Consider the following 55,598-nt stretch of genomic DNA (forward strand, 5'->3'; position numbering starts at 1 on the left):
CGACCGGCGCCATTCATAACCTGGGTACACCGGCAAGCGTGCGAGGGCGCGGTTGTCCAGGCGTTCGCCGTAGTAACCGCGCGGTAGCGGCTGGCCGCGTACCAGGCGCACATTCGGCGGCGGCGGCGCGCCACGGGAGAACTGGCCGTGGTTATCGTGGATGATCTGGCGCACCGGGCCGAAGTCCTGAGGTGGGCCGCCGCGATGGTTGGCCTGCGGACCGCGATGGTCGTCGCCACGTTGCTCGTGCTGGCCCTGCGGGCCGCCACGGTCATCACCTCGCTGGTCAGGCGGTGCGGCTTGCACCAGGGCGCTGGCGCCAAGCACCAGTACGCCTAGACCTGCAATCACGGATTTGGGCATTTTCATCGGGTATTCCTCAGGGCACACAAACAAAAAAGGGATTTCGAACGAGGTTCGAAATCCCTTGGTCTTGCTGTTTAGGCCGTGAAGCTGCGAGTTGATTCCTCTGTATCAGGAACTTTACCTCTCGCTACATGGCGCTTACTTACGGGCGTTACGCACACCTTCCGACAGCGCCGCGCAATGGCTCAACACCCCGTCGATGGCTTGTTGGTCGTTGCTGGCATTGGCGATGTGATCGATCAACGCCGACCCCACCACCACACCGTCCGCCAAGCGCGCGATAGCGGCGGCTTGTTCCGGTGTGCGGATACCAAAACCGATGCTGATCGGCAGGTCAGTATGGCGACGCAGGCGGGTCACGGCCTCTTCGACATGCTCCAGAGTGGCGGCACCGGCACCGGTCACGCCGGCTACCGAAACGTAGTACACAAAGCCGGAGCTGCCGTTGAGGACGGTTGGCAGACGCACGTCGTCGGTGGTCGGCGTGGTCAGGCGGATAAAGTCGATCCCCGCCGCTTGCGCCGGGTCGCACAGCTCGCCGTTATGCTCAGGTGGCATGTCGACCACGATCAGGCCATCTACACCGGCCTCTTTGGCGTCGGCGATGAACTTAGGCACGCCGTATTTGTGGATCGGGTTGAAGTAACCCATCAACACCAGCGGAGTGTCGTTGTTGTCTTTACGGAACTCGCGAACCATCTGCAGGGTTTTCAGCAGGTTCTGCTTGGCTTCCAGGGCGCGGATGTTTGCCAGTTGGATGGCTGGACCGTCGGCCATCGGATCGGTGAAGGGCATGCCCAGTTCGATCACATCGGCGCCAGCAGCAGGCAAGCCTTTGAGGATCGCCAGCGAGGTGTCATAACCGGGGTCACCGGCAGTGACGAAGGTCACCAAGGCGGCGCGGTTTTGTTCTTTCAGTTGCGCAAAGCGGGTTTGCAGGCGGCTCATCAGTGTTTCTCCTGCTGGGCGGTTTCCATGTGATGCATGACGGTCTGCATGTCTTTGTCGCCACGTCCGGACAAGTTGACCACCATCAGGTGATCCTTCGGCAAGGACGGTGCGCGCTTGAACACTTCGGCCAGCGCGTGGGCGCTTTCCAGGGCAGGAATGATCCCTTCCAAGCGGCAGCATTTGTGGAAGGCCTCAAGGGCTTCGTGGTCAGTCACCGAGGTGTACTGGACGCGGCCGATATCGTGCAACCAGGCGTGTTCCGGGCCGATGCCGGGGTAGTCGAGACCGGCGGAAATCGAGTGGGCGTCGATGATCTGGCCATCGTCGTCCTGCAGCAGGAAGGTACGGTTGCCGTGCAGCACGCCCGGTACGCCGCCGTTGAGGCTGGCGGCGTGCTTGCCGGTTTCGATGCCATGGCCGGCGGCTTCAACGCCGATGATCTCGACGCTGGTGTCATCCAGGAAGGGGTGGAACAGGCCCATGGCGTTAGACCCGCCGCCGATGCACGCCACCAGGCTGTCCGGCAGGCGGCCTTCCTGGGCTTGCAGCTGAGTGCGGGTTTCCTTGCCGATCACGGCCTGGAAGTCGCGCACCATCGCCGGGTACGGGTGTGGGCCGGCCACGGTGCCGATCAGGTAGAAGGTGTCGTCGACGTTGGTTACCCAGTCACGCAGGGCTTCGTTCATGGCGTCTTTCAGGGTGCCGGTGCCGGCGACCACGGGGATTACTTCAGCGCCCAACAGTTTCATGCGGAATACGTTGGCCTGCTGGCGCTCGATGTCGGTAGTGCCCATGTAGATCACGCACTGCAGGCCGAAACGCGCTGCGACGGTGGCAGTGGCCACACCGTGCATGCCGGCGCCGGTCTCGGCGATGATGCGTTTTTTGCCCATGCGCCGTGCCAGCAGGATCTGGCCGATGCAGTTGTTGATCTTGTGCGCGCCGGTGTGGTTCAGCTCTTCACGCTTGAGGTAGATCTTGGCGCCGCCGCAGAACTCGGTCAGGCGTTCGGCGAAATAGAGTGGGCTTGGGCGGCCGACGTAGTCGCGCTGGAAGTAGGCCAATTCTTCATTGAACGCCGGATCAATCTTGGCCGCTTCGTATTCGCGGGCCAGGTCGAGGATCAACGGCATCAGGGTTTCGGCGACGTAGCGGCCGCCGAACGCGCCAAACAAGCCGCTGGCGTCAGGGCCGTTGCGCAGATCGGTCTGGGACTGAGTCATGGGACGCTCCAGGAAAGAAGATGTGTAAGAAACAATGAGGGCCACTCTACCCCTCACGCCCCAGGCTGAAAACCGATAAGATTGCCGCAACCTGTCAGGAAAACTCACAGATGAGTCGAGACCTTCCGCCCCTCAATGCCCTGCGCGCCTTTGAAGCCACCGCTCGGCTTAATAGCGTCAGCCAAGCTGCTGAGCAATTACATGTGACCCACGGTGCAGTCAGCCGGCAGTTGAAGGTGCTGGAGGAGCACCTGGGGGTGAGCCTTTTCGCCAAAGATGGGCGCGGCCTTAAACTCACAGATTCCGGCGTTCGACTTCGGGATGCCAGTTTCGAGGCGTTCGAACGTTTAAGGGATGTCTGCGCCGAACTGACTCAGGCCAGCGCCGATGCGCCCTTCGTGCTCGGCTGCTCGGGGAGTTTGCTGGCGCGTTGGTTGATCCCGCGCTTGGGGCGTCTGAACTCAGACTTGCCGGACTTGCGCCTGCACTTGTCGGCGGGTGACGGCGACCTTGATCCTCGGCGTCCCGGTCTCGATGCCCTGCTGCTATTCGCCGAGCCACCTTGGCCGGCGGACATGCAGGTGTATGAGCTGGCCAGCGAACGCATCGGCCCGGTGATGAGCCCGCGCTTTATCGGTTACGAGCGTCTGCGGCTCGCGCCCGCCTCGGCTTTATGTGGCGAAGCCCTGCTGCACACCACATCGCGTCCGCAAGCCTGGCCAAGTTGGGCGCAGCAACACGGCATCGCGTCCGGTGCGTTGAAACACGGCCAGGGTTTTGAGCATTTGTATTATTTGCTGGAAGCGGCGGTGGCCGGGCTGGGTGTAGCGATCGCTCCGGAGCCGTTGGTGGCGGAGGACTTGCGTGCAGGTCGCCTGGTGGCGCCGTGGGGTTTCAGTGAAACCCCGGCGCACCTGGCATTGTGGCTACCCAAGCGCGCCGCAGACGGGCGCGCCGTGCAACTGGCGCAGTGGCTCAAAGCTGAGCTGATGCGCCAGCCTGTTTAGCCGGTCAATCAGTCACCGCGTTTGCAGAGCAGGTACGCCGCCAGCAGGCCCAATGCGCCTACCGCCACACCGGCTGTAGTCCATGGGTGCTCTTGGGCGTAGTCGCGGGTAGCAACGCTGGTTTCGCGGATTTTGACTTTGCTTTCTTCATAGGCGTCGCTGATCAGGTGGCGGGAGTGCTTGAGAGCATTCTCGGCGTTACTTTTCAGGGCCTTCAACGTTTTGCGCGACTCATCGGACGCATCGTCCTTGAGGCTTTCAAGGGACTTGAGCAGGCTCGAAATCTCGGCTTCCATGCTTTCCAGCGACGCTTTACGTAAAGAAGTGTTGGCCATTTGGACTCTCCTGAAGTGATTGAGTGGCGTGTGTAGATACCGACTCCAGCGGTTTCAGAAAGTGCAGTAAATCTGAACTTTCGAGTGGGAATGACCGCCAGAAGCAGTACGAATATTCACTGCTAGTCTTGATTGACGACCCCCAGGAGAAACGCCATGAGTGATCATCACACCTACAAGAAAGTCGAATTGGTTGGCTCGTCGACCACGAGCATCGAAGACGCCATCAACAACGCCATTGCTGAAGCCAACAAAAGCATCAAGCACCTGGAGTGGTTTGAGGTGACTGAAACTCGTGGGCATATCGAAAATGGCAAGGTCGCCCACTACCAGGTCACCCTCAAGGTGGGGTTCCGAATTGCCAGTAGTTGATAGGGCGAGTTGAACTTTGCTGGCTGGCCGATTGCCATAACCTGCGCTACAAACAATGGGTGCCGACGTGATGAGCGTCGGCACACTCTTTTCGATCAGCGCAAGGAAAGTAACGGATGAAGAAGTTCCTGTTAGCGGTAGGTTTGTTGAGCATTGCAGGCACAGCCCTGGCGGCGGGCAAGCCTTGTGACGAACTGAAAAGCGAAATTGCAGCGAAAATCGACGCCAAGGGCGCTTCGGGTTATTCGCTGGAAGTGGTGGATAAAGGCGCCTCAACCGACGCTAAAGTGGTCGGTAGCTGTGAAGGTGGTACCAAGGAAATCGTCTACAAGCGCGGTTAATCCTGTGTTGCAGACATAAAAAACCGACGCAGGTGCGTCGGTTTTTTTTCGCCTGGGTGTTAGCCCTTCATCACTTGCGCCAGCAGCTCGTAGGAATGAATCCGGTCGGCGTGTTCATACAAGTCGCTGGTGAAGATCAACTCATCGGCGCCGGTCTGCTCGACCAACACCTCCAGCTTGGCGCGGATCTTCGCCGGGCTACCCACCATCGCCAGGCCGAGGAAGCTGCCCACAGCGTCTTTTTCATGGGGCAGCCACAGGCCATCCATGGTATCGACCGGCGGTCGCTGCACCAGGCTTTGCCCGCGCATTAGCGCAAGAATGCGTTGGTAAACCGAGGTGGCCAGGTAGTCGGCCTGTTCGTCGGTGTCGGCCGCCACCAGCGGAATGCCGAGCATCACGTAGGGCTTGTCCAGCACAGCCGACGGCTTGAAGTGATTGCGGTAGACGCGAATTGCCTCGTGCATCAGACGCGGTGCGAAATGCGAGGCGAAGGCGTAGGGCAAACCGCGTTCGCCTGCCAGCTGTGCGCTGAACAGGCTGGAACCGAGCAACCAGACCGGCACGTTGGTGCCGGTGCCGGGTACGGCGATCACCCGTTGGTCCGGCGTGCGTGGGCCCAAGTAGGCCATCAGTTCGGCCACGTCTTGCGGGAAGTCATCCGCGCTGCCGGAGCGCTCACGGCGCAGGGCACGGGCGGTCATCTGGTCGGAACCTGGCGCACGGCCAAGGCCTAGGTCGATACGTCCGGGGTAGAGGCTTTCCAGGGTGCCGAACTGTTCGGCGATCACCAGCGGCGCGTGGTTGGGCAGCATCACGCCGCCGGAGCCGACGCGGATAGTCGACGTGCCGCCGGCCAGGTAACCCAGCAATACCGAGGTGGCTGAGCTGGCGATGCCGTCCATATTGTGGTGTTCAGCCACCCAAAAACGGTTGTAGCCAAACTTTTCCACGTGCTGGGCCAAATCCAGGGAATTGCGCAACGACTGCGCCACACTGCCGTTGGCCCGTACGGGCACCAGGTCGAGGGTCGAGAACTTCACGTCGGACAGCGATTTCATAAGCCTGCTTCTCCAATTGGGGCGCAGGCTTTTTAGACGATCCAAAACCTGCCGCTTCATGTGCATGTTCTATGCAATGAGGGCATATACCCGAGATTCAATAGCGAGGGTGGAAATTTCCTACTGAATTGCTAGGTTTCTCCGACAAGATGAACTTTGCCATGCTGACTATCCTCAGAACCCTTACTGACGCAAAACCACCGTTCGAGGAGAAAGCTATGAGTATCGTTAAAAAAGCATCCGCGCATTGGGAAGGCGACCTTAAGACTGGCCTGGGTTCCATCTCCACGGAAACCGGCGTGCTGCGCGAAGCGCCTTACGGCTTCAAGGCCCGTTTCGAGGGTGGCAAGGGTACCAACCCAGAAGAACTGATCGGCGCGGCCCATGCCGGCTGCTTCTCCATGGCGTTTTCCATGATTCTGGGCGATGCGGGGCTTAAGGCTGACAGCATCGACACCCAGGCCGAAGTGACGTTGGACCAAGTGGATGGCGGCTTCGCGATCACTGCGGTGCATCTGATCCTCAAGGCCAAAATTCCCGGTGCGAGCCAGGCGCAGTTTGATGAGCTGAGCAAGAAGGCGAAAGAAGGCTGCCCGGTGTCCAAAGTGCTGAATGCGAAAATCAGCCTGGATGCCACGCTGGTTAACTAACACAGCAGGTCCACTGTGGGAGGGGGTTTGCTCCCGATAGCGGTCGGTCAGTTACAGAAATGTTGACTGATGCGCCGCTATCGGGAGCAAGCCCCCTTTCACGTTCAATTCTGAGTTAAATCAGAACTCGGGTTTCCAAACTGTGGTCGAATAGCCATATGCAGCCTAGGCGCACACCCGTGCGCACTGTATTCAGGGAGCTTCACACATGAAACGTTTTGCCTTGGCGATCATCTGCGGTGTGTTGGCCACTTCGGCCGTGGCCGCGCCGAAAGATTGTGAAGAGCTTAGGAAAGAGATCGAGGTCAAGATCCAGGCTAACGCTGTGCCGTCCTACACGCTTGAGATCGTTAGCAAGGAAGAAGCTGAGAAGCACGACGTGGCCATGGTCGTCGGCAGTTGTGAGAACGGCACCAAAGCAATCGTTTACCAAAAAAACAACGACTGATCAGAGGCAGTTCACGCTGCGTTCTTCAGCCAGTAATTGGCGGGCAGCGTTATACAGGCGGATATTCGGCGTGTAGCCCAGTGAGCGCCCTTCCAGGCGATAGCGTTGGCCAGCTTCGAAATGGTCGTACTGCAGGGTTATGAAGCAGGTTCGCTCGGTCGTTTGGCCAAAGCTGCTGAAATTTCCGCCCGTAGGCACTTCAAAATCAAAACGAACCATCAGCTCGTGGCTGCCAGGCGGGAATTGGAAGTAACGTCCATCGTTAAGGTTCTTGCCGTCCAGGCGCTGCGCCATCACCAGCTTGGCACCCGGCGTCGGCGTCGCAAAATCAATCCAGGCTTGTTGCGGATCGGCGGCAGGCATCGGGGTCGACGTACAGGCGCTGATGAACACGGCGGCGACACAAAGCAAGAGCTGACGCATGACAGGCACTCGGTGATAGGACGGGTATCGCGGTCAGTATAAACACGAACCTATCACCCAGGAGCAGTGAGGGCATGGTCAGGCGTTTTCTTCCGGGGTTGATGGTTGTGCTGCTCAGCGGTTGTTCCAGCATTAGCTATTACGGCCAACTGGCGGGTGGCCAATGGCAGCTTTTGCAGGCTCGGCAGCCGGTTTCAGCGGTCGTCGCTGACTCGTCCCGCCCGCAGCAGCTACGTGACCATTTGGCGCAGTCCCAGAAAGCGCGAACCTTCGCCAGTGAACACCTGCACCTGCCTGACAATCAGAGTTACCGGCTGTACGCCGATATTGGTCGGCCTTATGTAGTCTGGAATGTGTTCGCCACGCAGGAATTTTCCCTGTCTCCTGAAAACCACTGCTTCCCCATCGCTGGTTGCGTGGCTTATCGCGGCTATTACAGCCAAGGTGCCGCGCGGGGTGAGGCTGCGTTGTTGCGCCAGCGAGGCATGGATGTATCGATTGGCGGTGTTGAGGCCTATTCCACGCTGGGTTGGTTTAATGACCCGATCATCAGTTCAATGATGAACTGGGGCGATGAACGTCTGGCCACGCTGATCTTCCATGAGTTGGCGCATCAGCGTTTTTATGTGAAGGACGACACCGAGTTCAACGAGTCATTTGCCAACTTTGTCGAGCAGGAAGGCACTCGCCAATGGCGCGCCGCCCGAGGTCTGGCTCCGCTGAGCGATGCGACGTTAAAGCAGCGTGACCAATTTATCCAACTGATCCTCGATACTCGAAAGCGCCTGGAAAAGCTCTACGCCCAGCCTTTGGTCGCCGCGCAGATGCGCCAGGCCAAGGCGGCCGAATTCGAGTACTTGCGCCGTGAGTACGGGAAGATGCGCGACAACCAATGGGGTGGGGACAAGCGCTATGACGCTTGGATCAACCAGCCGATGAACAACGCGCGGTTGCTACCGTTCGGGCTGTATGACCAGTGGGTGCCGGCATTTGCGGCGTTGTTCCGGCAGGAAGGTGGGGATTGGCTGAAGTTCTATGCTGCGGTGGAGAAGTTGGGTGGGTTGCCTGTAGTGCAGCGCAAGGCTGCGTTGAGGCAGTTGGAGGGAGGTTGAGCTCTAGGGACTCATCGGGGGCAAGTCCCCCACAGTTTTTCAACATGCGGGAAGACGCTTGCCCCCAATGGCGGCTTCAAGGGCGCTGCAAAAACGCCTGATGCATCTGCGCCAACGTCTCGAAGTGCCAGGTCGGCGCCTCGGCGTTCAACTCTTCGAAACTACCAAACCCATAACCGACGGCTGCCGAATCCAGCCCGTTGCTACGCGCGCCGATCAGGTCGTGCTTGCGATCACCAATCATCAAGGTGGTGGCCGGGTCCAGGCCTTCCTCGCGCATCAGATGGGCGATCAGCTCGACCTTGTTGGTCCGCGTCCCATCAAGTTCGCTGCCGTAGATCACCTTGAAGTGCTTGGCAAAGTCGAAATGCCTGGCGATTTCACGGGCGAATTCCCACGGCTTTGAGGTGGCTACATACAGCTGGCGACCTTGGCTGTTCAAGTCTTCCAGCAGCGGCATCACGCCGTCGAACACGCGGTTTTCATACAGCCCCGTGACTTTGAAGCGCTCGCGATAGAAATTCACCGCCTCCCACGCCTTGGCTTCATCGAAGTCGTAGAACTGCATGAATGCTTGCAGCAACGGCGGGCCGATGAAGTGTTCGAGTTTGGTCAGGTCCGGTTCATCAATGCCCAGTTTGCCGAGGGCGTATTGGATCGAGCGGGTAATGCCCTCGCGTGGATCGGTGAGGGTGCCGTCCAGGTCGAACAAAACGGTTTGGTAATGCAGGCTCATTGGTCAAATCCTTCAGCCAAGTGCAGGTCTTTGAGCTTCACGTAGTTCGCGGCGCTGTAGGTGAAAAATGCGCGCTCCTTGTCAGTCAGCGCGCGGATTTGTTTAACCGGACTGCCGACATACAAAAAGCCGCTGTCGAGTTTCTTGCCCGGTGGCACCAGGCTGCCGGCGCCGATAATCACGTCGTCTTCCACCACGGCGCCGTCCATCACGATGCTGCCCATGCCGATCAGGATGCGGTTGCCCACGGTGCAGCCGTGCAGCATGACTTTGTGAGCGATGGTCACGTCGTCGCCGATCAGCAGTGGGAAACCGTCCGGGTTGAAGGGGCCTGCGTGGGTGATGTGCAGCACGCAGCCATCCTGCACGCTGGTGCGCGCACCGATGCGGATGCGGTGCATGTCGCCGCGAATCACGGTCAGCGGCCAAACCGAGCTGTCGGTGCCGATTTCGACATCGCCGATCACCACCGCCGAAATATCGACAAAAGCCCCGGCGCCCAGGGTTGGCGTGTGGTTCTGATAGGTGCGAAGGGTCACGATAGCCTCTCTCTCTTCTGCTGATAGCTGCGGTGGGCGTTGATTGTAATTAAGATGGCCCCATCTTTGTTCTTACATGTTTCTTCAGCCAAGGTGCCCACCGTGAGCGCGAACAACCCTCTTCTGCAGTCCTACGACCTGCCGCCGTTCTCGGCGATCCGTGCCGAGCACGTGCAGCCGGCCATCGAACAGATCCTCGCCGATAACCGCGTTGCCATCGAAGGCATCCTGCAAAGCCAGGGTAAAAATCCGACATGGGCCGGGCTGGTGCTGGCCATGGACGAACTGAATGACCGACTGGGCGCCGCCTGGAGCCCCGTTAGCCACCTCAACGCCGTGTGCAACAGCGCGGAATTGCGTGAGGCCTATGAAAGCTGCCTGCCGGCATTGAGTGCCTACTCCACGGAGATGGGCCAGAACCGCGAACTGTTCCAGGCCTTCGAAGCCCTGGCCAACAGCCCTGAAGCCGCCGGCTTCGACGTGGCGCAAAAAACCATCCTTGAGCACTCTCTGCGTGACTTCCGTCTGTCGGGTATCGACCTGCCGCCCGAGCAGCAGAAGCGCTATGCCGAAGTGCAGAGCAAACTCTCCGAGCTGGGCAGCAAGTTCTCCAACCAGCTGTTGGACGCGACCCAGGCCTGGACCAAACACGTCACCGACGAGGCAACCCTCGCTGGCCTGACCGACTCGGCCAAGGCGCAAATGGCAGCGGCTGCCCAAGCCAAAGGCCTCGACGGCTGGCTGATCACCCTGGAATTCCCCAGCTACTACGCGGTGATGACCTACGCCCACGACCGCGCCCTGCGTGAGGAAATTTACGCGGCCTACTGCACCCGCGCGTCGGACCAAGGCCCGAATGCCGGTCAGAACGATAACGGCCCGGTGATGGAACAGATCCTCGACCTGCGTCAGGAATTGGCGCACCTGCTCGGTTTCGCGTCGTTCTCCGAACTGAGCCTGGCCACCAAAATGGCTGAATCCAGCGATCAGGTCCTGAGTTTCCTGCGCGACCTGGCCAAACGCAGCAAGCCGTTTGCCGCCCAGGATCTGCAGCAACTCAAGGCCTATGCCGCCGAACAAGGCTGCGCCGACCTGCAAAGCTGGGACAGCGGTTTCTACGGCGAAAAGCTGCGCGAGCAGCGCTACAGCGTGTCCCAGGAAGCCCTGCGCGCTTACTTCCCCATCGATAAAGTGTTGGGCGGCCTGTTTGCCATCGTGCAGCGCCTGTATGGCATCGAGATCGCCGAGCAGAAAGGCTTCGACACCTGGCACCCGGATGTTCGCCTGTTTGAGATCAAGGAAAACGGCCAGCACGTCGGCCGCTTCTTTTTCGACCTTTACGCCCGCGCCAACAAGCGTGGCGGTGCCTGGATGGACGGCGCCCGTGACCGTCGCCGCACCGTTGACGGCGTGCTGCAAAGCCCGGTGGCCAACCTGGTGTGCAACTTCACCCCGGCTGACAGTGGCAAGCCTGCCCTGCTGACCCACGATGAAGTTACCACGTTGTTCCACGAATTCGGCCACGGCCTGCATCACCTGTTGACCCGCGTCGAGCACGCTGGCGTGTCCGGCATCAACGGTGTCGCCTGGGATGCGGTGGAGTTACCGAGCCAGTTTATGGAGAACTGGTGCTGGGAGCCCGAAGGCCTGGCGCTGATCTCCGGCCACTATGAAAGCGGTGAGCCGCTGCCTCAGGATTTGCTGCAAAAAATGCTCGCGGCGAAGAATTTCCAATCCGGCTTGATGATGGTCCGCCAGTTGGAATTCTCGCTGTTTGACTTTGAGATGCACGCCACCCACGGTGATGGCCGCAGCGTGGCGCAAGTGTTGGAAGGCGTACGCGACGAGGTGTCGGTCATGCGTCCGCCAGCCTACAACCGCTTCCCTAACAGTTTTGCGCACATCTTCGCGGGCGGTTATGCGGCGGGTTATTACAGCTATAAGTGGGCTGAAGTGCTGTCGGCGGATGCCTTCTCCAAGTTCGAAGAGGACGGCGTACTTAACGCTGAGACCGGTCGCGCATTCCGCGAGGCGATCCTGGCGCGTGGTGGTTCCCAGGCGCCGATGGTGCTGTTCGTCGACTTCCGCGGACGCGAACCGTCGATTGACGCGCTCTTGCGCCACAGCGGCCTGAGTGAGGACGCGGCAGCATGAATGACGGGCCTGTGATCACCAAAAAACAATTCATCGCCGGGGCTGTCTGCCCGGCGTGCAGCGAGCCGGACAAGCTGAAAATGTGGACCGAGGACAACGTACCGCACCGCGAGTGCGTGGCCTGCGGGTATACCGATACGCTCAATGACCAAGGGCTGTCGGTGCCCAAGGAGTTGGGTACGCGGGTGAATACGTCTGCGCTTAAAGCGCCAGCCGATCCCAAGGTTCAGGCAGTGCAATTCTTCCCGAATCCGAAATTGAAAAAAGACTAACGGCCCTACCCGGGCCAATGTGGGAGGGGGCTTGCCCCCGATAGCGCAAGGTCAGCCAGCCTCTGGATTGGCTGACCCGCGGCTATCGGGAGCAAGTCCCCTCCCACATTTTTTTGCCTGCAATTATTCGACTTAGGTCGCTGAATCCATAATCTACATCCTTAGCCTGCTATCATTTGTAACTATTGATTGCCCAAATACCGACGAGCCGCTCCCCAGAAGTGGCCGAATAAACCCGTGACCACATGATGAGGTGCACCCATGTCTGATCAAGATCAAGACAACCCCCGGCGTGATTTTTTGCGCAAATCCTTGACCTTGATCCCGGTGGTCACGGTTGCGAGTACCGGCCTTGGTGGCTCGATACTGATGGCCACGCCTGAGCCTGCCCACGCCGCGCCGGCCAAACCTGCGAAGAACGACAAGGCCTACGAGCCGAGCTATTTCACCGCTGAGGAATGGGCGTTCATCAACGCCGCCGTCGAGCGTTTGATCCCCGCAGATGCCCAAGGCCCAGGTGCCCTGGAAGCCGGCGTGCCGGAATACATCGACCGTCAGATGAACACGCCGTACGCCAGCGGCGCGCTGTGGTACATGCAAGGTCCGTTCAACGCGGACGCCCCGCCGGAGATGGGCTGGCAGAGCAAGTTGGTCCCCAAAGAAATTTATCGCCTGGGCATTGCTGCGACGGATGCGTGGTCGAAAGCCTTCAACGGTAAAGCTTTTGCTGCGCAAGACAGCGCTACCCGAGACGATATGCTGCGCCGTCTGGAGGCTGGTGGCGGCGAAGTGGCGGCGCATTTCGACGCCGTACCGCCGAAAATCTTCTTCAACCTGTTACTGCAAAACACCAAAGAAGGCTTTTTCTGCGACCCGATCCACGGTGGCAATAAAGGCATGGTCGGCTGGACCATGATCGGCTTCCCCGGCGCGCGCGCCGACTTTATGGATTGGGTGGAACGCAACGAGCAATACCCCTTCCCGGCTGTTTCCATCCGTGGCGAGAGGGCATAAACGTGGCGACCATCATGAAGAAAGTGGATGCAGTGATCGTCGGCTTCGGCTGGACCGGCGCGATCATGGCAAAGGAGCTGACAGAAGCGGGCCTCAACGTGCTGGCGCTGGAGCGCGGCCCGATGCAGGACACGTACCCTGACGGTAACTATCCCCAGGTCATCGACGAATTGACCTACAGCGTGCGTAAGAAACTCTTCCAGGACATTTCCAAAGAGACGGTGACCATTCGCCATAGCGTGAATGATGTCGCCCTGCCTAACCGTCAGCTCGGCGCTTTTTTGCCGGGCAATGGCGTGGGTGGCGCGGGCCTTCACTGGTCAGGTGTGCACTTTCGTGTCGACCCGATCGAGTTGCGCATGCGCAGCCACTACGAAGAACGCTACGGGAAAAACTTCATTCCCAAGGACATGACTATCCAGGACTTCGGCGTCAGCTATGAAGAACTGGAGCCGTTCTTCGACTATGCGGAAAAAGTCTTCGGCACCTCCGGCCAAGCTTGGACCGTTAAAGGTCAGCTGGTGGGTGAAGGCCGTGGCGGCAACCCTTACGCGCCGGATCGTTCCAACCCGTTTCCGTTGGAAGCGCAGAAAAATACGGTCTCCGCACAGCTGTTTCAGAAAGCGGCTGCCGATGTGGGTTACAAACCCTACAACTTGCCATCCGCCAACACCTCGGGGCCTTACACCAACCCCTATGGCGCGCAGATGGGCCCGTGCAACTTCTGCGGTTTTTGCAGTGGCTACGTGTGCTACATGTACTCCAAGGCCTCGCCGAATGTGAACATCCTGCCGGCGCTGCGTCAGGTGCCGAATTTCGAACTGCGGCCCAATTCCCACGTGCTCAAGGTCAACCTCGACAGCACCAAGAAGAAAGCCACGGGCGTGACCTATATCGACGCCCAGGGCCGTGAAATCGAGCAGCCGGCGGACTTGGTAATCCTCGGCGCGTTCCAGTTTCACAACGTGCGCCTGATGCTGCTGTCGGGCATCGGCAAGCCGTACGACCCGATTACCAATGAAGGCGTGGTGGGCCGGAACTTCGCTTACCAGAACATGGCAACCATCAAGGCCTTCTTCGATAAGGACACCCACACCAACAACTTCATCGGCGCGGGCGGTAATGGCGTGGCGATGGACGACTTCAATGCGGACAACTTCGACCACGGCCCACACGGCTTTGTGGGCGGCTCGCCGATGTGGGTCAACCAGGCCGGCAGTCGGCCGATTGCGGGTACGTCCAACCCGCCCGGCACCCCGGCCTGGGGCAGTGCCTGGAAGCGCGCCACCGCCGATTACTACACCCATCAGGTGTCGATGGACGCCCACGGTGCCCATCAATCCTACCGAGGCAACTACCTGGACCTGGACCCGGTGTACCGCGATGCCTACGGCCTGCCGCTGCTGCGTATGACGTTCGATTGGCAGGAGAACGACATCAAGATGAACCGTTTCATGGTCGAGAAAATGGGCAAGGTTGCCGAAGCGATGAACCCCAAGGCCATCGCTGTACTTGGTAAAAAAGTCGGTGAGCATTTCAACACTGCGTCTTACCAGACCACCCACCTCAATGGTGGCGCGATCATGGGCACCGACCCGAAAACCAGTGCGTTGAACCGTTACCTGCAGAGCTGGGACGTACACAACGTGTTTGTCCCTGGCGCGTCCGCTTTCCCACAGGGCCTGGGCTACAACCCTACCGGCCTGGTGGCGGCGCTGACCTACTGGTCGGCCCGGGCGATCCGTGAGCAGTACCTGAAAAACCCCGGCCCACTGGTTCAGGCATAAGGAGCGATGACCATGAAAGCACTTGTTATCGCCACGTTTGCGCTGCTCAGCAGTTGCTCGATAAGCGCCGCCGAAACCGACCTGATCAGACAAGGCGAATACCTGGCCCGCGCCGGTGACTGCGTGGCTTGCCACACCGCCAAGGGCGGCAAACCCTTCGCAGGCGGGCTGCCGATGGAAACCCCGATTGGCGTGATCTATTCCACCAACATCACTCCGGACAAGACCGGCCTTGGCGACTATAGCTTCGAAGACTTCGACAAGGCCGTGCGCCATGGCGTCGCCAAGAGCGGTAGTACGCTTTACCCAGCGATGCCGTACCCGTCTTACGCGCGTGTCAGCGACAGCGATATGCAGGCGTTGTATGCGTACTTCATGAAGGGCGTGGAGCCCGTCGCCCAAGCAAATAAGGACAGCGACATTCCCTGGCCCTTGAGCATGCGTTGGCCTTTGGCGGCGTGGCGTTGGATGTTTGCCCCTGAAGTGGCTGACACACCAGCGGTAGCAGGTGCCGACCCGGTGACAAGTCGTGGCGCTTACCTAGTGGAAGGCCTCGGTCACTGCGGCGCGTGCCACACCCCCCGTGCGTTGACCATGCAGGAAAAAGCCCTGAGTGCCACAGATGGCGATGCCTTCCTGTCCGGCAGCGCGCCGTTGGAAGGTTGGATCGCCAAGAGCCTGCGCGGCGACCACAAGGACGGCCTTGGCAGTTGGAGCGAGGAGCAACTGGTGCAATTCCTCAAGACCGGTCGCAGTGATCGCAGCGCGGTGTTTGGTGGTATGAGCGACGTTGTAGTCCACAGCATGCAGTACATGTCGGAAGACGATTTGACCGCTATCGCCCGTTACCTCAAGAGCCTGCCTGCAGTCGATCCCAAGGACCAGCCGCATGTGTACGACAAGCAGGTAGCGCAGGCGCTGTGGAAAGGCGATGACAGCCAGCCGGGTGCGTCGGTGTACATCGACAACTGTGCGGCCTGCCACCGCACCGACGGCCATGGCTATACACGCGTGTTCCCGGCGCTGGCGGGCAACCCGGTATTGCAGACGGCGGATGCCACCTCGCTGATCAACATCGTGTTGAACGGCGGCACCTTGCCGGCCACTCACGCGGCGCCATCGACCTTCACCATGCCGGCATTTGCCTGGCGCCTGTCGGACCAGGAAGTGGCGGACGTAGTCAGTTTCATCCGTGGCAGTTGGGGCAATAAAGGTGCGCCGGTGAAAGCCAGCGACGTGGCTGATATGCGTAAAAACGATATGCGCACCACCTCGGGCGATGACCTGGGGCAGATCACGCAAAAACACTGACCGCCAAACGGCACTGGTCAGAAGCGTTGCGCCTCGATACTGTATATAAAAACAGTATCGAGGCGTATTCATGTCTACTCCGTTGCTGCCCCGTGGCCGGGGCACGGCCACTAACCTGCACAACCGCTTTGCGCCCTCGGTCAGCGTGGCCGAGGACGATGGCTGGTATCAGGAAGTACCGCCGACCCAAGGCACCGAGGTGCGTATTGAGACGGCTAAAACCATCATCACCCGCAACAACTCACCGGACCTGCCGTTTGATCGCTCGATCAACCCGTATCGCGGTTGCGAGCATGGCTGCATCTACTGCTATGCGCGGCCCAGCCACGCCTATTGGGATATGTCACCGGGGCTGGATTTCGAGACTAAGCTGATCGCCAAGAGCAATGCGGCCGACGTGCTGGAGCAGCAGCTGTCCAAGCCGGGCTATGTGTGTGCGCCGATTAACCTGGGTTCCAACACCGATCCGTACCAGCCCATCGAGCGTGAATACAAGATCACGCGTCAGACCCTCGAAGTGCTGCTGCGCTACCGACATCCGGTGACCATCATTACCAAAGGTTCGCTGATCCTGCGTGACCTCGACCTGCTCACCGAGTTGGCCCGCCAGCGTCTGGTGGCGGTGATGATCAGCCTCACCAGTCTGGACGACGAGCTCAAGCGCATCCTGGAGCCGCGCACGGCAGCGCCTAAGGCGCGGTTGCGAGCGATCCGTGTGATGCGAGAGGCGGGGATTCCCGTGGGTGTGCTGTGCTCGCCGATGATTCCGATGATCAACGACAGTGAGTTGGAGAGCCTGCTGACCGAGGCGCACGCCGCCGGTGCGCAGAGCGCGGCGTACATGATGCTGCGCCTGCCCCTGGAAGTGGCGCCGTTGTTCGAAGAGTGGCTGACGGCGCATTACCCGCAGCGTGCGGCACACGTAATGAGTCTGGTGCGGCAGGTGCGAGGTGGCGAGGTGTATGACAGCCGCTTCGGTGTGCGTATGCGGGGCGAAGGACCTTTTGCTGATTTGTTGGCCCAGCGTTTCAGCAAGGCAATCAAACGCCTGGGGCTCAATCGCCGTGAAGGATTCAATCTGGATTGCACAGCGTTCTGTCCGCCGGGCAGACAGATGGCATTGTTGTAGACTTATCAGGAAGAACGCACCTTTCTTGTAGGAATAGTCGCGTTTTGACATCACTGAAACCCGCGATCTAGAGCGGTTCATTCAGTTTGAGTTAAGTTTCGGCGGTTACCTTGCTCAGCGAGTGACTGATGAGTCGACACCCGGGTTATTGGAGTTTTACAACTATTCCACTGGCCGGGCGTCGAACTGTCCTGAACACGCCCCCTGCACTAATCAAGAGGATGAATCATGAGTGATAAGGATAAACAGCCGTTGGCTGCGTCGGCTTCAGCCTCTCAAGTGGCGGAGTCCGCCGATGCAGCGCTAAAGCATATCGTTGACGGTTTTTTGCATTTCCATCACGACGTCTTCCCCCAGCAGGAAGAACTCTTCAAGAAACTCGCCACGGCCCAGAGCCCGCGAGCGATGTTCATCACCTGTGCCGACTCGCGCATCGTGCCCGAGCTGATCACCCAAAGCTCGCCTGGCGACCTGTTCGTGACCCGTAACGTAGGCAACGTAGTGCCGCCCTACGGCCAAATGAACGGTGGTGTCTCCACGGCTATCGAGTACGCGGTACTTGCCCTCGGTGTGCAGCACATTATCGTGTGCGGACACTCCGATTGCGGCGCCATGCGGGCGGTACTCAACCCCGACAGCCTGGAAAAAATGCCGACGGTAAAAGCCTGGTTGCGGCATGCCGAGGTCGCCAAGACCATGGTCCATGACAACTGCGATTGCGCCAGCGAAGGCGAGAGCATGAAGGTGCTCACCGAAGAAAACGTCATCGCCCAGTTGCAACATTTGCGCACCCACCCTTCCGTGGCTTCGCGCATGGCTAATGGTCAGCTGTTCATCCACGGTTGGATCTACAACATCGAGACCAGCGAAATCCGCGCCTACGATGCCGACCAGTCGGCGTTCCGACCGTTGGGCGGTGACGGGCCGATCCCTTCAGCGACGCCTAAAGCGCGCTTCTAAAACACTTCCCTGCCGGGTAATGCGGTGGCTGCCATGGATGCAGCCAGGCTTTACCGCGCCCGGCGAATGCCTCGGGAGAGTCATCATGCGTGCTGCTCAATTGAAAGCTGTATTGCCACGGGAGCTGCTCGCCTCGGTGGTTGTGTTTCTGGTCGCCCTGCCGCTGTGCATGGGGATCGCGATTGCGTCCGGCATGCCGCCGGCCAAGGGCCTGATCACCGGGATTATCGGTGGCCTGGTGGTGGGGTGGCTGGCGGGGTCGCCGCTGCAGGTCAGCGGTCCGGCGGCGGGTCTGGCTGTGCTGGTGTTTGAATTGGTGCGCCAGCACGGCATGTTGATGCTGGGCCCGATCCTGCTGCTGGCGGGCTTTCTGCAACTGGTGGCCGGACGTTTGCGCCTGGGCTGCTGGTTCCGCGTGACAGCGCCCGCAGTGGTGTACGGCATGCTGGCGGGCATTGGCGTGTTGATTGTGCTGTCGCAGATTCATGTGATGCTCGACGGTGCGCCCAAGCCTTCGGGGCTGGACAACCTGGCGGGTTTCCCGGCTGCACTGGCTGAAGCCATACCGACCCTTGGCGGCGGTCTTGGCTGGCAAGCGGGTTTGCTTGGACTGTCGACGATGCTGGTGATGTACCTGTGGGATAAATTCCGTCCGCAACCGCTGCGGTTTGTGCCGGGCGCTTTGCTTGGCGTCGGCCTGGCTACGGTCACCAGCCTGGTGCTGGCGTTGCAGGTCAAACGCGTGGAAGTCCCGGAAAACCTGGCTGACGCCATCGACTGGCTGCGCCCCAGCGACCTGCTGAACCTGGCCGATCCTCAACTGCTGATCGCTGCCTTCGCAGTGGCATTTATCGCCAGCGCCGAAACCCTGCTTTCCGCCGCGGCTGTCGACCGCATGCATAATGGCCAGCGTTCCGACTTCGACAAAGAGCTGTCCGCCCAAGGTGTCGGCAACATGCTCTGCGGCCTGGTCGGTGCTTTGCCGATGACCGGCGTGATCGTACGCAGCTCAGCCAACGTCCAGGCGGGTGCAACCACTCGTCTGTCTGCCATGTTCCATGGCGTGTGGTTGCTGGGTTTCGTGTTGCTGTTGTCGAGCGTGCTGCAAAGCATTCCGGTGGCGAGCCTGGCCGGTGTGTTGGTGTACACCGGGATCAAGCTGGTAGACGTCAAGGCGTTCAAGGCCTTGGGGCGCTACGGGCGGATGCCGATGTTTACCTATGCAGCCACGGCCTTGGCGATCATCTTTACTGACCTGCTGACGGGTGTGCTGGTGGGCTTTGGCCTCACGTTGGTCAAACTGGCGCTCAAGGCGTCCCGGCTGAAAGTCAGCCTGATTGACCTGCCTCAGGATGGAGAGATGGAGCTACGGCTGACCGGAGCGGCGACCTTTCTCAAAGTGCCTGCGCTGACCCAAGTGCTGTCGACGATACCTGCGGGGACCACGGTGCATGTGCCGCTCAACAACCTCAGCTATATCGACCATTCCTGCCTGGAGTTACTGGAAGAATGGGGTCGGGCGAATGCGGCTAAGGGCTCGAAGTTGGTCATTGAGGCGCGCGGGTTGAAGCGACGGCTCGAAGGCCGGGTTAGGACGACGACGGGAATCGGCTCGGCGCCATCAATCGGCTGATGAAGCCGGATCAAAATGTGGGAGGGGGCTTGTTCCCGATAGCAGAGTGTCAGTCTAAGCATATGTGACTGAGCCACCGCTATCGGGAGCAAGCCCCCTCCCACATTTTTTCTGCGTCTACCTCAGGATTCAGGCGGGTTGATCCAGCGCCAATTCAACCCCCAGTTGCCGAGACAGGCACGGCCAGCGCTTCCACGCGGCGTCTGTGTCAGGGCTTTTCAACTGCTCGCGGTACGCCTCGACCGACTCCAGCGCAAAGCTGTCTTCGTTGAGCATCTCATCCACCGCCAGGTGGACGGCTTCATCCAGTTGGTTGGCAAACGCTTCGCCGATCAACTGATGGGCAATCAAGTTAGCCACGGTGGTATCCGCCGGAATCAACGGCCGACCGAAGTGCTTGATATACAGATCGTTTACTTCCTCCACCAGACGATGAGCCAGGTAGGCCTCGTCCAGCAGCCCGTCCAGGCCTTCGTGGCCTGCCAGAATTGCTGGCGGTTGCAGGAAGAAATGCTCGGCAATCTTCAGCACCGGCTTGATCTGGCTTTCGATACCGGCCTCGCGGGCAACTTCATTGGCCGCGTCGAGCAAATCCGGGACCAAGTCGATGTAGGCGGTGACAAAACGCGCCATGACAACGTTGCGATCACCTTCAGCCAGAGCGATGGCCGAATGCAGGTGCGGCAATTGTTTTTCCAGTTGCTGGGCAAGCTGGCCCGTAGTGGCTTCGTGTTGATGGGCACGGGAAATCTGCTCGCGCAATGCGGCGGTGTTCATGAAGGCTCCAGTGATGCAGGCGTAGGAAAAGGGAGAGGTTAAGTTAGCTCGTTTATACGAGCGCCTAAGACGCATTTGTCATAATTATTTCATGGTTATGCGCAGGCGTTATATTGAATTGCCATCGTTCGTCGGAAAATCGATTCCGCTCCCGGTTTCATTGGCTCCGGCCGTGCCATTTTGCCTCATTTGTCCCTACACATTGCGGGGTTGCATACCCTGTCTATACTCGGATTTGTACGCGATTAGCTGATGACGCCAGACTGCATAAGCAGGCAAGGCTAAGCGGTTGTAAGCAGTATGGAAGCCGCTCCCTTCGACGCAGGTGCAAACCGGCGGGATAACAAGAACGATAAGGGGAACCCGCAATGATGCGACATCCACACGTTTGGATGGGCCTCCTGTTGTGGTCAGTATTCGGCCAGGCGCACGCCGCCTGGACAACGAATATGGCGCCAGGTGCAACAGAAGTCAGTCACGCTGTGTTCGATCTGCACATGACCATTTTCTGGATCTGTGTGGTGATCGGCATCATCGTGTTTGGCGCCATGTTTTGGTCGATGATGGTCCACCGGCGCTCCACCGGCCAGGTCGCGGCCAAGTTCCACGAGAGCACCACCGTGGAAATCCTCTGGACCGTCGTGCCCTTGCTGATCCTGATCGCGATGGCTATTCCCGCAACCAAGACCTTGATCAACATCTACGACAGCAGTGAGTCGGATATCGATATCCAGGTCACTGGCTACCAGTGGAAGTGGCATTACAAATACCTGGGCCAGGATGTGGAGTTCTTCAGCAACCTGGCCACACCCGCCGAGCAGATCCATAACCAGGCCACAAAGGGCGAGCACTATCTGCTGGAAGTCGACCAGCCGTTGGTGCTGCCGGTGGGCGCCAAAGTGCGCTTTCTGGTTACCGCCGCTGACGTGATCCACTCTTGGTGGGTGCCGGCTTTTGCGGTCAAGCGCGACGCTATTCCCGGCTTCGTCAACGAGGCCTGGACTCGGGTCGAGAAGCCCGGCATCTACCGTGGGCAATGCGCCGAATTGTGCGGTAAAGATCACGGTTTCATGCCCATCGTCGTCGAGGTCAAATCCAAGGCTGACTACGAAACCTGGCTGGGTGAACGCAAGGCCGAGGCCGCCAAGCTCAAGGAACTGACCTCCAAAGAGTGGACCCTTGAAGAGTTGGTGGCCCGTGGTGACAAGGTTTATCACACCACCTGCGTGGCCTGTCACCAGGCAGAGGGCCAGGGCCTGCCGCCGATGTTCCCGGCGCTCAAGGGCTCGAAAATCGCTACCGGACCGGCCGCCGACCACCTGAGCATCGTCTATCACGGCAAGCCGGGCACTGCGATGGCCGCATTCGGCAAGCAGCTCTCGGAAGTGGATATCGCCGCCGTGGTGACCTACGAGCGCAACGCCTGGGGCAACAACAAAGGCGACATGGTCACGCCAAAAGACGTGCTGGCCATCAAACAGGCGGAAAGCAAATGACAGCCCTCATTACATTTGCGCCGCCCCGCCCCGCCCATTCGTTTGCAGGAGAACGGCCATGAGCGCTGTGATCGATGACCATGGACACACCAGTGACCATGCCCACGGCCCCGCCAAGGGGTTGATGCGTTGGGTGCTGACCACCAACCACAAAGACATCGGCACGATGTACCTGTGGTTCGCCTTCACGATGTTCCTGCTGGGCGGTTCGTTCGCCATGGTGATCCGTGCCGAACTGTTCCAGCCCGGGTTGCAGATTGTCGAACCGGCATTTTTCAACCAGATGACCACCATGCACGGCCTGATCATGGTGTTCGGCGCGGTGATGCCGGCATTTGTCGGCCTGGCCAACTGGATGATCCCGCTGATGATCGGCGCGCCCGACATGGCCTTGCCGCGCATGAACAACTTCAGCTTCTGGCTGTTGCCAGCGGCTTTCCTGTTGCTGGTCTCGACGCTGTTCACCCCCGGCGGCGGACCGAACTTCGGCTGGACCTTCTACGCCCCGCTCTCCACCACCTACGCGCCGGAAAGCGTGACATTCTTCATTTTCGCCATCCACCTGATGGGCATCAGTTCGATTATGGGCGCGATCAACGTGGTCGCTACCATCCTCAACCTGCGCGCGCCGGGCATGACGTTGATGAAGATGCCGCTGTTCGTGTGGACCTGGCTGATTACCGCCTTCCTGCTGATTGCGGTGATGCCGGTGCTGGCTGGTTGCGTGACCATGATGCTGATGGACATTCACTTCGGCACGAGCTTCTTTAGTGCGGCTGGCGGTGGTGATCCGGTGCTGTTCCAGCACGTGTTCTGGTTCTTTGGTCATCCGGAGGTGTACATCATGATCCTGCCGGCCTTCGGCGCCGTCAGTTCGATCATTCCGACCTTCTCGCGCAAGCCGCTGTTCGGCTACACCTCGATGGTCTACGCCACGGCAAGCATCGCGTTCCTGTCGTTTATCGTGTGGGCGCACCACATGTTCGTGGTCGGTATCCCGCTGGTGGGCGAACTGTTCTTCATGTACGCCACGTTGCTGATCGCCGTGCCGACCGGGGTAAAGGTGTTCAACTGGGTCAGCACCATGTGGCAAGGCTCGCTGACGTTCGAGACGCCGATGTTGTTTGCGGTGGCCTTCGTGATCCTGTTCACCATCGGCGGCTTCTCCGGGTTGATGCTGGCGATTGCTCCGGCTGACTTCCAGTACCACGACACCTACTTTGTGGTGGCGCACTTCCATTACGTACTGGTGCCCGGCGCGATCTTTGGGATCTTCGCGTCGGCCTACTACTGGTTGCCGAAATGGACCGGCCACATGTACGACGAAACCCTGGGCAAGCTGCACTTCTGGCTGTCTTTCGTGGGCATGAACATGGCGTTCTTCCCGATGCACTTTGTGGGGCTGGCCGGTATGCCGCGTCGGGTGCCGGACTACAACCTGCAGTTCGCCGACTTCAACATGGTCTCGTCGATTGGCGCGTTTATGTTTGGCGCCACGCAGATCTTCTTTTTGTTCATCGTGATCAAGTGCATTCGAGGTGGCCCGCCGGCGCCGGCCAAGCCGTGGGATGGCGCTGAAGGCCTGGAGTGGAGCATTCCTTCGCCTGCGCCGTACCACACGTTCACCACGCCGCCGGAGGTCAAATGAACCGGTTGCCACACAGCAACGGTGAGGGCGGCAAGCCCCCTCACGCATTGATCGCATTCGCTTCAGGGGTGTGTCATGGCTGAATCCCTGCCCCTCAAACGGTTGGTCACTCGCCTGCTGGTCATGGTCGTGGCGATGTTCGCCTTTGGTTTCGCCCTGGTGCCGATCTACGACGTGATGTGCAAGGCGTTTGGCATCAACGGCAAGACTGCCGGGCAGTATGAAGGCGAGCAGATCGTCGACCCGACGCGTCAGGTGCGGGTGCAGTTCCTGTCTACAAACGCCATCGACATGGTCTGGGACTTCTACGCCAAGGCGGACGAGGTGGTGGTCAACCCAGGCGCTGTGACCGAGATGCTGTTCGTGGCCCACAACCCCACTGACAAGCCGATGACCGCCCAGGCCGTGCCAAGTATTTCCCCGGCCGAAGCGGCGATGTACTTCCACAAGACCGAGTGTTTTTGCTTCACCCAGCAAGTGCTGCAGCCAGGCCAGCGTATCGAGATGCCCGTGCGTTTCATCGTCGATCGAGACATGCCCAAGGATGTGAAGCATTTGACCCTGGCGTACACGCTATTTGATATCACTGCGCGCCAACCGCCCGTGGCTTTGCATACCGGCGGCTAGCTACTGTTTGCCCCCTCAATCGGGAGAGTGAATACATGTCGAATCATGATACGTACTACGTACCGGCACAAAGCAAGTGGCCGATAATTGCCACGTTTGGCCTGCTGATCACCGTGTATGGCCTGGGCGTGTGGTTCAACGATCTCAAGGCCGCTCGCCCGGAATCCCACGGCCCGTGGATCTTTTTCGTTGGTGGGCTGCTGCTGGCCTATATGTTGTTCGGCTGGTTCGGTGCGGTGATTAAAGAAAGCCGCGCGGGTTTGTACAGTCCGCAGATGGACCGCTCGTTTCGCTGGGGGATGAGCTGGTTCATCTTTTCCGAAGTGATGTTCTTCATCGCCTTCTTCGGTGCGCTGTTTTATGTGCGGCACATGTCCGCGCCCTGGTTGGCCGGTGAAGGCTCAAAGGGCGTTGCGCACATGCTGTGGCCGAATTTCGAATTTGCCTGGCCATTGCTCAACAACCCTGACCCGAAACTCTATCCCGCCCCCGAGGGCACCATCAGCCCGTGGGGCTTGCCGCTGGTCAACACCATCCTGCTGGTGAGCTCCAGCGTGACCATCACCATCGCCCACCATGCCTTGCGCAAAGGCCATCGCGGCGCGCTGAAAATCTGGTTGGCGCTTACCGTGCTGCTGGGCCTGGCGTTTCTCGGGTTCCAGGCCGAGGAATACATCCACGCCTATAAAGAGCTGGGCCTGACGCTGGGCTCCGGTGTGTATGGCGCGACGTTCTTTATGCTCACCGGATTCCACGGTGCCCACGTGACCATCGGCACGATCATTTTGTTTGTGATGCTGATGCGCATTCTGCGTGGCCACTTCAACGCCGAGCACCAGTTTGGTTTCGAGGCAGCCAGTTGGTATTGGCACTTTGTGGATGTGGTGTGGATCGGGCTGTTTTTCTTCGTCTACGTACTGTGAGGCGTCTTACCACGGCGCGTGAGAAACCAGCTGGCCGCTGAAAAATCCCCAGGTAATCAGCATGAGGGTGATCACGGCCAGTACGACACGCACGGTCAAGGCAGTGACGAGGCGGTTGGAGTTGCCCTCATCCTTGACCAGAAAGAACAGGCCACTGAACAGGCTCACAACAGTCGCGATCAGCATCAGGGCAATGGCTGCTTTGAGCATGGTCTGGCTCCTGGATTTTGATGGGCATTGATGAAGAGCGGCGGGCAATGAAAACAAGTATAGCCAGCGCCATAAAACAGTTTCGCCCCGGTATTGCGCCGACATTGGTGGTGTTGGTGCTGCTGCCCTTGATGGTGGGTTTGGGGTGCTGGCAGCTGTCGCGCGGGCATGAAAAGCAGCTGTTGCTCGACAGCTATGCCGAGCGCCGCGCGGCTGAGCCGATGAGCAGTGAACAACTCAATGACACGGCAGATCCGGCGTTTCGCCGTGTGCATCTGCGCGGTCAATTCGACGCCGACCATAGCGTCTTGCTCGACAATCGCATGCGCAATGGCAAGGCCGGTGTCGAGTTGCTGCAACCCTTCCACGATCAGGCCAGCGGCCTGTGGCTACTGCTCAATCGCGGCTGGCTGCCCTGGCCGGACCGCCGCAAACCGCCCGCCTTCACCACACCAGAGCAGCCGTTGAATATTGACGCGTGGGTGTACGTCGCCCCTGGCGAAACCTTCCAACTGCATGCCGACCCCGCAGCCACGCAATGGCCGCGATTACTCACGGCGCTGCATCCCGCAGCGCTTTGGACAGAGTTGGGCCGCAGTGGCTTTGCCTACGAACTGCGCGCTGAAGCCGGCCCCGGTACCTACGAAACGACTTGGCCGGTGGTCGCCATGGGCCCGGAGAAACACCTGGCCTATGCCGTGCAGTGGTTCGCCATGGCGCTGGCGCTGCTGGTTCTTTACCTCTATCTCGGATCGCATAACAAGAAGGAGAAGCCCCATGGGAGCGGCCACGAATCCACTCAACATGTCTGACCTGCCCGATCGGCGCAAAGGCCGCTGGCAACTGCTGCTGATCCTGCTGATGGTGATCGGCCCGATGGTGCTGGCCACGTTTATGTACAAGCTGCAGTTCTGGGTGCCGGACAGCCGCAGTTATCACGGCGAGATGATCGGCAATGGCCAGACCCGCGCCGATATCGGCGTGCAGGCGGATGAACTGCGCTGGCAACTGCTGGTGACTGCGCCCGCCGCCTGCGCCGCCGATTGCCAGCAGTTGGTGTACCTCGCGCGGCAATTGCAGATCGGCCTGGGGCGCGATGCCTCGCGCGCCAGTCACGCGTTGGCCGGTGCGCAACCGGTCGGTGCCGATTACGAAGCCAAGCTGAAAGCCGAATACCCGCAATTGCAGCGCTATCAACTGGACCTTTCGACGTTTAACAAAAACGCTGCCGCGCCGGGCGATGCGCAGCTGTGGATCGTCGATCCCCACGGCAACCTGGTGCTGCGCTACGACGCCAAGGTCAAGGGCAAGGACCTGCTCAACGACCTGCGCCACCTGTTGAAATTGTCGAACATCGGATAAGGGCATCGTCATGGCCAAACCTGGATTTCGCCTCGCGTTGTTTGCCACCTTGCTGGCGCTGATCGTCGTGCTGCTCGGCGCCTATACCCGCCTGACTCACGCCGGCCTCGGTTGCCCGGACTGGCCGGGTTGTTATGGTTTTATCAGCGTGCCGCAAAGTGAAGCCCAGTTGGCCCATGCCGAATTGCATTTTCCTGACACGCCAGTGGAGGCCGACAAAGGCTGGGCCGAAATGACCCATCGCTACTTCGCTGGCACTCTGGGTCTTTTGATTGCGTTGTTGGCGGCGCGCTCTTGGAGTCATCGGCGTGACCCAGGCCAGCCGGTCAAGTTGCCGTTGTTTCTGCTGGCGGTGGTGTTTGCCCAGGCGGCGTTTGGAATGTGGACGGTGACCTTGAAGCTGTGGCCGCAGGTGGTGACAGGGCATCTGCTTGGCGGCTTTGCCACCTTGAGTTTGCTGTTTTTGCTGACCTTGCGCCTGTCCGGTGTACTGCCCGCGCTAATCGTGCCCAAGCGCCTGCAATATTGGGCGACGGCTGGTTTGGTGCTGGTGATCGGACAGATTGCGCTCGGTGGTTGGGTCAGCTCCAATTACGCGGCCGTAGCCTGTGTCGACTTGCCCACCTGCCATGGACAATGGTGGCCGGCGGCAGACTTTGCCAATGGCTTTCACCTGACCCAACACATCGGCCCAAATTATTTGGGCGGCCAGCTCGACAGCGAGGCGCGCACGGCCATTCACCTGACCCATCGTATCGGCGCAGTACTCGTGACCCTGGTCCTGCTCGGCCTGGCCTGGCAACTGCGCGCGGTGGGCATGACGCGTCTGTCGGGCTTGTTGCTGATCGCCCTCGGCGTGCAAATCTGCCTGGGGTTGAGCAATGTGATGTTCGGCCTGCCGCTGGCGGTAGCGGTCGGGCATAACGCGGGCGGTGCCGGGTTGCTGCTGACCCTGGTGCTGGTCAATTACCACGCCCGCACCAGCCTGGTTCGGGTGCGCAATCAGTTGCCGTTCGGCTGGCGCTTCATCCCGCGCAAACACGTATCAGGCCTCATCACCCTTAAAGGAGAGATGCCATGGCGACCTTGATCGGCGCGCGTCACGATCAGGCGATCTGGCGTGACTATCTAGAGCTGACCAAGCCGAAAGTAGTGGTGCTGATGCTCATCACGTCCCTGGTGGGAATGTTCCTCGCCACCCGCGCGGGCGTGCCGTGGACGGTGCTGATTTTTGGCAACTTGGGCATTGCCCTGTGCGCGGGCGGCGCGGCGGCCGTCAACCATGTCGTGGATCGGCGGATCGATGCGGTGATGGCACGCACTCACAAGCGGCCCCTGGCGGAGGGTCGCGTGTCGCCGATTGCGGCGCTGGCCTTTGCATTGTTTCTGGCTGTTGCAGGGCTGGGCCTGTTGCTGGCGTTCACCAATGCCCTGGCGGCGTGGCTGACCTTGGCCTCGCTGCTCGGCTACGCCGTGATCTACACCGGATTCCTCAAGCGCGCGACGCCGCAGAATATTGTCATCGGCGGGTTGGCTGGCGCTGCACCGCCGCTGTTGGGTTGGGTCGCCGTCACCGGTCACATCAGCGCTGAACCGCTGCTGCTGGTGCTGATCATCTTCGCTTGGACCCCGCCGCACTTTTGGGCCCTGGCCATCCACCGCAAAGAGGAATACGCCAAGGCCGACATCCCCATGCTGCCAGTGACCCACGGCGAGCACTACACCAAGGTGCATATCCTGCTCTACACCTTTGCCCTACTGGCGGTGAGCTTGATGCCCTACGTGATCCATATGAGCGGCCCACTGTACCTGGCGTGCGCGCTGGTATTGGGCGCACGCTTTCTGCAATGGGCCTGGGTGTTGTACCGTGGCGGTCGGCCGCACGCGGCGATCAACACCTTCAAGTACTCTATCTGGTACTTGTTCCTGCTGTTTATCGCCCTGCTCGTAGACCACTACCTACTGTTGAACCTATGACTCGAACTCAAAAAACCGTCTTCATCCTGGTGGCCATCGTCGCGTTGATCATGGGCCTGACCGTCAACAAAGTGCTTAGCGGAAAAGGCCAGGGCGACCCCACCGCGCTGATCGACGCCGGCATCATCCTGCTGCCGCAAAGCCGTCAGCTTCCGCCTGTGACCATGACAAATCAGGACGGCCAGCCGGTGGCGTTCAACGAGTTGAAGGGGAAGTGGAGCCTGTTGTTCTTCGGCTACACGTTCTGCCCGGATATCTGCCCGACCACCCTCGCCCAATTGCGCCAGATCAAAAGCGAACTGCCGAAAGAGGCTGTGGATAAGTTGCAAGTGATCCTGGTCAGCGTCGACCCGCATCGCGATACGCCGACTCAGCTCAAGCAGTACTTGGGCTACTTCGATCCGCAGTTTATGGGCCTGACCGGCGCGAATGTGGAGGATGTGCAGAAGGTGTCGAATGCGGTGAGCATCCCGTTTATTCCGGCAGATACCAGCAAGCCGAACTACACCGTCGATCACAGCGGTAACCTGGCGCTCATCGGCCCGGATGGCACGCAGCGTGGGTTTATTCGTTCGCCGTTGAACAACCAGAAATTGGTGGCGCAGTTGCCGGGGTTGTTGCAGCGCAATTAGATGCACCCCCAAAAAAAATGTGGGAGGTGGCTTGCTCCCGATTGCTGAGTGCCTGTCACTGCATCTGGTGACTGACCCACTGCTATCGTGGGCAAGCCCCCTCCCACATTGTTTGATCTCTGGTGTATTGGAGATCGGGTAGATCAGAACGCCGGCTTGATCGCGCCTTTGTACTTCTCTTCGATGAATTGCTTCACTTCAGGCGTGTGCATGGCAGCTACCAGCTTCTTCACTGCGTCCGAATCCTTGTTGTCTTCGCGGGTGACCAGGATGTTCACGTAAGGCGAGTCGCTGCCTTCGATCACCAATGCATCCTTGGACGGGTCCAGCTTGGCTTCCAAGGCGTAGTTGGTGTTGATCAACGCCAGGTCGACCTGGGTCAGCACGCGCGGCAGGGTGGCGGCTTCCAGTTCGCGGAACTTCAGGTTTTTCGGGTTTTCGGTGATGTCTTTGATGGTCGACAGGATGTTGGTCGAGTCCTTCAATTTGATCACGCCGGCTTTATCCAGCAGCAACAGCGCGCGGCCGCCGTTGGTGGCGTCGTTAGGGATCACTACGTTGGCACCGCTTGGCAGCTCGTCCAGCTTTTTGTACTTGCTGGAGTAGGCGCCCAGAGGCTCCAAATGCACCGCGCCGACGCTCACCAGGTGAGTGCCCTTGGCTTTGTTGAATTCATCCAGGTACGGCTGGTGCTGGAAGAAATTAGCGTCCAGGCGTTTTTCCGCTACCTGTACGTTGGGCTGTACGTAGTCAGTGAAGACTTTGACCTGCAGGTCCACGCCTTCTTTGGCGAGGGCGGGTTTCACGAATTCCAGGATTTCCGCGTGGGGTACCGGCGAAGCAGCGACCGTCAGGGTCTCGGCATGGGCGGAAAACGCGGCAACGGCGGCGAAAGCAACCAGTAGTTTTTTCATCCAACAAGCTCCTTGTTCGGGCATGTGCCGGCTTTTGGCCGGCAATGGCCGTTATTTTCGAGAAAAGTGCACCACCAGCCTGTCGCCGACGGTTTGCAGAATTTGCACCAGGATCAACAGCATCACCACGGTGACCACCATCACATCGGTCTGGAAACGCTGGTAACCGAAACGGATCGCCAGGTCGCCCAGGCCGCCAGCGCCGACCACACCGGCCATGGCCGTGTAGGACACCAGCGTAATCGCCGTCACCGTAATCGCCGCGAAGATGCCGGGGCGTGCTTCGGGCAACAGTGCATTGGTGATGATCTGGCGAGTGGTTGCGCCCATGGACTGGGTGGCTTCGATAATGCCGCGGTCCACTTCACGCAAGGCGGTTTCCACCAGACGCGCGAAGAATGGCGTGGCGCCCACCACCAGCGGCGGGATCGCACCGGCCACGCCCAGCGAGGTGCCGGTGATCAGTACGGTGAACGGGATCATCACAATCAGCAGGATGATGAACGGCAGCGAGCGCAGGATATTCACGATCAGCGACAGCAGCGCGTACAGCCCTTTTTGCTCGAACAGCTGGCGCGGGCTGGTCAGGAACAGCAGCACGCCCAACGGCAGGCCTAGTAGCACGGTAAAAAACAGCGAACCGAACAGCATGATCATGGTGTCGCCGGTGGCGAGCCAGATTTCGGACCAGTCGATATTGGCGAAGAAACTCAGGAAGATTTCCATTAGCGCAGCACCTCCATGTGGACGTCTGCGGCGGTGAAGCGGGCAAAGGCCGCTTCCATGTCACCGCCGGTGACCGCGAGGGTCAGTTGCCCATAAGGGATGTCTTTGATGCGGTCGATACGGCCGGCGAGGATGCTGTAGTCCACACCCGTTTCGCGGGCGACGGTACCCAGCAGCGGCGCGTAGGTTGCGTCGCCCTGGAACGTCAGACGTACGATGCGGCCCGGTACGTGGGCGAAGTCATCACGCTGCTCGCCTTCGTCGACCTGTTCGGCTTCTTGTACAAAACGTTTGGTGGTCGGGTGCTTGGGATGCAGGAAAACGTCGGCTACCGAACCTTGCTCGACGATCACGCCGGCGTCCATCACGGCCACCTGGTCGCATACGCGGCGGATCACGTCCATTTCATGGGTGATCAGCACGATGGTCAGCTTCAGCTCGCGGTTGATCTCAGCCAACAGTTGCAGGACCGACGCGGTGGTCTGTGGGTCGAGGGCGCTGGTGGCTTCGTCGCACAGCAAGATCTTTGGCTTGGTCGCCAGGGCGCGGGCGATGCCGACGCGCTGTTTCTGGCCGCCGGACAATTGCGCGGGGTACTTTTTGGCGTGGTCCGACAAGCCGACGCGGGCGAGCAGTTCAGCCACGCGCAGGTCGATGTCTTTACGCGACAGTTCGCCGGCCAGGGTCAGTGGCAATGCCACGTTATCGGCGACGGTCTTGGACGCCAGCAGGTTGAAGTGCTGGAAGATCATCCCGACCTGCTGACGGAAGCGGCGCAGGCCGTTGGCGTCCAGGGCGGTGACTTCTTCGCCGTCGACCGTGATCTGGCCGCCACTGGGCTCTTCCAGGCGGTTGATCAGGCGCAGCAAGGTGCTTTTACCCGCACCCGAGTGGCCAATCAGGCCAAACACCTGGCCGTTTTCGACGCGCAGACTGGTGGGGTGCAGTGCGGGGATATCCTTACCGGCGACGCGGTAGGTTTTATGGACGTTTTGAAACTCGATCACGTAGCGAACCTTGTGGGGCGCATTGAAAAGGGATCAGCGGTTAGCCGGGCGCGCATTTTAGCCTGTCCATCTAGTGTTTCTTAGCATTTATTTCGCATTCAACCTGCGATTTGGCAATAACGCGATCAAAGGTCATAAAAAAGGAACGGCCCAAAACCCCATCAGTCACTACTTAAGCAACTCGATTTCCCAGGTGCCGTGCCTGGGGTTTTGCTCAAACGAGCCGGGCACCGCTCTGGCCACTTTGAATAAGGAGTTTTGACTGATGAGTACCAAGAAGCCAGCCACACCGCCGAAGAGTGACCTTGCGGGCACCGATACCCTGGATCGTGGTAACACCAACGCCAAATTACACAGCCTGGAACAGTTTCGCTCAGACGCTACTGGCCAAGCCTTGCGCACCAACCAAGGTGTGAAGATTTCCGACAACCAGAACAGCTTGAAGGTCGGCGCGCGAGGGCCTTCGCTGCTGGAAGATTTCATCATGCGTGAAAAGATCACGCATTTTGACCATGAACGCATCCCCGAGCGCATCGTGCATGCCCGAGGTACGGGCGCCCATGGTTATTTCCAATCCTATGAGAACCATTCGGCGCTGACCAAGGCCGGCTTCCTACGCGACCCTGGGCACAAAACCCCGGTGTTCGTGCGTTTTTCCACCGTGCAAGGCCCGCGTGGTTCCGGCGATACGGTGCGTGACGTGCGGGGCTTTGCCGTGAAGTTCTTCACTGATGAAGGCAACTTCGACCTGGTGGGCAACAACATGCCAGTGTTCTTCATTCAGGACGCGATCAAATTTCCGGACTTTGTGCACGCGGTAAAACCTGAGCCGCACAACGAGATTCCTACCGGCGGCTCGGCGCACGACACCTTCTGGGATTTCGTCTCTCTGCAACCGGAGTCGGCACACATGGTGATCTGGGCCATGTCCGACCGGGCTATTCCTAAAAGCCTACGGAGCATGCAGGGTTTTGGCGTACATACGTTCCGCTTCATCAATGCCGAAGGCGTCTCCAATTTCGTTAAGTTTCACTGGCGCCCTACCGCCGGTACGTGTTCGTTGGTGTGGGACGAAGCACAAAAGCTCGCAGGTAAAGACACCGACTACCACCGTCGCGACCTGTGGGAGTCCATTGAAACCGGTGATTACCCTGAGTGGGAACTGGGCGTACAGGTAATCCCTGAAGACAAGGAACACGCCTTCGACTTCGACATTCTCGACCCGACGAAGCTGATTCCGGAGGAATTGGTGCCGATTACGCCGCTGGGCAAAATGGTGCTGAACCGCAATCCGGATAACTTCTTTGCTGAAGTTGAGCAGGTGGCGTTCTGCCCTGGGCATATCGTTCCGGGCATCGACTTCTCCAATGACCCACTGCTGCAGGGGCGCCTGTTTTCCTACACCGACACGCAGATCAGTCGCCTGGGCGGCCCGAACTTTCATGAGTTGCCGATCAATCGGCCGGTAGCGCCATTTCATAACGGCCAGCGCGATGCTATGCACCGCACGGTGATTGACAAGGGGCGTGCTGCCTACGAGCCCAATTCGATCGATGGCGGTTGGCCGAAAGAAACGCCACCTGCGGCGCAGGACGGTGGTTTCGAGTCGTACTACGAGCGTGTTGATGCCAATAAAGTGCGTGAGCGCAGTGAATCGTTCGGCGACCACTTCTCTCAGGCGCGCCTGTTTTTCCGCAGCATGAGCAAGCATGAGCAAGAGCACATTATCGCGGCGTACAGCTTTGAGCTGGGCAAGGTCGAGCGTGAGTTTATTCGTGCGCGGCAGGTCAACGAGATCCTGGCCAATATTGACCTGGAACTGGCCAAGCGCGTGGCGCAGAACCTCGGCCTGCCGGTACCGAAAAAAGGCACAGTGGAAGAGCGCGAGACCGCGTTGGCACGCTCGCCTGCTTTGAGCCAGGCGAACTTGCTGCCAGCGGATATCAAGACGCGCAAGGTGGCGATCTTGGCGGCGAATGGCGTGGACGGCGTGGCGATTGCGGCATTGAAGAAGGCCTTGGAAGCCGAGGGTGCGCACGCCAAATTGCTGGGTCCAACCTCGGCACCGGTCACCACGGCGGATGGCAAGAGCCTGCCGGTGGACGCGACGATGGAAGGAATGCCGTCCATCGCGTTTGATGCGGTCTTTGTGCCTGGCGGTAAAGAGTCAGTGAAGGCGTTGAGCGCGGATGGTGTGGCGTTGCACTACGTGCTGGAGGCTTACAAGCACTTGAAGGCTATTACCGTCGCCACTGATGCCAAGTCGCTGTTGGATCTGTTGAAGCTTGAGGTGGATGCGGGGCTGATCGTGGGGTCGGATGCGAAGGCGTTCAAAGCGTTCTTTGCCGCGATTGGGCAGCATCGGGTATGGGATCGTGAGCCTAAGGCCAAAGCGATTCCGGCTTAACTATTTGGGTGTCTGTTAGACCGCTATCGGGAGCAAGCCCCCTCCCACATTTTGAACTGCGAATACACTCAAAATGTGGGAGGGGGCTTGCTCCCGATGCGTTTATTGCGCCTTGCGCGGAATCAACACAACCTGCGCCGGGATGTGTTTCAGAATCTGCCTGTGAATCTTCAGCTCATACGCCGAATCAATGCGTTTCACCCGTTTGGTCAGCAGCGTAGCCAACCACGGGTAATCCTCGGTGCGTGGCGCCTGAATGCTCACGTCGCACTGGTAATTCACCACGTCGGTGGCAATCGCATCCAGTTGATGGCGCAATTCTTCGATATTGGTGAGGTTCAAGGCCACCGTGGTGCTGGGCGCCGCCGGGTCGATGACCTTGGCGGCGGGCTTGGCCTCGGCGGCCTTGAGCGCCTCTTCGGCTTTATCCAGTTCGACCTTGCGGGCGTGGGTAATAGCGCTGTTGACGCCGCCGGTCAGGGCTGGCGCCTTGGGCATCAGCGCGCGGGCGCGGCTCAGGGCGGTGGCGGCGGCATTGACGTCACCTTTTTGCAGCACGATCTGGCTGCGCTGCAGGTAGGCTTCGGCCAATTGGCGCTGATAAGGCTCTAGTGTCGGGTCGTTAGGCGACTGGGCCTGCAACGCTGCCAACTGGTCTTCGGCAGTGGCGAGCTCGCTGCTGGCGAGGTTTTGCTCCAGCTGCGCGATGGCCGCAGCACGTGGGTCCGGAGCCTCGGGGGCGGCGGGCGGTGTGCTTTGGCAGGCGCCCAGCAGCAGGGAAAATGCGGCAAGGAGCAGATAACGGGAGGTGAACGGCTTCATTCCTGCGACTCTCTATTTGCGCAAAAAGCGAGCAAGTCTACACCCCTCGACGGGGCAGGACAAAACTCAGCAGAAACAGGGCGGCGGCCGCGACCACAATCGATGGTCCGGCTGGCGTGTCCTTGAACCAGGACAGCGCCAGGCCTCCGCACACTGCCAGCATCCCCAGAAGGCTTGCACCGATGGCCATCTGCTCGGGTGAGCGGGCGTGGCGTTGGGCGGCGGCGGCGGGGATGATCAGCAGCGACGTGATCAACAATACGCCGACAATCTTCATCGCGACAGCGATCACCACGGCGATCAACAACATTAGGGCCATGCGCAAAGCCGATACGGGCAAGCCTTCGACCCTGGCCAGTTCTTCATGCACCGTGATTGCCAGCAGTGGGCGCCACAGGACTACCAGAAGCACCAGAACAGCAGCACTGCCGCCGAGGATCCAGGCCAGGTCCGTTGGGCTGATCGCCAACAGATCGCCGAACAGATAGGCCATCAGGTCGATGCGGACTTCATGCATAAAGCTCAGTACGACCAGGCCTAGTGACAACGTGCTCGGCGCCAGAATGCCCAGCAGGGTGTCCGAGGCCAGCGGCTGGCGCTGTTGCAGGGTTACCAGCAGCACCGCCAGCAGCAGGCAGCCCACGGTCACTGCGATGGTCGGGCTTACATCCAGCAGGAAACCCATCGCCACGCCCAGCAGCGCGGCGTGGGACAAGGTGTCGCCAAAGTACGCCATGCGACGCCAGACCACGAATGAGCCCAGCGGGCCAGCCACTAGCGCCAAAGCCAAGCCTGCCAGCAGGGCGTAAAGAAGAAAATCAGCCATGCTTGCAGCTATCTCCATGAACGTGGGTATGAGGTGTGGCCGGGTCGTCAACCACAGCGCCATGCAGGTCATGGGCGTGGTCGTGATGGTGGTGGTAGATCGCCAGGCTCTGGGCATTTTTGCCGAACAACTCGACAAACGCCGGGTCGCCGCTGACCTGTTCCGGGTGGCCGGAGCAGCACACGTGGCGGTTGAGGCACACCACTTGGTCAGTGGTGCTCATGACCAGATGCAGGTCGTGAGAGACCATCAGCACGCCGCAGCCGTGGCGGTCGCGCAGGCGTGTGATCAGGCTGTACAACTCGGCCTGGCCGGCGACATCGACGCCCTGCACGGGCTCATCGAGCACCAGCAACTCGGGCTCGCGCAGCAGGGCGCGGGCCAGCAGTACGCGCTGCATTTCGCCGCCGGAGATGCTCTGCACCGGGCTGTCGATCACTTGTTCGGCGCCGACTTCCTTAAGTGCAGCCTGTGCGCGGACACGGTCTACGCCAGGCACCAGGCGCAGGAAGCGAAGTACAGAGAGGGGCAAGGTCGGGTCGACGTGCAGCTTCTGCGGCATGTAACCGACGCGCAGCTTGGGCTTGCGCCATACGCTGCCGCTGTCGGGCTTGAGCAGGCCAAGCACGGCACGCACCAGGGTGGTCTTGCCGGCGCCATTTGGGCCGATCAGGGTAACGATCTGCCCCGGCTCTACGCTCAGTGCGATGTTATCCAGCACGCTTTGCCCGGCGAACGTGACCCCAACCTGCTCCAGTCGGATTAACGCGTTGCTCATCAAGCCCCCTGGCAGCCCGCGCACAGGCCGACCACTTCGACCGTTTGCCCTTCGACCCTGAAGCCAACGTCGGCGGAGCTTGTGATAATGGCGTCACTGATGCTTTTTTGTTCAAGTTCGATGGCGGCGTGGCACTCGCGACAGATGAGGAACTGGCCCTGGTGCGCGTGCTCTGGGTGGTTGCAGCCGACAAAGGCGTTGAGCGATGCGATGCGGTGTACCAGGCCGTTTTCCAACAGGAAGTCCAGCGCGCGATACACGGTTGGAGGCGCGGCGCGGCGGCCGTCCTGCTCGCTGAGCACGCCCAGAATGTCATAGGCGCCCAGCGGCTTGTGGCTCTGCCACACGAGCTCCAGCACCCGGCGACGCAAGGCGGTCAGGCGCAGGCCTTTCTGCGCACACAGGGTGTCGGCTTCCGACAGCGCGGTGTGCACGCAGTGAGAGTGGTCGTGGGGACGGCTGGCAAGCGGTGTTTTAGGCATGAGCGGCGACAGATATTTGATAGAGACGTTATTATGTTACCCGTTCCTACGTCATTGAGTGGTCATCGTGTCCCGACTTTTTCCCGTTTTTGTCGTTTTCATCACCAGTTTGTTCATCGCAGGCACAGTTCAGGCCGAGGTACGGGTACTCACCAGCATCAAGCCTCTGCAGTTGATAGCCGCGGCTGTGCAGGACGGCGTGGCCGTGCCGGAGGTGTTGTTGCCCCCCGGCGCATCGCCGCATAACTTCGCGCTGCGCCCATCCGACGTACGGCGTGTGCAGTCGGTGGATCTGCTGTACTGGATTGGGCCGGATATGGAGAGTTTCCTGCCTCGCGTGTTGAAAGGTCGTACAGCGACGACGGTAGCGGTGCAAGACTTGCCGGGAATGAAACTGCGTCGTTTCGGTGAAGATAGCCATTCTCACGCTGACGATGCCGACGAACATGACCACGATCACCGCCCGGGCAGCCTGGATGCGCATTTGTGGTTGTCCACGGTAAACGCCCGGGTGATTGCTGCACGTATGGCAGCCGACCTGAGCGCCGCTGACCCAGTGAATGCCGAGCGTTACCAGAGCAACGCAAAGGCGTTTGCCGGCCGTCTGGACGCCCTGGATGCACGCCTGAAAAAACGTATGGCGAGCATCGGCGACAAGCCTTACTTCGTGTTCCACGAAGCTTTTGATTACTTCGAAGATGCTTACGGGCTTAAGCACACCGGCGTGTTTAGCGTCGCCTCCGAAGTACAGCCAGGTGCCCAGCATGTAGCGGCAATGCGTACTCGCTTGCAGGAAGTGGGCAAGACCTGCGTGTTCAGTGAACCGCCGTTGCGCCCGCGCTTGGCAGAGACGCTGGTGGCCGGGCTGCCGGTGAAACTGGCTGAATTGGATGCGTTGGGCGGGTATACACCGGCGACGGCTCAGGGTTATGAGCAGGTGCTGGAGAAGCTGGGGAATGACTTGGCCGGTTGCCTGGAGTCGTTGTAAGCCTCACAACGAAGATCAAATGTGGGAGGGGGCTTGCCCCCGATGAACGCGCTTCAGTCGATGATAATTTGACTGATGCATCGCCATCGGGGGCAAGCCCCCTCCCACATTTTTGACCGGGTTGGTCCTTAGAGCGCGAATGGCAGGTGGACGGTGACCTGCTGGCGCTGCGCCAACCGATGTTCGAACTCGGCGGGATCGTGAATCAACACGTCCTGGCCGGCAAATGACTCAGCGGCAATCAGCCGTGACAGCCAGAACCGCACGCATGCCACTCGCAACATGGTCGGCCAAAGCTCCGCTTCCTTCGCTGTAAACGGTCGCAGTCCAGCATAAGCGCCCAACAACGCACGAGCGCGTTGTCCGTCGATCACACCATCGTCATCCGAACACCAGTCATTCAGCGCGATTGCCACGTCGTAGAGCATCGGGCCCGAGCAGGCATTGTAGAAGTCGATCAAGCCTGTCAGGTGTGTACCTTCGAACATTGCATTGTCGCGGAACAGGTCGGCGTGCACGTTGGCGCGCGGCAGGGCGAGAATCTCGGCCTTATGGGCTTCGATTTCAGTCAATGCAGCGTTCAGCAGGCTTTGCTGTGCATCGTTCAAATGCGAAATTAGCTGCGCACCTTCGCTGAGCATCCAGTCCAGGCCGCGATCAGTTTTGCGTTCCAGCACCTTCTCGCCTTGCGTCGCCAAGTGCAGGTGACCAAGCAACTCACCTACTTGGGCGCAATGCTGTGCGTTGGCGTCTTTGATGTGCTTGCCGGCCAGGCGTGGTTGCAGCAGTGCCGGTTTACCCTTCAATTCGCGCAAAGCCATGCCATCGGTGGTCCGCAGGGCGTATGGCACAGGCAGATCGGCGTCGTGGAGCACGTCGAGCAGTTCGATGAAGAACGGCATCTCCGCGACAGGGCCGCGCTCAACGAGGGTCAGGACGAATTCGCCCTGCTCCAGGCTGATAAAGAAATTGGTGTTTTCGCTGCCGGCAGCAATCCCCTGGAAATCAAGCAGGCGGCCGAGCCCGTAAGGGGCGAGAAAGGTTTCCAGCTCGGGCCGAGCCAGGGGGGTGAACACAGACATGGTTAAAACTGCCATTACGGGCGCCGCTGTGGGCGGCGCCAATTGAAGTTAAGAAATCATTTCCATTCGAAGATCTTCCATGACGGGATCAGCATATCCGGCTGGTCAGAGCGGATGAAGTTTGCGTCGGTTCCGTCCGCGCGCACCAGGAAATAGGGAGGAGCACCTTTAACGGTCACCTTGATTGCATACAGGAATCCGTTTTGACGGTACTCCTGAATAGTCCTGTTGCCTTCCGTGCGAATGGTCACTTCCGGGTCGCCCGAAGGCGCATCGTCTGCCGCCATGGCAGCCATCGGAGCGAGTGCAATCAAGCCAGTCAACAGCAGGCGATTGAATGTACGCATGATAACCTTGTCCCTTTGTTTTCATTGGTCCGGCTATTCTAGCGCCAGACCCGCCGAAAAGGTTGATCCTGCTCATGAGCCAAGCGCCCCTCGTCCTGGTGGACGGTTCTTCTTACCTGTACCGCGCCTTCCACGCGCTGCCACCGCTGACCACTTCCAAAGGCCTGCCGACCGGTGCGGTCAAGGGCGTGTTGAACATGCTCAAAAGCCTGCGCAAGCAGTACCCGGACAGCCCCTTTGCGGTGGTGTTCGACGCCAAGGGTGGGACTTTTCGTGATGACATGTACGCCGAATACAAGGCTAACCGTCCGAGCATGCCCGATGACATGCGCGTGCAGATTGAGCCGCTGCATCAGAGTGTGATCGCCTTGGGCTTCCCGCTGCTGTGCGTTGAAGGCGTTGAGGCCGATGATGTGATCGGCACCCTGGCCCGCAGCAGCGCGGCGGCTGACCGTCCGGTAGTGATCTCCACCGGCGATAAGGACATGGCGCAGTTGGTCGACGGGCACATTACCTTGGTCAATACCATGACCGGTAGCGCCATGGACGTGGACGGCGTAAAGGAGAAATTTGGCGTCGCTCCGGAGCAGATCATCGACTATCTGGCGTTGATGGGTGATTCGTCCGACAACATCCCGGGCGTTCCGGGGATTGGTCCTAAGACCGCTTCCGGTTTGCTGGTGGGTGTGAATGGCGGCCTCAAAGAGCTTTATGAACAGTTGGATATTGTGCCGACTCTGCCGATCCGTGGTGCCAAGACGCTGCCAGCCAAGCTTGAAGAGCACCGGGAGATGGCGTTTCTTTCCTACCAACTGGCGACGATCAAGATTGATGTGCCGCTGGACGTGGGATTGGACGATCTGCACCTGATTGAACCAGACCGCGAGAAGCTGCTGGAGCTTTACACGCTGTTGGAGTTCAAGAGCTGGATTGATGAGATTCAGCGCGATGCCAAGCGTGTTGAACTGAAGGCGGTACCGGTGGCTGAGAAAGCTGTTGAACCCCAAGCGCCCGTAGAAGCCTCGTACACCACAATCCTCGACCAGGCCACGTTCGATCTTTGGCTGAAGAAGCTAAACGACGCGAAGTTGTTCGCTTTCGACACTGAAACTACCGGGATCGACGCCCAACAGGCGCAACTGGTCGGGGTTTCCTTCGCTGTGCAGCCCCATGAAGCAGCATACATCCCGCTGACCCACTCCTACATTGGCGCGCCGGAACAGCTGGATCGTGACACCGTACTGCTGGCCTTGAAGCCGTTGCTGGAAGATCCGTCCAAGCTCAAGGTAGGCCAGCACGCCAAATTCGACATGAATATCTTGGCCAACTGCGCTATCGGCGGCGACACAGCAAACGGCATCACCGTGCGTGGCATCGCGTTCGACACAATGCTTGAGTCCTACGTGCTGAACTCCACCGCGACGCGCCATGATATGGACAGCCTGGCCAAGAAGTACCTGGACTACGACACTGTCAGCTTCCAGGACATCGCAGGCAAAGGCGCCAAGCAGTTGACGTTTGACCAGATCGCGCTTGAACAAGCGGGTCCCTATGCGGCCGAAGACGCAGATGTAACCTTGCGGTTGCATCAGGAACTGCATGCGCAACTCGCTGCTATCCCGAGCCTGGCCAGTGTGCTGACGGACATCGAAATACCTTTGGTACCCGTGCTGGCCCGCATCGAACGCCAGGGCGCTTTGGTCGATGCGAAGTTGCTCGGCGTTCAGAGTATTGAGTTGGGCAACAAGATGGTTGAGCTGGAACGCCAGGCCTTCGAGATCGCTGGTGAGGAATTCAACCTGGGTTCACCTAAGCAACTCGGGGCGATTCTCTACGAAAAGCTGGGTCTGCCGGTGCTGAAGAAGACAGGCAAAGGACAGGCGTCTACCGCCGAAGAAGTGCTGGCCAAGCTGGCCGAAGATGACTATCCGCTGCCTAAGGTACTCATGCAGTACCGCAGCATGAGCAAGCTCAAAAGCACTTACACCGATCGCCTGCCGGAGCAGATTAACCCGCGCACCGGGCGTGTTCACACGTCATATCATCAGGCCGTGGCGGCAACCGGGCGCTTGTCTTCCAGTGACCCGAACCTGCAGAACATCCCCGTGCGTACCGCCGAAGGGCGGCGGATTCGTCAGGCATTCGTGGCGCCCAAGGGCTACAAACTGCTGGCGGCGGACTATTCGCAGATCGAACTGCGGATCATGGCGCACTTGTCCAAGGATGAGGGGCTTATGAATGCGTTCCGCAACGACCTGGATGTGCATACCGCGACGGCGGCTGAGGTATTCAAGGTCGAATTGGCTGAGGTCACGTCCAATCAGCGTCGCAGTGCCAAGGCAATCAACTTTGGTCTGATCTACGGCATGGGGGCACAGAAGCTCGGCAAGGACATCGGCGTCGATACCAAGACTGCAAAGGCTTACATCGACGTGTACTTCGCTCGCTACCCAGGGGTTCGCGACTACATGGAGCGCACCCGCGCCCAGGCTGCCGATCAGGGGTACGTGGAAACCTTCTTCGGTCGCCGGCTGTATTTGCCGGATATCAATTCCAATAAGCCTCAGGAGCGCGCGGCTGCAGAACGCACCGCGATCAACGCGCCGATGCAGGGCACGGCGGCGGACATCATCAAGAAAGCCATGGTGCTGGTGGACAACTGGCTGACCGACTCGGGCCTCGATGCCAAGGTGATCTTGCAGGTACACGACGAATTGGTGCTTGAGGTGCGTGAGGACTTGGTCGAGCAGGTCAGCGAGAAGATTCGCGAACACATGAGCGCGGCGGCACAGTTGGATGTGCCGTTGGTGGTCGACGTGGGCGTTGGCGATAACTGGGACGAAGCACACTGATAGCGGGCGTTTGCCACCACCGGGCGTGGTGGCAGAGTGCTTTAGTTCAAAAGTCGACGTTGGTTATTTCCAATAGTTTTCTGATACCGCCGGAACTTAACCCGTGAACTGCTACTCAGAGTTACTGAATGGGTGGTGAAGCCCTTCAATGCTCCTATGTTGTGTTAAGTGTTGGCAGATATCTGGGCCCCGCCCTAGCGGTCCAGAACTTGAACCCCGAACTTCCCCTCCCCATACGAAGTCCGGGGTTTTTTTTGCCCGCAGAAAAGTTACTCGGCGATTTCCGCGCCCTTGTCTGCTAATTCCATCCAGCCGGCCAGTACGGTGTAGGCGTCTTCCAGGCCCATGCGCTTAGGAGCCGAGAACAGCTGGATGGTGATTGTGTCACCCCAACCTTTGCGGATTTCGGCCTGCACTTTGAGCAGAGTGTTCTTGGCGGCGCCGTAGGTCAGCTTGTCGGCTTTGGTCAGCAGGATATGCATGGGCATGCCGCTGGCGACGGCCCAGTCGAGCATCAGCAGGTCGAAGTCAGTCATTGGATGACGGATGTCCATCATCAGAATCAAACCCTTCAAACTCTCCCGGCCACCCAGGTAAGCCTCCAGGTGACGCTGCCAGTGCAGCTTCAGAGGGATAGGTACTTTTGCATAACCATAGCCCGGAAGGTCGACCAGACGCCGATCATCGTCTAGCTTGAAGAAATTGAGCAGTTGCGTGCGGCCCGGTGTTTTTGAGGTGCGCGCGAGGCTGGCGTGGGTCAGGGTGTTCAGCGCGCTGGACTTACCGGCGTTGGAACGGCCGGCAAAGGCGACTTCAAAGCCCTCGTCATCAGGGCATTGGTCTACTTTGGCGGCGCTGAGCATAAAGGTGGACTGTTGGCACAGGCCTAGGATGGGATTCTTGAGTTGCATGAGATTTCCGATGTGGGCGGTGCCGAGAAAGGGTGCGGCAAGCGGTGTCGTTTCCGTTTCAGTAGCGCCAGTATATAATGCCGCAGATTTTGTGTGTGCTTTGTCCCAGCGAAGGATGAGGTACACGGGAGCGAAAGACCTTTATTGCGCATTAGAACGCAAAACGCTCTCAAACCCTGAAAAGGTCGATGTATGACCTGATGGTTGCTCGCTTTTGGTGCCCTGATCCCGCTTTACGGCGCTCAGGCTACACAGGAACCGGAAGCGCTGTACAACCGAGTTTGCGTGGCCACGACAGTGCGACACGTGACCGAGGGTTTCAAGGCAATGCCGCCGCGTGGTTTGTGCATGGACTGCAGTACTGAGGATTACCATGCCGTCATTGAGTTGATGGTGAGTAAACCCGGTAGATAACTCTTAAACCCTTAGCCGTAGTTGGATTAGCTGATGAACAAACTGATCGTGAGTCTGCTGTTGACCTTGGGCATCACTGGCGCTGCCGTCGCTGCAGAGGGCCCCATTAAAGGTGATGCCACTGCCGGTCAAGCGAAAGCCGCTGTGTGTGGTGCCTGCCACGGACCGGATGGCAACAGCCCGGCGCCGAACTTCCCCAAACTCGCTGGCCAGGGTGAGCGTTACCTGACCAAGCAGATGCAGGATATCAAGAGCGGCAAGCGCACTGTGCTGGAAATGACCGGCCTACTGGCTAACTCCAGCGATCAGGACCTGGCAGACATCGCGGCGTATTTTGCCAGCCAGAAGGGCAGCGTGGGAGCTGCTGATCCTAAATTGGTGGCACGCGGCAAGAAGCTATTTCGCGGTGGCAATCTGGATAAAGGCCTGCCGGCCTGCACCGGCTGCCATTCACCGAACGGCGCAGGTATTGCGGCAGCGGCCTTTCCTCACTTGAGTGGTCAGCACGCTCAATACATCGCCAAGCAGCTGACGGATTTCCGCAAGGAAGAAGGTGGTCGAGCTAACGATGGCGACGCGGCGATCATGCGTACCATCGCCCGCAAGCTGAGCGATGAAGACATCGCAGCCCTCTCCAGTTACATCCAGGGCCTGCACTAAGCGCCTGCAACGTTAACGCTCGATTAATCCCGCGATGCAAGCATAAAAAGGGTGGCCCAGGCCGCCCTTTTTTGTGGCCGGTGCCGTTACACTAACGAACTCATGCCCGCGTAGACCTGTCACACCTAAAGGTCGCGTGAGGCGACTTTATTTGTCCAGGAGTAAAGCATGCGTAATCTGATCCTCAGCGCCGCTCTCGTCACTGTCAGCCTTTTCGGCATGACCGCACAGGCTGCCGACGTGCCGCTTGAAGCCGGTAAAACCTACGTGGAATTGGCCAATCCAGTGCCTGTTTCTGTGCCGGGCAAGGTCGAAGTGGTGGAGCTGTTCTGGTACGGCTGCCCGCATTGCTACGCGTTTGAGCCGGTCATCAACCCTTGGGTCGAGAAGCTGCCTAAAGACGTGAACTTCAAGCGCATCCCGGCCATGTTCGGCGGTCCATGGGATGCCCACGGCCAGCTGTTCCTGACTCTGGAAGCCATGGGCGTGGAGCACAAGGTCCACAACGCGGTATTCAACGCGATCCAGAAAGAAGGCAAGCGCCTGACCAAGCCAGAAGAAATGGCTGACTTCGTCGCGACCCAAGGCGTCGACAAAGACAAGTTCCTGGCCACCTTCAACTCGTTCGCCATCCAAGGCCAGATCAAGCAGGCCAAGGAACTGGCACAGAAGTACGGCGTACAAGGCGTACCGACCATGATCGTCAACGGCAAATACCGTTTCGACCTGGGCACTACTGGTGGTCCTGAAAATACCCTCAACGTTGCAGACCAGCTGATCGCCAAAGAGCGCGCAGCCAAGTAAGGGGCTTCCCATGCGCCGCTGGGGCACCACCGAACGTGTCGTTGGCCTGCATGACCCGCAGGTCAATGAACATCACCTGGAATCGACAGGCTTGCCGGCGGACAATCGTCTGCGTCTGCTCAGTTTCAATATCCAGGTGGGTAACAGCACCGAGAAGTACCGTCACTACATCACCCGTGGTTGGCAGCATTTGCTGCCCCACAACGGGCGGGCCGGTAACCTGCAGAAGATCGGCGACCTGTTGAGTGACTTCGACCTGGTCGCCTTGCAGGAAGCCGACGGTGGCAGCATTCGCTCGGGCTACATCAATCAGGTCGAGCATCTAGCCCATCTTGGGGCTTTCCCCTACTGGTATCAGCAACTCAATCGCAACCTCGGGCGCCTGGCGCAGCACAGTAATGGTGTGCTCAGCCGCTTGAAGCCGACCGCCATCGAAGACCATCCATTGCCGGGTCCAAAGGGGCGTGGGGCGATCCTCGTGCGTTTTGGCGAAGGGCCTGAAGCCTTGGTGGTGGTAATGATGCACTTGGCGCTCGGGGGGCGTACGCGCAACCTTCAGTTGGCTTACGTGCGCGATTTGATTGGCAAATACAAGCATCAGGTGCTGATGGGGGATATGAACACCCATGCCAACGACCTGCTGCAGAATTCCCCGTTGCGCGACCTAGGGCTATTAGCGCCGCAAGTCGAAGCCACGTTTCCGAGCTGGCGACCGCAACGCTGTCTTGACCATATCCTGCTCAGCCCGAGCCTCACACTGGAAAGTGTGCAGGTGCTGGCGCAGCCCATTTCCGATCACCTGCCGGTCGCGGTAGAGATTCGTCTGCCGGGCTCGCTCACGGCAGATGCATTACCCGCGTTGAGCCCTGGCCCTCGCGGACCCCTTGCATGAGCGACGACGCCCAGCGCTGGAAAGAAAAATACCTGCTAAGTATCGAGCAACAAGAAAAGCTCGAACGCCGTTGGGCTGCACGCCTTGATCTGCTGCGCCGCGGGCTGGTGCGTAGCACGCTGGCGGCGGAAGGTACCGACCGTGCCGTTGATCAATGCATGAAGGAAATGCGCGACGTTGTGCGCACCGACGACATGGACGCCGCCCTCGCGGCCTTGCTGCCGCGCCTGGAAAAAGCCGTGCTCGATTCTGAGCAGCGCCGCGAAACCCGCATTGACCAGATGAGCACCGCATTGACTTCTCTGGTTACGCAGTTGCAAAAGTTGCCGCTGCCCCGTGAGGTAGCCCGTCCGCTGAAAACCTTTGCCAAGCAGTTGGATGGCCGCGTCAGCCAGGCTCGAGAGATTCCTTTGTTGCTCAGCGAGCTGAGCAGCCTGCAAGGGCAGGCGCTGAATAACCTGGAGCCGGAGGGTGAAACTCCGCGTCCTGGGCCAGGTTTGTTGCAGCGTCTGTTTGGTGCCAAGGACGCCGCGAGCGAAACGGTAGCCACTGAGCCCGTTGCCAGCCCAGCGCCGTCCCCCGTTGTGACCCACGCCGCCGCCGAGCCTCAGGAACCTGAGCAAAACGATGAACTGACGCAAGCCCTGCGGGCCTTTGCGCCGCAGACTCAGGAGCCGGTTGCTGCACAACCTGAACCCGCCAAGGCCGTCAGCGAAGCGTTTGTGTACGAGGCGCCTGCGCAGAGGGTGGCAGAGGTTGCGCCTGTCGCCGAAGCTCCAGCGCCTAAGGCGCCACAGCCTCAGGAGGAAGAGCCTGCGGCCGAAAGCGCCCTCGCGGCCTTTATCGAGCCCCCGCCGGTAGCGGTCGAGACGCCGGATGAGACGGTGATCGGTAGTCTCTCGCTCCCGCCTGTGTTGGAGGTCGATGAGCCTGACCCCAACGAGCTGCAATCGGACGGCCCCTATTCCCTGCCTGACTCACCCGAGCCGTCCTACAGCTCTGTGGCCAAGCATATTGAAGACACCCTGCTCGGCCTGCTGGAAGAGCTGTCACTGCCCGAGCGCCATCGGCCACAGGCCGAAGCCATGCGCGAGCGCCTGGCCCACGGTCTTAACTGGTACGAACTGCTGCCGATCCTTGATGACTTGGCGGTGCTGATGCTGGCGATCACCGACAGCGGCCAGCACGAGTTCGAGGCCTACCTGAAACAGCTTAACGAGCGTCTTGAGGCCTTCCAGGGCCACCTGCAAGTGGCCAGCGACGGTCATGCCGACAGCCGCTCCGCAGCCCGGGAGCTGGACACGCAGATTCGCGAGCAGGTCGACGGCCTGCAAAGCAGTGTGCAGGACGCCGCGGACTTGGACAGCCTCAAGCAGGTGCTGGAAAGCCATCTTGAGGGTTTGCTCGGCACCATGGACGAGCACCAGCAGCAGCGTGACCAGCGCGAGCAGGAAGTGGCGGCGCGCTTGAAAGGGCTGGCCGAGCGGGTTGCCAATATGGAGCAGGAGGCCCAGGGCTATCGCGAGCACCTCGAGGTGCAGCGCCAGAAGGCGCTGATCGATCCGCTCACCGACTTGCCCAACCGCGCCGCCTGGAGCGAGCGCCTCGACCATGAGGTCAATGCTTGGCACCAGCACGGCAATAATTTGTCGCTGGCGATGCTGGACCTGGACCACTTCAAGCGCATCAACGATGGCTACGGCCACCTGGCCGGTGACAAGGTGCTGAAGATTATCGCCAACGTGCTGCGCAAGCGCCTGCGCTCCAACGATTTCATCGCGCGGTTTGGCGGTGAAGAGTTTGTGTTGCTGATGCCTGATTCATCCCTGTCGGATGCCCTGGGCGTGGGTGAAGTGCTGCGTGCGGCGATCGAGGCCTGCCCGTTCCACTTCAAGGGCGAGCCGGTGACGATTACGGTATCCATGGGGGTGGCGCAATTCCAACCGGGAGAACGCAGTGACCTGGCGCTCAAACGAGCGGATGAGGCGCTGTACCGGGCTAAAGCGGCAGGTCGTAACCAAGTGCAAGCGGCATAAAAGTTGTTCTATTTTGTAACTTGACCGCTTGGCCACGGACCGTACGTTACACTGTTGCATTATCGTCTTCAGCGTGCTGTCTTCCGCCATGAAATTCTTGTACTTCACCTTTGTGCTTCTTCTGCTCGCCGGCTGCGCCAGCGGTCCCCGCCTGAACACCAGCCACCCCTCGGCGAACCACGACAATCGCGTGCAGTTCGTGGTTGTCCACTACACCTCCACCAATCTTGAACAATCACTGGCCCTGCTGACCCACGGTGAGGTCAGTGCGCATTACCTGATCGGCGACGACGCCTCTGCCACCATCTACAAGCTGGTGGATGAAAGCCAACGCGCCTGGCACGCGGGCGAAAGCGAGTGGATGGGGCGTACCTGGCTCAACTCCAGCTCCATCGGGATCGAAATTGTGAACCCCGGCTATAAGGACACGCCCACAGGTCGCCTGTGGTACCCGTATTCCGAGGCCCAGGTAAAATCGCTGGTAGTGCTGCTCAAGGACATCAGCAAGCGCAATGGCATCGACCCCAAGAACATCATTGGTCACAGCGATATAGCGCCGCTGCGCAAGCTGGACCCGGGGCCGTTGTTCCCTTGGAAGCCCCTGGCCGATGAAGGTCTGGGTGTATGGCCGGATGCTCAGGCGGTCGCGCGCTTTCAGGTGCAATATGCTGCTGAACTGCCGAGCATCACCTGGTTCCAGGAAGAGTTGGCGCTTCTTGGTTACCCGACACCCCAGACCGGTGTGTTGGATGTCGCAACGCGTCATGTGATCGCGGCGTTCCAGATGCGTTTCCGGCCTTCCCTGTTTGTTGGGGAGCCGGACGCCGAAAGTGCCGCTATTTTGCGTGCCCTCAACCGGCGCTAAAGGTTAAAGCGGTAACGCCATGTAGAACTGAGTGCCCTGCCCCGGCCGCGAATACACCCCCATGCGACCGCCGTGCAGTTGCACAATCTCTTTGCACAGCGCCAGCCCAAGGCCGGCGCCGCCTTTCTTGCGGCCCACCTGGACGAAGGGTTCGAAGATGCGCCCTTGTTGGCCATAGGCGATACCTTCCCCATTGTCCTCGACACTGATGATTACCCGCTCGCCATGGCGTCGAGCCTGCAGGTGAATCTGCCCGCCGTCGGCGGTGTGACGCAGGGCGTTGCCCAAAAGGTTGTCGAGCACACGCTCCAATTGCGCTTGGTCGGCATACAGGCGTGGCAGGTCGGATTGAACTTCTACCAGCAACTCTATGTTCTGCGCATTGGCGGGCTCCACAAAGCGCGCACGAGCGTTTTCAAGCAGGTCCGTCACGTCGCACGGGCCCAGGGTGAGTTTCTGCAGGCCGTTCTGGTAGCGCGAAAAATTGAGCAAGTCGTTGATCAACTGCATCAGGCGCTGCATCTCTTCATTGACCGTATCCAGCAGGTCCGCTTCGCGGGAGTCCGCCGGGAATTTCGCACGTTCGCGGAACAGGCCGAACGCCATGTGCATGCCAGTCACCGGCGTGCGCAATTCGTGGGATGCCCGCAGGACGAACTCGCTGCGTACCCGTTCAAAGGCGCGCTGTTCGGTCACGTCGTGCAGCACCATGACCGCCCCGAGAATATGCCCCTCGGTATGGCTGACAGGTGTGAGGCTGTAGGTCAGCAGGCGCAGTTCGCCCTCGACTTCCACTTCCAGATCATCCGGCGCCCGTTCCAGGTTGCCGCCGCGCAGCACCATTTGCAGCTGTTCATCCAGTTCGGGACGCATCAGGGCTTCGCCCAGGCCTTGGCCGAGGCGTTCCTCGTCCCAGCCCAACTGGCGCTGCGCGACGGGGTTGAGATGTTCCAGGCGGCCTTGGCGGTCAATCATCAGCAGGCCATCGTCGATGCTGTCTAACACAGCTTGCAGGCGCTGCTGGCCGGCCAGCAGTTCGTCAACGTTGGTCGCTTGATGCTGACGAACCGCCTCGGCCATCAGGCCAAAACGGCGGGTTAACAGGTTCATTTCCGCTGCTGAAGAAATCGGCAGCGTCACCTCGAAATCACCTTGGCCGATCTTGTCCGCCGCTTTGGCCAGCGCCTCAATTGGCCCGCCGAATCGCCGGGCGATGCCATGGGCGGTGACAAATCCGATGATCAGCACCGCGAGCCCCACCAACCCCAGCAAACCAGCGATCAGCAACGCCCGCTCACGGGATTTATGCTCGCTGGCGCTGATGTTATCCAAGGCCTGCTTATGTTCAGTAATCAGCCCGTTGCGCAGCACATTGAAGGTTTCGGTGAGTTTTTCCTTGCTGCCCGGCGGCGGCGACGCTTGCTGGGATTGGTCGAAGGCTTCAAGCAAGTCTTGGTATTGGAGGCGTGCCTGGCTGAAACCGTTGCCATGGCCATCGCGCTGTTCGTGGGCGATACCCTGTTCCAGCAAGTCGAAGTAACGTTTTTTGGAGGCTTGCAGCGCCTCGGGGTCAGGGCGCTGCTCCAGCATCATGATCAACTGGTCGCCAAGGATCTGGCGCAGTTTGAGGCCCAGGTCCAGGGTGACAAAGTTGCTGCGGATCAGCGATTCCTGGGTCTTAGCCATCTGCATCACGCTGACTAAGCCCAGGATCAACCCCAGCAGAGCGACGGTTATCAGCGCTGAAATGCTCAGGAATAAACGAGTGCGCAGTTTCATCGCTAACTTCATAGGGTGCAGCTCACAGGTTGTACTGTTTGCGTTTGCGATACAGGGTCGACGCGTCGATGCCGAGGGTGCGTGCCGCCTGGTCCAAGGTGTCGCTGGTGGCCAGAACCGCACCGATATGGGCTTTCTCCAGCTCGTCCAGGCTCAACGCCGCCCCGATACGCGGTGCATTGTTGGTCGGTTGTTCGGCCATGCCTAGGTGAACGATTTCTACCTTTTCCTGCGGGCAGATGATGCTCGCCCGCTCCACCACGTTACGCAGCTCACGGATGTTGCCGGGCCAGCGATAGTTGAGCAGCGCTTCACGTGCTTGATCACTGAAACCCCGCGCCGGCCGGGCGTATTCCTTGACGAAGCGCGCCAGGAAACGGTCTGCCAGCGTCAGGATGTCTTCACTGCGCTCGCGCAGCGGCGGCAAGTGCAGGGTGATGACGTTGAGGCGGTACAGCAAGTCTTCACGGAAACGTCCGTCGCGCACCATGTCTTCCAGGTTCAAGTTGGTGGCGGCGAGGATACGCACGTCGGCCCGGCGGGTGACCGGGTCGCCCACGCGCTCGTATTCCTTGTCCTGGATAAAGCGCAGTAACTTGGGCTGCAACGTGAGGGGAAAATCGCCGATCTCATCAAGAAACAGCGTGCCACCGTCTGCCTGATTGACGCGGCCCAGCGTGCTCTCACTGGCGCCGGTGAAGGCGCCACGGCTATGACCGAATAGCTCGCTTTCCATCAGCTCAGCGGTCAGCGACGGGCAATTGATGGTCACGCAGGATTTCTTCGCGCGCTTGCTCCAGCCGTGAATAGCGCGGGCCAGTTCGCCTTTACCGGTGCCTGACTCGCCAAGGATCAAGATGTTGGCGTCGGTCCCCGCCACCTGGCGCGCGGTTTCCAGCACCACCATCATTGACGGGCTATGAGAGTCGAGGCCGTCTTTGGGCTGGCGCACTGCACCTTCTAAAGCCTCCAAGCGCGCGGACAGCTGGCGCACCTCCAATTGCTTGGCCGTAGCGAGGCGCAGTTGATCGGGGCTGCAAGGCTTGACCAAGTAATCGGCGGCACCGGCCTGGATCGCGTCCACGGCGGTATCGACGGCGGAGTGAGCGGTGACAATCACCACGCGCATCCACGGTGCCTGGATACGCATGTGTGCCAGCACATCCAGACCGTTGTCTTCGCCCAGGCGCAGGTCCAGGAAGCACAGGTCGAACACCTGGCGTTGCATCAGCGCATCAGCCTGGGCGGCGCTGTTGGCGGTGGCGACGGTGTAGCCTTCATCTTCCAGGCAATAACGGAAGGTGCGGAGGATCGCGGACTCGTCATCCACTAAAAGAATGCGGCCTTGAAGTTCCTTGGCTGATTCCATCTGTCCCGCGCTCCTTAACTATAAATGATGGTGTTTAGTCCCGGAATAATCGGGCAAGTTGCATGGTTTATTCTGATTGATAAAAGGCATTGCCGTGCAGGTATCTGCATCTTTTCCTACAGAGCCCCGCCTGATGGCGTTTTCATGCCTTCTTGCCACTTCGGCAACTACTCCGTTGCTTTCGATCCTTTGATCCGACCACTGACCGTCGTGCATTTCGCACGGCCTATAAAGGGCGATCGTGCAGGATGCTGCACTGCCGTTGTGTCTTTAATGCATAAGCTACTGATTTTATTGGGTTTTATTTTGTAAAAAAGCTGGCATGCACGCTGCAATACCTCTCTCAACGAATAATCAAAATGCGGGAGAACATCAGCATGACTCGCCAAATCCTCAGCCAATTGTGTGTATCGCCACTGCGCTTACAGCAAGGCATGTTTGCCAGCTTGGCCGTAATGGTCACGCTGATAGCAGGCCAGCAGATGCAACATTGGCAGCAGAGTCAGCAGCAAACCCCGCATTTCGAACGTCCGGCGATGACGCAGACACATTTCAGTTCCATTGGCAGCCGTACCGTCGGTGCTGCTTCTGCTGATGTAACTGCACCGCAATTGAGAGTGGCCGAGCAGGATTCCACCCTGGGCGAGCTGCCAACCCAAGAACGTTGGGTGTTTTAGGCAATAAAAGCGGCCGCTTGTGTAGGGCGGCCGTACGGCACGGCACTACCGCTGTTACCTCTATCGAAGCGTAAGGAGAATCACCATGTTGAGTTGGGCAATCACATTTCTGATCATCGCCATTGTGGCTGCAGTTCTGGGCTTTGGTGGTATCGCGGGCACCGCCACTGGGATCGCTAAGATCCTGTTCGTAGTCTTCCTGGTGATGTTCATTGCTTCGTTCTTCTTTGGTCGTCGCGGCCGAGGCTGAATATGACCACTCTGTGCTTTAAAACCATGGCTGTCGCCCTGCTCTTGGGCGGCAGTGGCCTGGCGATGGCCGCCAATGACGGCCAATCCCGGGCCAACCAATTGCTGACCGCGGACCCGCAGTACCGCGAGACTTGGCAAGACGTGGTGAAAAAAGAAGAGCGCTTGCCGGAATGGGTGATGAACCTGTCAGGCACAGCCGAGCAGATGAACGCCGTGGAAGAAGATGGTGACAAGTACTTGGTCGGGCCGCTTTGCGAAACTGCAGACACGTGCAAGAACAAGCGCCTGATCGTCGCCTTCAGCTTCGACAAGGAAGATGCCTACGCCATGTTGGTGGAAGTGCCCGCCGGTTTGCCGGCTGATAAATCCCCAACACGCCATGCCGATTACCGTTTTATCGGTAAGCCGGATGAAGGCATGCAGAAGCTGCTGATGGAGCAGCTGAAGAAAGATCCGAATTGGTACTAGGTCCCGGCTACGGGGCCAGCGTCCATAGAAAGAAGCACCCTTGCTTCTTTCTGTTTGCACCGCTCGCCAACAGCGGTGCATGACCAAGGGGCTGGGTTGCTCTGATCAAATGGGATCGGCGTGACCTACGGGTACAGGGAGTGCCTGCGCAAGGGCCGGGTCAGGCGAAAAGCTGCGACGCAAGTTCACAAGCCCCCTGCTTGCTGAACTTGCGGCGGGCTTATGACTTTCATCCCTGCCTTTTATACCGCCCATAGCTGCGAATTTTCTTTTTGCTTGTTCCCAACCATTACTTGGTGTGTCGGGACGACCATCTATCGAGAAAGTTTTGTCGACGCTATAGGACATTTCTGACGCAATGCCGCGTGATTCCCAGGCATTTCTGCCAACGCACCAAACACGTGCAGAATCTCTGCGCGAGCCTGAATTGGCCGGTTCACGGCATATTCACCTGACAATATGTCGCATATGAACTGACCGTTCGGACAGTTATTATGAAAAAAAGTCATGCCGATTCGGCATAGGGTAGGCGTTTACGGCATTAGACGTCGCTCCCTTGCATCGGAATAGTTGCGCCTTTTTTCGCCTGCCAGTAAGCCATTTCGGCCACGCTGCGGTGACCTTTCATGGAGGCAGATGCACACACTTTTTCGCTTTCGAGCGGTCCAGCTGGCGCATTTGCCTTAAGTTCACTTGAAGTAAGGGTAATGACATGAAGAAGGCAAAGCTAAGCCTCGCCTGGCAGATCCTCATCGGTTTGGTGCTGGGGATCGCAATCGGCGCAGTGCTCAACCATTTCAGTGCTGAAAAGGCCTGGTGGATCAGCAACGTGCTGCAGCCAGCGGGCGATATCTTTATCCGCCTGATCAAGATGATCGTGATCCCGATTGTGATTTCCTCGTTGATCGTCGGCATTGCCGGTGTCGGTGACGCGAAAAAGCTCGGTCGTATCGGCGTCAAAACCATCCTTTACTTCGAAGTCGTCACCACCATCGCCATTGTGGTCGGCCTGTTGCTGGCCAACCTGTTCCATCCGGGCGCGGGCATCGACATGAGTACCCTCGGTACGGTGGATATCTCCAAATACCAGGCGACCGCCGCCGAGGTGCAGCATGAGCATGCGTTTATCGAGACCATCCTCAACCTGATCCCGTCGAACATCTTCGCCGCTGTTGCCCGTGGCGAGATGCTGCCGATCATTTTCTTCTCAGTGCTGTTCGGCCTGGGTCTGTCGAGCCTCAAGCCTGAGCTGCGTGAGCCGCTTGTGACCATGTTCCAAGGCGTGTCCGAGAGCATGTTCAAAGTCACCCACATGATCATGAAGTACGCCCCGATCGGCGTATTCGCACTGATCGCAGTGACTGTCGCTAACTTTGGCTTTGCCTCCTTGCTGCCGCTGGCCAAGCTGGTGATCCTGGTTTACGTCGCCATCCTGTTCTTCGCTTTTGCAGTACTGGGCCTGATCGCCCGCCTGTTCGGCTTCTCGATTCTCAAGCTGATCCGCATCTTCAAAGATGAGCTGGTACTGGCTTACTCCACCGCCAGTTCCGAAACCGTGCTGCCGCGCGTGATCGAGAAGATGGAAGCTTATGGCGCGCCAAAGGCTATCTGCAGCTTCGTGGTGCCGACCGGTTACTCGTTCAACCTCGACGGTTCGACCTTGTACCAGAGCATCGCGGCAATCTTTATCGCCCAGCTGTATGGCATTGACCTGTCGATCGGTCAGCAACTGATGCTGGTGCTGACTCTGATGGTCACCTCCAA

At 59.4% G+C, this 55,598-nt stretch carries 58 protein-coding genes (2 of these 58 running past the window's edge); 36 read left to right on the top strand and 22 right to left on the bottom strand.

Annotated features, from left to right (window positions below; genetic code table 11):
• The 3 genes from AOA61_RS12110 to trpB all read right to left on the bottom strand — a co-directional run.
• On the bottom strand, positions 1–369 hold the 5' portion of the coding sequence (locus AOA61_RS12110) for an anti-virulence regulator CigR family protein (protein WP_099601822.1). Its footprint begins 72 nt before the window's first position; 369 of the gene's 441 nt are visible here — the first part of the coding sequence; its start codon is at positions 367–369; its stop codon lies off the left edge, out of view.
• A 135-nt stretch (positions 370–504) separates the two neighbouring features.
• Positions 505–1,314: a tryptophan synthase subunit alpha gene (gene trpA, locus AOA61_RS12115; protein ID WP_032885112.1), complete on the bottom strand. Its 810-nt coding sequence runs from the start codon at positions 1,312–1,314 to the stop codon at positions 505–507.
• A complete protein-coding gene (trpB, locus tag AOA61_RS12120; RefSeq protein ID WP_032885111.1) occupies positions 1,314–2,540 on the bottom strand; it encodes a tryptophan synthase subunit beta in 1,227 nt (408 codons plus the stop codon). Before trpB ends, trpA begins: the two co-directional genes overlap by 1 nt.
• A 110-nt stretch (positions 2,541–2,650) precedes the next feature.
• On the opposite strand from trpB, the gene AOA61_RS12125 reads away from it, so the two are divergent.
• Complete coding sequence (locus AOA61_RS12125) at positions 2,651–3,547, top strand: LysR family transcriptional regulator (RefSeq protein ID WP_099601823.1); 897 nt, start codon at positions 2,651–2,653, stop codon at positions 3,545–3,547.
• A gap of 8 nt (positions 3,548–3,555) precedes the next feature.
• Here the strand turns inward: AOA61_RS12125 and AOA61_RS12130 are convergent, their stop codons facing one another.
• A complete protein-coding gene (locus AOA61_RS12130) occupies positions 3,556–3,882 on the bottom strand; it encodes a YqjD family protein (RefSeq protein ID WP_032885107.1) in 327 nt (108 codons plus the stop codon).
• A 156-nt stretch (positions 3,883–4,038) separates the two neighbouring features.
• Between AOA61_RS12130 and AOA61_RS12135 the strand changes: the two genes are divergently transcribed.
• Together AOA61_RS12135 and AOA61_RS12140 are read left to right on the top strand one after the other, a co-directional pair.
• A complete protein-coding gene (locus tag AOA61_RS12135; RefSeq protein ID WP_032885105.1) occupies positions 4,039–4,254 on the top strand; it encodes a dodecin in 216 nt (71 codons plus the stop codon).
• A gap of 116 nt (positions 4,255–4,370) precedes the next feature.
• Positions 4,371–4,595, top strand: a complete 225-nt coding sequence (locus AOA61_RS12140; RefSeq protein ID WP_032885104.1) for a DUF1161 domain-containing protein — start codon at positions 4,371–4,373, stop codon at positions 4,593–4,595.
• Between the two features lie 59 nt (positions 4,596–4,654).
• Here AOA61_RS12140 and AOA61_RS12145 read toward each other — a convergent pair whose 3' ends face one another.
• Positions 4,655–5,656: an LLM class flavin-dependent oxidoreductase gene (locus AOA61_RS12145; RefSeq protein WP_032885102.1), complete on the bottom strand. Its 1,002-nt coding sequence runs from the start codon at positions 5,654–5,656 to the stop codon at positions 4,655–4,657.
• A gap of 218 nt (positions 5,657–5,874) precedes the next feature.
• Here AOA61_RS12145 and AOA61_RS12150 point away from each other — a divergent pair, with 218 nt between their 5' ends.
• Both AOA61_RS12150 and AOA61_RS12155 read left to right on the top strand, forming a co-directional pair.
• On the top strand, positions 5,875–6,306 hold the full coding sequence (locus AOA61_RS12150; protein ID WP_010207768.1) for an OsmC family protein: 432 nt from the start codon (positions 5,875–5,877) through the stop codon (positions 6,304–6,306).
• A gap of 208 nt (positions 6,307–6,514) precedes the next feature.
• The gene (locus AOA61_RS12155; protein WP_032885100.1) at positions 6,515–6,754 is read left to right on the top strand and encodes a DUF1161 domain-containing protein; all 240 of its coding nucleotides are present in this window, start codon (positions 6,515–6,517) and stop codon (positions 6,752–6,754) included.
• Here AOA61_RS12155 and AOA61_RS12160 read toward each other — a convergent pair whose 3' ends face one another.
• Entirely contained in the window at positions 6,755–7,177 is a 423-nt protein-coding gene (locus AOA61_RS12160) for a lipoprotein (RefSeq protein WP_032885099.1), read from the bottom strand. It abuts the gene before it with no gap.
• 74 nt (positions 7,178–7,251) lie between these two features.
• Between AOA61_RS12160 and AOA61_RS12165 the strand changes: the two genes are divergently transcribed.
• Complete coding sequence (locus tag AOA61_RS12165) at positions 7,252–8,289, top strand: aminopeptidase (RefSeq protein WP_099601824.1); 1,038 nt, start codon at positions 7,252–7,254, stop codon at positions 8,287–8,289.
• Between the two features lie 76 nt (positions 8,290–8,365).
• Here the strand turns inward: AOA61_RS12165 and AOA61_RS12170 are convergent, their stop codons facing one another.
• Positions 8,366–9,025, bottom strand: coding sequence for an HAD family hydrolase (locus AOA61_RS12170; protein ID WP_099601825.1), 660 nt, complete (start codon positions 9,023–9,025; stop codon positions 8,366–8,368).
• The gene (locus tag AOA61_RS12175) at positions 9,022–9,564 is read right to left on the bottom strand and encodes a gamma carbonic anhydrase family protein (protein ID WP_099601826.1); all 543 of its coding nucleotides are present in this window, start codon (positions 9,562–9,564) and stop codon (positions 9,022–9,024) included. The genes AOA61_RS12170 and AOA61_RS12175 overlap by 4 nt, the downstream gene beginning before the upstream one ends.
• 54 nt (positions 9,565–9,618) lie before the next feature.
• On the opposite strand from AOA61_RS12175, the gene prlC reads away from it, so the two are divergent.
• The 8 genes from prlC to AOA61_RS12215 all read left to right on the top strand — a co-directional run bounded on the left by prlC (position 9,619) and on the right by AOA61_RS12215 (position 19,824).
• Entirely contained in the window at positions 9,619–11,718 is a 2,100-nt protein-coding gene (gene prlC / locus AOA61_RS12180) for an oligopeptidase A (RefSeq protein ID WP_178075194.1), read from the top strand.
• Positions 11,715–11,990, top strand: a complete 276-nt coding sequence (locus AOA61_RS12185) for a YheV family putative zinc ribbon protein (protein ID WP_032885090.1) — start codon at positions 11,715–11,717, stop codon at positions 11,988–11,990. The genes prlC and AOA61_RS12185 overlap by 4 nt, the downstream gene beginning before the upstream one ends.
• Before the next feature lie 261 nt (positions 11,991–12,251).
• Positions 12,252–13,004, top strand: a complete 753-nt coding sequence (locus AOA61_RS12190) for a gluconate 2-dehydrogenase subunit 3 family protein (RefSeq protein WP_032885088.1) — start codon at positions 12,252–12,254, stop codon at positions 13,002–13,004.
• 2 nt (positions 13,005–13,006) lie between these two features.
• A complete protein-coding gene (locus AOA61_RS12195; RefSeq protein WP_032885087.1) occupies positions 13,007–14,791 on the top strand; it encodes a GMC family oxidoreductase in 1,785 nt (594 codons plus the stop codon).
• Between the two features lie 12 nt (positions 14,792–14,803).
• Complete coding sequence (locus tag AOA61_RS12200; RefSeq protein WP_099601828.1) at positions 14,804–16,102, top strand: cytochrome c; 1,299 nt, start codon at positions 14,804–14,806, stop codon at positions 16,100–16,102.
• 70 nt (positions 16,103–16,172) lie between these two features.
• Complete coding sequence (locus tag AOA61_RS12205; protein ID WP_099601829.1) at positions 16,173–17,231, top strand: PA0069 family radical SAM protein; 1,059 nt, start codon at positions 16,173–16,175, stop codon at positions 17,229–17,231.
• A gap of 228 nt (positions 17,232–17,459) precedes the next feature.
• The gene (locus tag AOA61_RS12210) at positions 17,460–18,191 is read left to right on the top strand and encodes a carbonic anhydrase (RefSeq protein ID WP_032885083.1); all 732 of its coding nucleotides are present in this window, start codon (positions 17,460–17,462) and stop codon (positions 18,189–18,191) included.
• 85 nt (positions 18,192–18,276) lie between these two features.
• Entirely contained in the window at positions 18,277–19,824 is a 1,548-nt protein-coding gene (locus AOA61_RS12215; RefSeq protein WP_095185292.1) for a SulP family inorganic anion transporter, read from the top strand.
• A 129-nt stretch (positions 19,825–19,953) separates the two neighbouring features.
• Here the strand turns inward: AOA61_RS12215 and AOA61_RS12220 are convergent, their stop codons facing one another.
• A complete protein-coding gene (locus AOA61_RS12220; protein WP_095185293.1) occupies positions 19,954–20,601 on the bottom strand; it encodes a hypothetical protein in 648 nt (215 codons plus the stop codon).
• Positions 20,602–20,969: 368 nt separating this feature from the next.
• Between AOA61_RS12220 and coxB the strand changes: the two genes are divergently transcribed.
• The 4 genes from coxB to AOA61_RS12240 all read left to right on the top strand — a co-directional run bounded on the left by coxB (position 20,970) and on the right by AOA61_RS12240 (position 25,295).
• Entirely contained in the window at positions 20,970–22,097 is a 1,128-nt protein-coding gene (gene coxB, locus AOA61_RS12225) for a cytochrome c oxidase subunit II (RefSeq protein ID WP_032885077.1), read from the top strand.
• A 58-nt stretch (positions 22,098–22,155) separates the two neighbouring features.
• A complete protein-coding gene (gene ctaD, locus AOA61_RS12230; RefSeq protein WP_032885076.1) occupies positions 22,156–23,745 on the top strand; it encodes a cytochrome c oxidase subunit I in 1,590 nt (529 codons plus the stop codon).
• 75 nt (positions 23,746–23,820) lie between these two features.
• A complete protein-coding gene (locus AOA61_RS12235) occupies positions 23,821–24,372 on the top strand; it encodes a cytochrome c oxidase assembly protein (protein ID WP_032885075.1) in 552 nt (183 codons plus the stop codon).
• Positions 24,373–24,407: 35 nt separating this feature from the next.
• Positions 24,408–25,295, top strand: a complete 888-nt coding sequence (locus AOA61_RS12240) for a cytochrome c oxidase subunit 3 (protein ID WP_095185294.1) — start codon at positions 24,408–24,410, stop codon at positions 25,293–25,295.
• Between the two features lie 6 nt (positions 25,296–25,301).
• Here AOA61_RS12240 and AOA61_RS12245 read toward each other — a convergent pair whose 3' ends face one another.
• Complete coding sequence (locus tag AOA61_RS12245) at positions 25,302–25,505, bottom strand: twin transmembrane helix small protein (RefSeq protein ID WP_032885073.1); 204 nt, start codon at positions 25,503–25,505, stop codon at positions 25,302–25,304.
• A gap of 47 nt (positions 25,506–25,552) precedes the next feature.
• On the opposite strand from AOA61_RS12245, the gene AOA61_RS12250 reads away from it, so the two are divergent.
• The 5 genes from AOA61_RS12250 to AOA61_RS12270 are packed head-to-tail and all read left to right on the top strand — an operon-like array spanning position 25,553 to position 29,476.
• The gene (locus AOA61_RS12250) at positions 25,553–26,317 is read left to right on the top strand and encodes an SURF1 family protein (protein WP_099601851.1); all 765 of its coding nucleotides are present in this window, start codon (positions 25,553–25,555) and stop codon (positions 26,315–26,317) included.
• Positions 26,283–26,867 carry a hypothetical protein gene (locus tag AOA61_RS12255; RefSeq protein WP_099601830.1) on the top strand — a complete coding sequence of 195 codons (585 nt, stop codon included), beginning with the start codon at positions 26,283–26,285 and terminating at the stop codon, positions 26,865–26,867. Before AOA61_RS12250 ends, AOA61_RS12255 begins: the two co-directional genes overlap by 35 nt.
• A gap of 10 nt (positions 26,868–26,877) precedes the next feature.
• Positions 26,878–27,957: a heme A synthase gene (locus AOA61_RS12260; protein ID WP_032885071.1), complete on the top strand. Its 1,080-nt coding sequence runs from the start codon at positions 26,878–26,880 to the stop codon at positions 27,955–27,957.
• Positions 27,945–28,844, top strand: coding sequence for a heme o synthase (gene cyoE, locus AOA61_RS12265; RefSeq protein ID WP_099601831.1), 900 nt, complete (start codon positions 27,945–27,947; stop codon positions 28,842–28,844). The genes AOA61_RS12260 and cyoE overlap by 13 nt, the downstream gene beginning before the upstream one ends.
• A complete protein-coding gene (locus AOA61_RS12270; protein ID WP_099601832.1) occupies positions 28,841–29,476 on the top strand; it encodes an SCO family protein in 636 nt (211 codons plus the stop codon). Before cyoE ends, AOA61_RS12270 begins: the two co-directional genes overlap by 4 nt.
• A 143-nt stretch (positions 29,477–29,619) precedes the next feature.
• Here the strand turns inward: AOA61_RS12270 and AOA61_RS12275 are convergent, their stop codons facing one another.
• The 3 genes from AOA61_RS12275 to AOA61_RS12285 are packed head-to-tail and all read right to left on the bottom strand — an operon-like array spanning position 29,620 to position 32,123.
• Positions 29,620–30,390: a MetQ/NlpA family ABC transporter substrate-binding protein gene (locus AOA61_RS12275; RefSeq protein ID WP_099601833.1), complete on the bottom strand. Its 771-nt coding sequence runs from the start codon at positions 30,388–30,390 to the stop codon at positions 29,620–29,622.
• 51 nt (positions 30,391–30,441) lie between these two features.
• On the bottom strand, positions 30,442–31,116 hold the full coding sequence (locus tag AOA61_RS12280) for a methionine ABC transporter permease (RefSeq protein ID WP_032885064.1): 675 nt from the start codon (positions 31,114–31,116) through the stop codon (positions 30,442–30,444).
• Positions 31,116–32,123 carry a methionine ABC transporter ATP-binding protein gene (locus AOA61_RS12285; RefSeq protein ID WP_032885062.1) on the bottom strand — a complete coding sequence of 336 codons (1,008 nt, stop codon included), beginning with the start codon at positions 32,121–32,123 and terminating at the stop codon, positions 31,116–31,118. The genes AOA61_RS12280 and AOA61_RS12285 overlap by 1 nt, the downstream gene beginning before the upstream one ends.
• A 265-nt stretch (positions 32,124–32,388) precedes the next feature.
• Here AOA61_RS12285 and katE point away from each other — a divergent pair, with 265 nt between their 5' ends.
• Positions 32,389–34,530, top strand: a complete 2,142-nt coding sequence (katE, locus tag AOA61_RS12290; RefSeq protein WP_099601834.1) for a catalase HPII — start codon at positions 32,389–32,391, stop codon at positions 34,528–34,530.
• A gap of 102 nt (positions 34,531–34,632) precedes the next feature.
• On the opposite strand, the gene AOA61_RS12295 is transcribed toward katE, so the two are convergent.
• Genes AOA61_RS12295 through AOA61_RS12310 form a run of 4 tightly spaced genes read right to left on the bottom strand, consistent with a single transcriptional unit; the run spans position 34,633 to position 37,450 of the window.
• A complete protein-coding gene (locus tag AOA61_RS12295) occupies positions 34,633–35,352 on the bottom strand; it encodes a PA5502 family lipoprotein (protein WP_032885060.1) in 720 nt (239 codons plus the stop codon).
• A gap of 37 nt (positions 35,353–35,389) precedes the next feature.
• On the bottom strand, positions 35,390–36,178 hold the full coding sequence (gene znuB, locus AOA61_RS12300) for a zinc ABC transporter permease subunit ZnuB (protein ID WP_032885058.1): 789 nt from the start codon (positions 36,176–36,178) through the stop codon (positions 35,390–35,392).
• Positions 36,171–36,956, bottom strand: coding sequence for a zinc ABC transporter ATP-binding protein ZnuC (gene znuC, locus AOA61_RS12305; protein ID WP_032885056.1), 786 nt, complete (start codon positions 36,954–36,956; stop codon positions 36,171–36,173). The genes znuB and znuC overlap by 8 nt, the downstream gene beginning before the upstream one ends.
• On the bottom strand, positions 36,956–37,450 hold the full coding sequence (locus AOA61_RS12310) for a Fur family transcriptional regulator (RefSeq protein WP_177326415.1): 495 nt from the start codon (positions 37,448–37,450) through the stop codon (positions 36,956–36,958). Before AOA61_RS12310 ends, znuC begins: the two co-directional genes overlap by 1 nt.
• A gap of 46 nt (positions 37,451–37,496) precedes the next feature.
• Here AOA61_RS12310 and AOA61_RS12315 point away from each other — a divergent pair, with 46 nt between their 5' ends.
• The gene (locus AOA61_RS12315) at positions 37,497–38,426 is read left to right on the top strand and encodes a zinc ABC transporter substrate-binding protein (RefSeq protein WP_032885054.1); all 930 of its coding nucleotides are present in this window, start codon (positions 37,497–37,499) and stop codon (positions 38,424–38,426) included.
• Positions 38,427–38,554: 128 nt separating this feature from the next.
• On the opposite strand, the gene AOA61_RS12320 is transcribed toward AOA61_RS12315, so the two are convergent.
• Both AOA61_RS12320 and AOA61_RS12325 read right to left on the bottom strand, forming a co-directional pair.
• Complete coding sequence (locus AOA61_RS12320) at positions 38,555–39,508, bottom strand: homoserine kinase (protein ID WP_095185300.1); 954 nt, start codon at positions 39,506–39,508, stop codon at positions 38,555–38,557.
• 56 nt (positions 39,509–39,564) lie between these two features.
• Positions 39,565–39,855, bottom strand: a complete 291-nt coding sequence (locus AOA61_RS12325) for a DUF2782 domain-containing protein (RefSeq protein ID WP_032885051.1) — start codon at positions 39,853–39,855, stop codon at positions 39,565–39,567.
• 74 nt (positions 39,856–39,929) lie between these two features.
• On the opposite strand from AOA61_RS12325, the gene polA reads away from it, so the two are divergent.
• Positions 39,930–42,707 carry a DNA polymerase I gene (gene polA, locus AOA61_RS12330; RefSeq protein ID WP_099601835.1) on the top strand — a complete coding sequence of 926 codons (2,778 nt, stop codon included), beginning with the start codon at positions 39,930–39,932 and terminating at the stop codon, positions 42,705–42,707.
• A 269-nt stretch (positions 42,708–42,976) separates the two neighbouring features.
• Here polA and yihA read toward each other — a convergent pair whose 3' ends face one another.
• Positions 42,977–43,618: a ribosome biogenesis GTP-binding protein YihA/YsxC gene (yihA, locus tag AOA61_RS12335; RefSeq protein WP_099601836.1), complete on the bottom strand. Its 642-nt coding sequence runs from the start codon at positions 43,616–43,618 to the stop codon at positions 42,977–42,979.
• A gap of 204 nt (positions 43,619–43,822) precedes the next feature.
• Here yihA and AOA61_RS32215 point away from each other — a divergent pair, with 204 nt between their 5' ends.
• The 6 genes from AOA61_RS32215 to AOA61_RS12365 all read left to right on the top strand — a co-directional run bounded on the left by AOA61_RS32215 (position 43,823) and on the right by AOA61_RS12365 (position 49,289).
• Positions 43,823–44,032: a cytochrome gene (locus tag AOA61_RS32215; RefSeq protein ID WP_233896924.1), complete on the top strand. Its 210-nt coding sequence runs from the start codon at positions 43,823–43,825 to the stop codon at positions 44,030–44,032.
• Positions 44,033–44,065: 33 nt separating this feature from the next.
• A complete protein-coding gene (locus AOA61_RS12345; protein WP_095185302.1) occupies positions 44,066–44,692 on the top strand; it encodes a cytochrome c in 627 nt (208 codons plus the stop codon).
• Positions 44,693–44,860: 168 nt separating this feature from the next.
• Positions 44,861–45,496 (top strand): thiol:disulfide interchange protein DsbA, encoded by a 636-nt coding sequence (gene dsbA, locus AOA61_RS12350; RefSeq protein ID WP_032885047.1) that lies wholly within the window; start codon positions 44,861–44,863, stop codon positions 45,494–45,496.
• 10 nt (positions 45,497–45,506) lie between these two features.
• Positions 45,507–46,388: an endonuclease/exonuclease/phosphatase family protein gene (locus tag AOA61_RS12355; protein WP_032885046.1), complete on the top strand. Its 882-nt coding sequence runs from the start codon at positions 45,507–45,509 to the stop codon at positions 46,386–46,388.
• Positions 46,385–48,424: a diguanylate cyclase gene (locus AOA61_RS12360; protein ID WP_099601837.1), complete on the top strand. Its 2,040-nt coding sequence runs from the start codon at positions 46,385–46,387 to the stop codon at positions 48,422–48,424. The genes AOA61_RS12355 and AOA61_RS12360 overlap by 4 nt, the downstream gene beginning before the upstream one ends.
• Positions 48,425–48,512: 88 nt before the next feature.
• Positions 48,513–49,289, top strand: a complete 777-nt coding sequence (locus tag AOA61_RS12365) for an N-acetylmuramoyl-L-alanine amidase (protein WP_099601838.1) — start codon at positions 48,513–48,515, stop codon at positions 49,287–49,289.
• 3 nt (positions 49,290–49,292) lie between these two features.
• Here the strand turns inward: AOA61_RS12365 and AOA61_RS12370 are convergent, their stop codons facing one another.
• Positions 49,293–51,080, bottom strand: a complete 1,788-nt coding sequence (locus AOA61_RS12370; protein ID WP_032885043.1) for an ATP-binding protein — start codon at positions 51,078–51,080, stop codon at positions 49,293–49,295.
• Between the two features lie 10 nt (positions 51,081–51,090).
• Positions 51,091–52,437, bottom strand: coding sequence for a sigma-54-dependent response regulator transcription factor AlgB (algB, locus tag AOA61_RS12375; RefSeq protein WP_032885041.1), 1,347 nt, complete (start codon positions 52,435–52,437; stop codon positions 51,091–51,093).
• A gap of 377 nt (positions 52,438–52,814) precedes the next feature.
• On the opposite strand from algB, the gene AOA61_RS12380 reads away from it, so the two are divergent.
• The 4 genes from AOA61_RS12380 to gltP form a co-directional block, all read left to right on the top strand.
• Entirely contained in the window at positions 52,815–53,114 is a 300-nt protein-coding gene (locus AOA61_RS12380; protein WP_032885189.1) for a hypothetical protein, read from the top strand.
• 85 nt (positions 53,115–53,199) lie between these two features.
• Positions 53,200–53,364, top strand: coding sequence for a DUF1328 domain-containing protein (locus tag AOA61_RS12385; protein ID WP_003170804.1), 165 nt, complete (start codon positions 53,200–53,202; stop codon positions 53,362–53,364).
• A gap of 2 nt (positions 53,365–53,366) precedes the next feature.
• Positions 53,367–53,834: an inhibitor of vertebrate lysozyme family protein gene (locus AOA61_RS12390; RefSeq protein ID WP_032885040.1), complete on the top strand. Its 468-nt coding sequence runs from the start codon at positions 53,367–53,369 to the stop codon at positions 53,832–53,834.
• A 712-nt stretch (positions 53,835–54,546) separates the two neighbouring features.
• On the top strand, positions 54,547–55,598 hold the 5' portion of the coding sequence (gene gltP, locus AOA61_RS12395; protein ID WP_032885038.1) for a glutamate/aspartate:proton symporter GltP. It continues 280 nt past the right edge of the window; 1,052 of the gene's 1,332 nt are visible here — the first part of the coding sequence; it begins with the start codon at positions 54,547–54,549; its stop codon lies beyond the right edge, outside the window.

Source organism: Pseudomonas sp. 2995-1 (genome assembly GCF_002742505.1).
GTDB lineage: Bacteria > Pseudomonadota > Gammaproteobacteria > Pseudomonadales > Pseudomonadaceae > Aquipseudomonas > Aquipseudomonas sivasensis.

Coding starts and splice junctions, on each gene's coding strand:
- trpA (WP_032885112.1), bottom strand. CDS start 1,314: ATGAGCCGCCTGCAAACCCGCTTTGCGCAACTGAAAGAACAAAACCGC.
- trpB (WP_032885111.1), bottom strand. CDS start 2,540: ATGACTCAGTCCCAGACCGATCTGCGCAACGGCCCTGACGCCAGCGGC.
- AOA61_RS12125 (WP_099601823.1), top strand. CDS start 2,651: ATGAGTCGAGACCTTCCGCCCCTCAATGCCCTGCGCGCCTTTGAAGCC.
- AOA61_RS12130 (WP_032885107.1), bottom strand. CDS start 3,882: ATGGCCAACACTTCTTTACGTAAAGCGTCGCTGGAAAGCATGGAAGCC.
- AOA61_RS12135 (WP_032885105.1), top strand. CDS start 4,039: ATGAGTGATCATCACACCTACAAGAAAGTCGAATTGGTTGGCTCGTCG.
- AOA61_RS12140 (WP_032885104.1), top strand. CDS start 4,371: ATGAAGAAGTTCCTGTTAGCGGTAGGTTTGTTGAGCATTGCAGGCACA.
- AOA61_RS12145 (WP_032885102.1), bottom strand. CDS start 5,656: ATGAAATCGCTGTCCGACGTGAAGTTCTCGACCCTCGACCTGGTGCCC.
- AOA61_RS12150 (WP_010207768.1), top strand. CDS start 5,875: ATGAGTATCGTTAAAAAAGCATCCGCGCATTGGGAAGGCGACCTTAAG.
- AOA61_RS12155 (WP_032885100.1), top strand. CDS start 6,515: ATGAAACGTTTTGCCTTGGCGATCATCTGCGGTGTGTTGGCCACTTCG.
- AOA61_RS12160 (WP_032885099.1), bottom strand. CDS start 7,177: ATGCGTCAGCTCTTGCTTTGTGTCGCCGCCGTGTTCATCAGCGCCTGT.
- AOA61_RS12165 (WP_099601824.1), top strand. CDS start 7,252: ATGGTCAGGCGTTTTCTTCCGGGGTTGATGGTTGTGCTGCTCAGCGGT.
- AOA61_RS12170 (WP_099601825.1), bottom strand. CDS start 9,025: ATGAGCCTGCATTACCAAACCGTTTTGTTCGACCTGGACGGCACCCTC.
- prlC (WP_178075194.1), top strand. CDS start 9,619: ATGGCCCCATCTTTGTTCTTACATGTTTCTTCAGCCAAGGTGCCCACC.
- AOA61_RS12185 (WP_032885090.1), top strand. CDS start 11,715: ATGAATGACGGGCCTGTGATCACCAAAAAACAATTCATCGCCGGGGCT.
- AOA61_RS12190 (WP_032885088.1), top strand. CDS start 12,252: ATGTCTGATCAAGATCAAGACAACCCCCGGCGTGATTTTTTGCGCAAA.
- AOA61_RS12200 (WP_099601828.1), top strand. CDS start 14,804: ATGAAAGCACTTGTTATCGCCACGTTTGCGCTGCTCAGCAGTTGCTCG.
- AOA61_RS12205 (WP_099601829.1), top strand. CDS start 16,173: ATGTCTACTCCGTTGCTGCCCCGTGGCCGGGGCACGGCCACTAACCTG.
- AOA61_RS12210 (WP_032885083.1), top strand. CDS start 17,460: ATGAGTGATAAGGATAAACAGCCGTTGGCTGCGTCGGCTTCAGCCTCT.
- AOA61_RS12215 (WP_095185292.1), top strand. CDS start 18,277: ATGCGTGCTGCTCAATTGAAAGCTGTATTGCCACGGGAGCTGCTCGCC.
- AOA61_RS12220 (WP_095185293.1), bottom strand. CDS start 20,601: ATGAACACCGCCGCATTGCGCGAGCAGATTTCCCGTGCCCATCAACAC.
- coxB (WP_032885077.1), top strand. CDS start 20,970: ATGATGCGACATCCACACGTTTGGATGGGCCTCCTGTTGTGGTCAGTA.
- ctaD (WP_032885076.1), top strand. CDS start 22,156: ATGAGCGCTGTGATCGATGACCATGGACACACCAGTGACCATGCCCAC.
- AOA61_RS12235 (WP_032885075.1), top strand. CDS start 23,821: ATGGCTGAATCCCTGCCCCTCAAACGGTTGGTCACTCGCCTGCTGGTC.
- AOA61_RS12240 (WP_095185294.1), top strand. CDS start 24,408: ATGTCGAATCATGATACGTACTACGTACCGGCACAAAGCAAGTGGCCG.
- AOA61_RS12245 (WP_032885073.1), bottom strand. CDS start 25,505: ATGCTCAAAGCAGCCATTGCCCTGATGCTGATCGCGACTGTTGTGAGC.
- AOA61_RS12250 (WP_099601851.1), top strand. CDS start 25,553: ATGAAAACAAGTATAGCCAGCGCCATAAAACAGTTTCGCCCCGGTATT.
- AOA61_RS12255 (WP_099601830.1), top strand. CDS start 26,283: ATGGGAGCGGCCACGAATCCACTCAACATGTCTGACCTGCCCGATCGG.
- AOA61_RS12260 (WP_032885071.1), top strand. CDS start 26,878: ATGGCCAAACCTGGATTTCGCCTCGCGTTGTTTGCCACCTTGCTGGCG.
- cyoE (WP_099601831.1), top strand. CDS start 27,945: ATGGCGACCTTGATCGGCGCGCGTCACGATCAGGCGATCTGGCGTGAC.
- AOA61_RS12270 (WP_099601832.1), top strand. CDS start 28,841: ATGACTCGAACTCAAAAAACCGTCTTCATCCTGGTGGCCATCGTCGCG.
- AOA61_RS12275 (WP_099601833.1), bottom strand. CDS start 30,390: ATGAAAAAACTACTGGTTGCTTTCGCCGCCGTTGCCGCGTTTTCCGCC.
- AOA61_RS12280 (WP_032885064.1), bottom strand. CDS start 31,116: ATGGAAATCTTCCTGAGTTTCTTCGCCAATATCGACTGGTCCGAAATC.
- katE (WP_099601834.1), top strand. CDS start 32,389: ATGAGTACCAAGAAGCCAGCCACACCGCCGAAGAGTGACCTTGCGGGC.
- AOA61_RS12295 (WP_032885060.1), bottom strand. CDS start 35,352: ATGAAGCCGTTCACCTCCCGTTATCTGCTCCTTGCCGCATTTTCCCTG.
- znuB (WP_032885058.1), bottom strand. CDS start 36,178: ATGGCTGATTTTCTTCTTTACGCCCTGCTGGCAGGCTTGGCTTTGGCG.
- znuC (WP_032885056.1), bottom strand. CDS start 36,956: ATGAGCAACGCGTTAATCCGACTGGAGCAGGTTGGGGTCACGTTCGCC.
- AOA61_RS12320 (WP_095185300.1), bottom strand. CDS start 39,508: ATGTCTGTGTTCACCCCCCTGGCTCGGCCCGAGCTGGAAACCTTTCTC.
- AOA61_RS12325 (WP_032885051.1), bottom strand. CDS start 39,855: ATGCGTACATTCAATCGCCTGCTGTTGACTGGCTTGATTGCACTCGCT.
- polA (WP_099601835.1), top strand. CDS start 39,930: ATGAGCCAAGCGCCCCTCGTCCTGGTGGACGGTTCTTCTTACCTGTAC.
- yihA (WP_099601836.1), bottom strand. CDS start 43,618: ATGCAACTCAAGAATCCCATCCTAGGCCTGTGCCAACAGTCCACCTTT.
- AOA61_RS12345 (WP_095185302.1), top strand. CDS start 44,066: ATGAACAAACTGATCGTGAGTCTGCTGTTGACCTTGGGCATCACTGGC.
- dsbA (WP_032885047.1), top strand. CDS start 44,861: ATGCGTAATCTGATCCTCAGCGCCGCTCTCGTCACTGTCAGCCTTTTC.
- AOA61_RS12355 (WP_032885046.1), top strand. CDS start 45,507: ATGCGCCGCTGGGGCACCACCGAACGTGTCGTTGGCCTGCATGACCCG.
- AOA61_RS12360 (WP_099601837.1), top strand. CDS start 46,385: ATGAGCGACGACGCCCAGCGCTGGAAAGAAAAATACCTGCTAAGTATC.
- AOA61_RS12365 (WP_099601838.1), top strand. CDS start 48,513: ATGAAATTCTTGTACTTCACCTTTGTGCTTCTTCTGCTCGCCGGCTGC.
- AOA61_RS12370 (WP_032885043.1), bottom strand. CDS start 51,080: ATGAAGTTAGCGATGAAACTGCGCACTCGTTTATTCCTGAGCATTTCA.
- algB (WP_032885041.1), bottom strand. CDS start 52,437: ATGGAATCAGCCAAGGAACTTCAAGGCCGCATTCTTTTAGTGGATGAC.
- AOA61_RS12380 (WP_032885189.1), top strand. CDS start 52,815: ATGACTCGCCAAATCCTCAGCCAATTGTGTGTATCGCCACTGCGCTTA.
- AOA61_RS12385 (WP_003170804.1), top strand. CDS start 53,200: ATGTTGAGTTGGGCAATCACATTTCTGATCATCGCCATTGTGGCTGCA.
- AOA61_RS12390 (WP_032885040.1), top strand. CDS start 53,367: ATGACCACTCTGTGCTTTAAAACCATGGCTGTCGCCCTGCTCTTGGGC.